Annotated in this window: 45 protein-coding genes and 1 pseudogene; 37 read left to right on the top strand and 9 right to left on the bottom strand. The window is 71.2% G+C overall.

The genetic code is table 11. The features are described 5' to 3' along the window. Positions 1-92: 92 nt before the first annotated feature. The 20 genes and pseudogenes from infB to dapB form a co-directional block, all read left to right on the top strand. Positions 93-1,949, top strand: a pseudogene (infB, locus tag AB0B89_RS08205) (translation initiation factor IF-2); the annotation flags it as partial. Between the two features lie 87 nt (positions 1,950-2,036). Beyond that, on the top strand, positions 2,037-2,336 hold the full coding sequence (locus tag AB0B89_RS08200) for a DUF503 domain-containing protein (protein WP_358549886.1): 300 nt from the start codon (positions 2,037-2,039) through the stop codon (positions 2,334-2,336). A 67-nt stretch (positions 2,337-2,403) separates the two neighbouring features. Further along, the gene (gene rbfA, locus AB0B89_RS08195; protein ID WP_358549892.1) at positions 2,404-2,904 is read left to right on the top strand and encodes a 30S ribosome-binding factor RbfA; all 501 of its coding nucleotides are present in this window, start codon (positions 2,404-2,406) and stop codon (positions 2,902-2,904) included. After that, positions 2,904-3,932, top strand: coding sequence for a bifunctional oligoribonuclease/PAP phosphatase NrnA (locus AB0B89_RS08190; RefSeq protein ID WP_358549884.1), 1,029 nt, complete (start codon positions 2,904-2,906; stop codon positions 3,930-3,932). The genes rbfA and AB0B89_RS08190 overlap by 1 nt, the downstream gene beginning before the upstream one ends. Before the next feature lie 47 nt (positions 3,933-3,979). Continuing rightward, the gene (truB, locus tag AB0B89_RS08185) at positions 3,980-4,903 is read left to right on the top strand and encodes a tRNA pseudouridine(55) synthase TruB (protein ID WP_358549882.1); all 924 of its coding nucleotides are present in this window, start codon (positions 3,980-3,982) and stop codon (positions 4,901-4,903) included. A 192-nt stretch (positions 4,904-5,095) separates the two neighbouring features. Next, positions 5,096-5,923, top strand: coding sequence for a GntR family transcriptional regulator (locus AB0B89_RS08180; protein WP_358549880.1), 828 nt, complete (start codon positions 5,096-5,098; stop codon positions 5,921-5,923). Positions 5,924-6,010: 87 nt separating this feature from the next. After that, complete coding sequence (locus AB0B89_RS08175; RefSeq protein ID WP_358549878.1) at positions 6,011-7,690, top strand: APC family permease; 1,680 nt, start codon at positions 6,011-6,013, stop codon at positions 7,688-7,690. 45 nt (positions 7,691-7,735) lie between these two features. Then, positions 7,736-9,841 (top strand): PfkB family carbohydrate kinase, encoded by a 2,106-nt coding sequence (locus AB0B89_RS08170; protein ID WP_358549876.1) that lies wholly within the window; start codon positions 7,736-7,738, stop codon positions 9,839-9,841. Then, the gene (locus tag AB0B89_RS08165) at positions 9,838-10,626 is read left to right on the top strand and encodes a hypothetical protein (RefSeq protein WP_358549874.1); all 789 of its coding nucleotides are present in this window, start codon (positions 9,838-9,840) and stop codon (positions 10,624-10,626) included. The genes AB0B89_RS08170 and AB0B89_RS08165 overlap by 4 nt, the downstream gene beginning before the upstream one ends. After that, positions 10,613-11,572, top strand: a complete 960-nt coding sequence (locus tag AB0B89_RS08160; RefSeq protein ID WP_358549872.1) for a hypothetical protein — start codon at positions 10,613-10,615, stop codon at positions 11,570-11,572. Before AB0B89_RS08165 ends, AB0B89_RS08160 begins: the two co-directional genes overlap by 14 nt. Beyond that, a complete protein-coding gene (locus AB0B89_RS08155; protein WP_358549870.1) occupies positions 11,547-12,131 on the top strand; it encodes an LOG family protein in 585 nt (194 codons plus the stop codon). The genes AB0B89_RS08160 and AB0B89_RS08155 overlap by 26 nt, the downstream gene beginning before the upstream one ends. A gap of 2 nt (positions 12,132-12,133) precedes the next feature. Continuing rightward, complete coding sequence (allB, locus tag AB0B89_RS08150; RefSeq protein WP_358549868.1) at positions 12,134-13,495, top strand: allantoinase AllB; 1,362 nt, start codon at positions 12,134-12,136, stop codon at positions 13,493-13,495. Further along, complete coding sequence (locus AB0B89_RS08145) at positions 13,492-14,235, top strand: aspartate/glutamate racemase family protein (protein ID WP_358549866.1); 744 nt, start codon at positions 13,492-13,494, stop codon at positions 14,233-14,235. The genes allB and AB0B89_RS08145 overlap by 4 nt, the downstream gene beginning before the upstream one ends. Beyond that, complete coding sequence (gene alc, locus AB0B89_RS08140) at positions 14,232-15,539, top strand: allantoicase (protein WP_358549864.1); 1,308 nt, start codon at positions 14,232-14,234, stop codon at positions 15,537-15,539. The genes AB0B89_RS08145 and alc overlap by 4 nt, the downstream gene beginning before the upstream one ends. A gap of 316 nt (positions 15,540-15,855) precedes the next feature. Continuing rightward, a complete protein-coding gene (locus tag AB0B89_RS08135) occupies positions 15,856-16,962 on the top strand; it encodes a pyridoxal-phosphate dependent enzyme (RefSeq protein ID WP_358549862.1) in 1,107 nt (368 codons plus the stop codon). Between the two features lie 299 nt (positions 16,963-17,261). Next, entirely contained in the window at positions 17,262-18,212 is a 951-nt protein-coding gene (locus AB0B89_RS08130; protein ID WP_358549890.1) for a bifunctional riboflavin kinase/FAD synthetase, read from the top strand. A gap of 254 nt (positions 18,213-18,466) precedes the next feature. Continuing rightward, the gene (gene rpsO / locus AB0B89_RS08125) at positions 18,467-18,736 is read left to right on the top strand and encodes a 30S ribosomal protein S15 (protein ID WP_358549860.1); all 270 of its coding nucleotides are present in this window, start codon (positions 18,467-18,469) and stop codon (positions 18,734-18,736) included. 412 nt (positions 18,737-19,148) lie between these two features. Further along, positions 19,149-21,473 carry a polyribonucleotide nucleotidyltransferase gene (locus AB0B89_RS08120; protein ID WP_358549856.1) on the top strand — a complete coding sequence of 775 codons (2,325 nt, stop codon included), beginning with the start codon at positions 19,149-19,151 and terminating at the stop codon, positions 21,471-21,473. After that, positions 21,470-22,780 (top strand): pitrilysin family protein, encoded by a 1,311-nt coding sequence (locus AB0B89_RS08115; protein ID WP_358549854.1) that lies wholly within the window; start codon positions 21,470-21,472, stop codon positions 22,778-22,780. The genes AB0B89_RS08120 and AB0B89_RS08115 overlap by 4 nt, the downstream gene beginning before the upstream one ends. 72 nt (positions 22,781-22,852) lie before the next feature. Beyond that, positions 22,853-23,590, top strand: coding sequence for a 4-hydroxy-tetrahydrodipicolinate reductase (gene dapB, locus AB0B89_RS08110; RefSeq protein ID WP_358549852.1), 738 nt, complete (start codon positions 22,853-22,855; stop codon positions 23,588-23,590). Positions 23,591-23,727: 137 nt separating this feature from the next. On the opposite strand, the gene AB0B89_RS08105 is transcribed toward dapB, so the two are convergent. The 4 genes from AB0B89_RS08105 to AB0B89_RS08090 all read right to left on the bottom strand — a co-directional run bounded on the left by AB0B89_RS08105 (position 23,728) and on the right by AB0B89_RS08090 (position 27,457). After that, positions 23,728-24,597, bottom strand: coding sequence for a 1,4-dihydroxy-2-naphthoate polyprenyltransferase (locus AB0B89_RS08105; RefSeq protein ID WP_358549850.1), 870 nt, complete (start codon positions 24,595-24,597; stop codon positions 23,728-23,730). A gap of 149 nt (positions 24,598-24,746) precedes the next feature. After that, positions 24,747-25,331: a GNAT family N-acetyltransferase gene (locus AB0B89_RS08100; RefSeq protein ID WP_358549848.1), complete on the bottom strand. Its 585-nt coding sequence runs from the start codon at positions 25,329-25,331 to the stop codon at positions 24,747-24,749. Positions 25,332-25,434: 103 nt separating this feature from the next. Beyond that, positions 25,435-25,971 carry a CGNR zinc finger domain-containing protein gene (locus tag AB0B89_RS08095; protein ID WP_358549846.1) on the bottom strand — a complete coding sequence of 179 codons (537 nt, stop codon included), beginning with the start codon at positions 25,969-25,971 and terminating at the stop codon, positions 25,435-25,437. 70 nt (positions 25,972-26,041) lie between these two features. Continuing rightward, positions 26,042-27,457 carry a PLP-dependent aminotransferase family protein gene (locus AB0B89_RS08090; RefSeq protein ID WP_358549844.1) on the bottom strand — a complete coding sequence of 472 codons (1,416 nt, stop codon included), beginning with the start codon at positions 27,455-27,457 and terminating at the stop codon, positions 26,042-26,044. Between AB0B89_RS08090 and AB0B89_RS08085 the strand changes: the two genes are divergently transcribed. After that, positions 27,456-28,499 carry a DMT family transporter gene (locus tag AB0B89_RS08085; protein ID WP_358549842.1) on the top strand — a complete coding sequence of 348 codons (1,044 nt, stop codon included), beginning with the start codon at positions 27,456-27,458 and terminating at the stop codon, positions 28,497-28,499. The two genes, AB0B89_RS08090 and AB0B89_RS08085, sit on opposite strands and share 2 nt — an antisense overlap. Positions 28,500-28,528: 29 nt before the next feature. Here the strand turns inward: AB0B89_RS08085 and AB0B89_RS08080 are convergent, their stop codons facing one another. Next, the gene (locus AB0B89_RS08080) at positions 28,529-29,269 is read right to left on the bottom strand and encodes a GntR family transcriptional regulator (RefSeq protein ID WP_358549840.1); all 741 of its coding nucleotides are present in this window, start codon (positions 29,267-29,269) and stop codon (positions 28,529-28,531) included. Between the two features lie 480 nt (positions 29,270-29,749). On the opposite strand from AB0B89_RS08080, the gene dapA reads away from it, so the two are divergent. The 3 genes from dapA (at position 29,750) to AB0B89_RS08065 (ending at position 33,184) form a co-directional block, all read left to right on the top strand. Beyond that, positions 29,750-30,664 carry a 4-hydroxy-tetrahydrodipicolinate synthase gene (gene dapA, locus AB0B89_RS08075; RefSeq protein ID WP_358549838.1) on the top strand — a complete coding sequence of 305 codons (915 nt, stop codon included), beginning with the start codon at positions 29,750-29,752 and terminating at the stop codon, positions 30,662-30,664. A gap of 226 nt (positions 30,665-30,890) precedes the next feature. Further along, complete coding sequence (locus tag AB0B89_RS08070) at positions 30,891-32,576, top strand: ribonuclease J (RefSeq protein WP_358549836.1); 1,686 nt, start codon at positions 30,891-30,893, stop codon at positions 32,574-32,576. 77 nt (positions 32,577-32,653) lie between these two features. Further along, positions 32,654-33,184 (top strand): DUF402 domain-containing protein, encoded by a 531-nt coding sequence (locus AB0B89_RS08065; RefSeq protein ID WP_358549834.1) that lies wholly within the window; start codon positions 32,654-32,656, stop codon positions 33,182-33,184. Positions 33,185-33,242: 58 nt separating this feature from the next. Here the strand turns inward: AB0B89_RS08065 and AB0B89_RS08060 are convergent, their stop codons facing one another. After that, positions 33,243-34,559 carry a pectate lyase gene (locus AB0B89_RS08060; protein ID WP_358549832.1) on the bottom strand — a complete coding sequence of 439 codons (1,317 nt, stop codon included), beginning with the start codon at positions 34,557-34,559 and terminating at the stop codon, positions 33,243-33,245. 135 nt (positions 34,560-34,694) lie between these two features. Continuing rightward, positions 34,695-35,615 (bottom strand): 5-dehydro-4-deoxyglucarate dehydratase, encoded by a 921-nt coding sequence (locus AB0B89_RS08055; protein WP_358549830.1) that lies wholly within the window; start codon positions 35,613-35,615, stop codon positions 34,695-34,697. A gap of 244 nt (positions 35,616-35,859) precedes the next feature. On the opposite strand from AB0B89_RS08055, the gene AB0B89_RS08050 reads away from it, so the two are divergent. From AB0B89_RS08050 to AB0B89_RS08010, 9 genes are all read left to right on the top strand, one after another. Beyond that, positions 35,860-36,762 carry a sugar ABC transporter permease gene (locus tag AB0B89_RS08050; protein WP_358549828.1) on the top strand — a complete coding sequence of 301 codons (903 nt, stop codon included), beginning with the start codon at positions 35,860-35,862 and terminating at the stop codon, positions 36,760-36,762. A gap of 11 nt (positions 36,763-36,773) precedes the next feature. Then, positions 36,774-37,652 carry a carbohydrate ABC transporter permease gene (locus AB0B89_RS08045; RefSeq protein ID WP_358549826.1) on the top strand — a complete coding sequence of 293 codons (879 nt, stop codon included), beginning with the start codon at positions 36,774-36,776 and terminating at the stop codon, positions 37,650-37,652. Between the two features lie 26 nt (positions 37,653-37,678). Continuing rightward, complete coding sequence (locus AB0B89_RS08040) at positions 37,679-38,989, top strand: sugar ABC transporter substrate-binding protein (protein ID WP_358549824.1); 1,311 nt, start codon at positions 37,679-37,681, stop codon at positions 38,987-38,989. Positions 38,990-39,097: 108 nt separating this feature from the next. After that, the gene (locus AB0B89_RS08035; RefSeq protein ID WP_358549822.1) at positions 39,098-40,249 is read left to right on the top strand and encodes an enolase C-terminal domain-like protein; all 1,152 of its coding nucleotides are present in this window, start codon (positions 39,098-39,100) and stop codon (positions 40,247-40,249) included. Continuing rightward, a complete protein-coding gene (locus AB0B89_RS08030) occupies positions 40,243-41,010 on the top strand; it encodes an NAD(P)-dependent oxidoreductase (protein ID WP_358549820.1) in 768 nt (255 codons plus the stop codon). Before AB0B89_RS08035 ends, AB0B89_RS08030 begins: the two co-directional genes overlap by 7 nt. Positions 41,011-41,050: 40 nt before the next feature. Next, on the top strand, positions 41,051-41,833 hold the full coding sequence (locus AB0B89_RS08025; protein ID WP_358549818.1) for an IclR family transcriptional regulator: 783 nt from the start codon (positions 41,051-41,053) through the stop codon (positions 41,831-41,833). An 89-nt stretch (positions 41,834-41,922) separates the two neighbouring features. Beyond that, positions 41,923-42,747: a 5-dehydro-4-deoxy-D-glucuronate isomerase gene (kduI, locus tag AB0B89_RS08020; RefSeq protein WP_358549816.1), complete on the top strand. Its 825-nt coding sequence runs from the start codon at positions 41,923-41,925 to the stop codon at positions 42,745-42,747. Beyond that, entirely contained in the window at positions 42,747-43,493 is a 747-nt protein-coding gene (locus AB0B89_RS08015) for an SDR family oxidoreductase (RefSeq protein WP_358549814.1), read from the top strand. Before kduI ends, AB0B89_RS08015 begins: the two co-directional genes overlap by 1 nt. 50 nt (positions 43,494-43,543) lie before the next feature. Further along, entirely contained in the window at positions 43,544-44,308 is a 765-nt protein-coding gene (locus AB0B89_RS08010; RefSeq protein WP_358549812.1) for an IclR family transcriptional regulator, read from the top strand. An 18-nt stretch (positions 44,309-44,326) separates the two neighbouring features. Here AB0B89_RS08010 and AB0B89_RS08005 read toward each other — a convergent pair whose 3' ends face one another. After that, positions 44,327-45,277 (bottom strand): sugar kinase, encoded by a 951-nt coding sequence (locus tag AB0B89_RS08005; RefSeq protein WP_358549888.1) that lies wholly within the window; start codon positions 45,275-45,277, stop codon positions 44,327-44,329. An 83-nt stretch (positions 45,278-45,360) separates the two neighbouring features. Between AB0B89_RS08005 and AB0B89_RS08000 the strand changes: the two genes are divergently transcribed. After that, positions 45,361-45,546, top strand: a complete 186-nt coding sequence (locus AB0B89_RS08000) for a tautomerase family protein (RefSeq protein ID WP_358549810.1) — start codon at positions 45,361-45,363, stop codon at positions 45,544-45,546. A gap of 77 nt (positions 45,547-45,623) precedes the next feature. On the opposite strand, the gene AB0B89_RS07995 is transcribed toward AB0B89_RS08000, so the two are convergent. Further along, positions 45,624-46,397: a hypothetical protein gene (locus tag AB0B89_RS07995; RefSeq protein ID WP_358549808.1), complete on the bottom strand. Its 774-nt coding sequence runs from the start codon at positions 46,395-46,397 to the stop codon at positions 45,624-45,626. A 134-nt stretch (positions 46,398-46,531) separates the two neighbouring features. On the opposite strand from AB0B89_RS07995, the gene AB0B89_RS07990 reads away from it, so the two are divergent. From AB0B89_RS07990 to AB0B89_RS07980, 3 genes are all read left to right on the top strand, one after another. After that, complete coding sequence (locus tag AB0B89_RS07990) at positions 46,532-49,078, top strand: DNA translocase FtsK 4TM domain-containing protein (protein ID WP_358549806.1); 2,547 nt, start codon at positions 46,532-46,534, stop codon at positions 49,076-49,078. Between the two features lie 97 nt (positions 49,079-49,175). After that, positions 49,176-49,919: a helix-turn-helix domain-containing protein gene (locus tag AB0B89_RS07985; RefSeq protein ID WP_358549804.1), complete on the top strand. Its 744-nt coding sequence runs from the start codon at positions 49,176-49,178 to the stop codon at positions 49,917-49,919. 149 nt (positions 49,920-50,068) lie between these two features. Next, the coding region (locus tag AB0B89_RS07980) for a radical SAM protein (protein ID WP_358549802.1) at positions 50,069-51,271 on the top strand (1,203 nt) is incomplete at its 3' end.

The raw sequence follows: 51,271 nt of genomic DNA, 5'->3' as shown, positions 1-51,271 counted from the left end.
GAGCTGGGCGGCGCGCCGTACGTCGTCCTCGGCGACGGCCAGCTCGGTGAGCGCCCAGGCGAACTCCTCCTCGGCGGGGAAGAGCGCCCGGGAGGAGGCGCCGTCGATCGCAGGCCCCCTCGATCGGCGGCGTGCAGGTTCCTCGCGGCACGGGCCAGACCCTGCGCCTTCCGCGCGGAGCCTCGCTGTCCGACTTCGCCGACAAGATCGGTGCGAACCCCGCGTCGCTGGTGCAGATCATGCTGCACCTCGGCGAGATGGTGACCGCCACCCAGTCGGTGAACGAGGAGACCCTGCAGCTTCTCGGCGCCGAGCTCAACTACGCCATCCAGGTCGTCAGCCCGGAGGAGGAGGACCGCGAGCTTCTCGAGGCCTTCGACATCGAGTTCGGCGAGGACGAGGGCGACGAGAGCGACCTCGCGGCGCGCCCGCCGGTCGTGACGGTCATGGGTCACGTCGACCACGGTAAGACCAAGCTGCTGGACGCCATCCGCAACACCAACGTGGTGGCCCGTGAGGCCGGTGGCATCACCCAGCACATCGGCGCCTACCAGGTCGCGACCGAGCACGAGGGCCAGGAACGCAAGATCACCTTCATCGACACCCCGGGTCACGAGGCGTTCACCGCCATGCGAGCCCGTGGTGCCCAGGCGACCGACATCGCCGTGCTGGTGGTCGCCGCCGACGACGGCGTGAAGCCGCAGACCATCGAGGCGCTCAACCACGCCCACGCGGCGAGCGTCCCCGTCGTGGTCGCGGTCAACAAGATCGACAAGGAGGGCGCGGACCCGACGAAGGTGCGGGCCCAGCTCACCGAGTACGGTCTGGTGGCCGAGGAGTACGGCGGCTCGACGATGTTCGTCGACATCTCCGCCAAGCAGGGGCTCGGCATCGACGACCTGCTTGAGGCGATCCTGCTGACGGCCGACGCGGAGCTCGACCTCCGTGCCAACCCGACGATGGACGCCCAGGGCATCGCCATCGAGGCCCACCTCGACAAGGGCCGCGGCCCCGTGGCGACCGTGCTCGTGCAGCGCGGCACCCTGCGGGTCGGCGACTCGATCGTCTGTGGCGAGGCCTTCGGCCGCGTCCGGGCGATGCTGGACGACAGCGGCGAGAACGTCACCGAGGCCGACCCGTCGCGTCCGGTGCTGGTGCTCGGCCTCACGGCCGTCCCGAACGCCGGTGACAACTTCATCGTCGTCACCGACGACCGCATGGCCCGCCAGATCGCCCAGCAGCGGGCGGCCCGGCAGCGCATCGCCGACATGGCGAGGTCCAGCCGCAGGCGCACGCTCGAAGAGCTCTTCAGCGACATGGAGAAGGGCAAGGTCGACGAGCTCAAGCTCATCATCAAGGGTGACGTCTCCGGTTCCGTCGAGGCCCTGGAGGACGCTCTGCTCAAGATCGACGTCGGCGAGGAGGTGCGCCTCCGGGTGCTCCACCGTGCCGTCGGCGCGATCACCGAGTACGACGTCAACCTGGCCATCGCGGACGACAACGCCGTCATCATCGGCTTCAACGTGCGCCCCGAGGTCCGGGCGCGCGACCTGGCCGAGCGCGAGGGCGTCGACATCCGCTACTACTCGGTCATCTACCAGGCGATCGAGGAGATCGAGGCGGCCCTCAAGGGCATGCTGAAGCCGGAGTTCGAGGAGGCCCAGACCGGCACGGCCGAGGTCCGGGACGTCTTCAAGGTTCCGAAGATCGGCAACGTGGCGGGCTGTCTGGTCCGCTCGGGCACGATCACCCGCAACAGCAAGGCCCGCATCATCCGCGACGGTGTCGTCGTGGCCGACAACCTCACCGTTTCGTCGCTGCGCCGCTTCAAGGACGACGCGACCGAGGTCCGCGAGGGCTTCGAGTGCGGTATCGGTGTCGGGTACAACGACATCAAGATCGACGACGTCATCGAGACGTTCGAGATGCGGGAGAAGCCGCGCGCCTGACAGTGAAGGAAGCATGACGGCGGGTGTCCGTGGGTCCTTCCCACGGACACCCCCGTCTTCCTCGGTCGGCGGATCGCGGCGACAGCCATGTACATAGGTGCTCTGACTCTGGACATCCTGCTGGGCGACGTTCGTTCGCTGAAGCAGAAGCGCTCTGTGGTGCGTCCTCTCATCGCCGAGGTGCGCCGCCGGTTCCCGGCGGTCGCGGTGGCCGAGACCGGCCATCTCGACCTCCACCGCCGTAGCGAGATCGGCGTCGCCGTGGTGTCCGCCACGGCCGCGAACTGCGGTGAGGTGCTTGAGGCCTGCGAGCGGTTGATCGCCTTTCACCCCGAGATCGAGCTGCTGTCCGCCCGGCGGCGGCTGATCACCGAGGACGAGGACTAGGGCCCTCGGGAAGCCACCCATCCCGTGGGCCGTTAAGCGAGTAAAGCGAACAAAGAGGGGGAGCGCGATCGTGGACGCAGCACGCGCCCGTAAACTTGCGGACCGCATTCAGCAGATTGTCGCCGAGATGCTGGAGCGCCGGATCAAGGATCCACGCCTCGGTTTCGTGACGGTGACCGACACGAAGATCACCGGTGACCTCCGTGAGGCGACGGTCTTCTACACCGTCTTCGGCTCCGAGGCCGAGCGGGCCGACACCGCCGCCGCCCTTGAGAGCGCCAAGGGGGTCATCCGTTCGGAGGTGGGACGCCAGACCGGCGTACGGCACACGCCGACACTGACCTTCAGCCACGACCCCCTTCCCGACAGTGCCCGGCACCTCGACGAGCTGCTCGCCGAGGCCAAGGCCCGCGACGAGGAGATCGCCAAGAAGGCCGAGGGCGCCGTCCACGCCGGCGAGGCCGACCCGTACCGCAGGCCCGGCGACGAAGACGACGAGGGCGATGACGACCTGCGAGCGGAGCTCGGCGCCGAGCCGTCCGACCGCGCGGGGCGTTCCGCACCGTGATGCCGGACGTACGACCTCCTGAGCGGCCTCCCGCGCACGCGGTGCGGGAGGCCGACTGGCGGCGTGCCGTCGAGCTGGTGCGGGACGCGGGCGAGGTCGCGCTGGTCTGCCACGTGGCCCCCGACGGCGACGCGCTCGGCTCGATGCTCGGGTTCGGCATGGCGCTCCGCCGGGCCGGCAAGCGGGTGGCGGCGTCCTTCGGTGACCGCAGGTTCGCGGTGCCCCGCCTGCTGCGCTTCCTGCCCGGCCAGGAGCTGCTGGCCGAGCCGGCGGCGTACCCGGCCGAGCCGGAGCTGATGATCAGCTTCGACGCCCCCACGGTCGACCGCCTCGGCCTGCTCGCCCCGAACGCCGGCAAGGCCCGCGAGCTGATCGTGGTGGACCACCACCCCTCCAACACCGGGTTCGGCACCGTCCAGCTCGTCGACTCCTCGGCCGCCTCCACCTCCATGCTGGTGGAGGAGCTGATGGCGCGGCTCGGTCTCGGCGTCGACCGCGACATCGCGACCTGCCTCTACACCGGGCTGGTCACCGACACCGGGTCGTTCAGGCACTCCTCCACCACGCCCGCCGTGCACGAGATGGCGGCGCGGCTGGTCGCGACGGGCCTGCGGACCGACGAGATCGCCCGCGAGCTGTGGGACCGCTCCCCGTTCGCCTATCTCAAGATCCTCGCGGCGGCCCTCGACCGGGTCACGCTGGACGAGCGGGCCGCCGGTGGGCTCGGCCTGGTGTGGACCTTCGTGACCTCGGCCGACCGGGCCGCCTACTGCCTGCCGTACGACGAGTGCGAGGGCATCATCGACGTGATCCGCCGCACCGACGAGCCCGATGTCGCCGTGGTCCTCAAGGAGGACGACGACGGGGCCTGGCAGGTCTCCACGCGCTCCAAGGGCCAGGTGGACGTCGGCCGCGCCTGCACGGCCCTGGGCGGCGGCGGCCACGTGCGCGCGGCGGGCTTCACCTCGCACGACTCGCCCGAGGAGACCATGGCGAGGTTCCGCTCGCTCATCGGCCCCTCCACCTGACCTGTCCGACCGGCGACCGCGCCGATGACTTTCCGAGGATGTTCCCGATGACCACGGCGGGCAGCAGGACCGACGGCACCGTTCGCGCGAAGCGGCCGGCGCCGCCGAGCGGGTTGGTCATCGTGGACAAGCCCGCCGACTGGACCTCCCACGACGTCGTCGGCAAGATGCGGCGCCTGGCCGGCACGCGCAGGGTCGGCCACGCGGGCACCCTGGACCCCATGGCCACCGGGGTGCTGGTGATCGGCGTCGAGAAGGCCACCCGGCTGCTCGGGCACCTGGCGCTCACGGAGAAGGGCTATGACGCCACGATCCGCCTCGGGATGACCACCAACACCGACGACGCCGAGGGCGAGACCCTCACGGAGACCTCCGCCGCCCACGTGACCGACGAGGCCGTACGGGCGGGCGTGGCCGCCCTCACCGGTCCGATCCAGCAGGTCCCACCCCAGGTCAGCGCCATCAAGGTGAACGGTGAGCGCGCGTACAAGCGGGCCAGGGCGGGCGAGGAGGTCCAGCTCCAGGCGCGTCCTGTCACCGTCCACGCGTTCGAGATCACCGGCATCCGCCGCCACGGGGACGTGGTCGAGGTGGACGCGTCGGTGAGCTGCTCCAGCGGCACGTACATCCGCTCGCTGGCCCGCGACCTCGGGACGGCGCTGGGCGTCGGCGGCCATCTGACCCGGCTGCGCCGCACCCGCGTCGGGCCGTACGACCTGTCGGCGGCCCGCACGATCGAGCAGCTCGCGGAGGACTGTGTGATCCTGCCGATCGCCGACGCCGTGGCGGCGGCCTTCCCGCGCATGGACGTGTCGGAGGAGCAGGCCGCCCTGGTCGCCCACGGCGGGCGCCTGCCCTCGGCGGGCCTCGGGTCCGGTCCCATCGGCGTATTCGCCCCCGACGGCACGCTCCTCGCCCTGGTCGAGGAGCACGGCAGGACCGCCAAGCCCCTCGCCGTCTTCGTCCCCTAGACGGGACGTCCCTCGGCGCTCAGCCGGCCCCTCGCGCGCGGGGGGCCGGCTTTTTACTTGCCCTTTGTTGTCCGCCGTTACCGGGATGCGATGGTGTTGTCGCACGTCAGAGCGGGGGGCTTGCGGGGCTCGCTGCCGAAACGCAACATTCCAGTAATAGATTAGAAACTTATAATCTTTACGTTCCTCGGTATGAGGTCGTCTGAGTCACCGGACTCTCCATCCCCCGAACCGCCGGTGGAGATCGATCGCGGATCTCCCGTCCCCTACCACGAGCAGATCTACCGGCTGCTGCTCGACCAGATCGTGTCCGGACGCCTCGCCCCCGGTCAGAAACTCGTGCAGGAGAAGGAGTACGCGGCACGTCTCGGGGTCAGCCTGGCCCCCGTGCGGCAGGCGATCCTGGCGCTCGCCAAGGACGGCTACCTGACCAGGACGCGAGGGCGTGGCACCTACGTCCGCGAGGCCAAGGTCGGCGCCGAGATCCAGCTGCTGTCCAGCTTCACGGCCACGCTCAACGCGACGGGGCTGCCCGCCGCGATGCGGGTGCTGGCGGCGGAGACGGTCCCCGCGCCCGAGCCGGTCGCCACGGCGCTCAGGCTCCCGACCGGCGCGGAGGTCTTCCGCCTGCGACGGGTGGCGTTCCTGTCGGGCGAACCGGTGGTGCTGCTCACGGCGTCGTTGCCGGTCTCGCTGTTCCCCGGCCTCGGCGACGCGGACCTGACCGGGTCGCTCTACGAACTGCTGCATGAGCGGTACGGGACGGTGATGACCTCCGCGCGGAACGTCATCGAGGTGGTCAGGGCGCTTCCCGAGCACGCCGGTCACCTCCAGGTCCCGGTGGGCGAGGCGCTGCTCCGGGTGGAGGCCGTGACCCACGACCAGCACGGCGTCCCTGTGGAGTTCTCGCAGGTCCTCTACCAGGCCGACCGGTTCAGGTTCGAGATCGAGAGCCATCCCCAGCACGGTGTGGGCTTCCAGCCTGGTCGAACACCCCCCACGACATCCCCGACGGCATAGCCGCGCGGATCGGCGGTCCCACGGCCGGCCGGCTCCGCGGCTCCCTAGCTCCATAGCTCCACCGCTCCACAGAGAGGGGCCATTGCCGTGGCCACATCGAGTCAAATACCGGCGTCCTCCTCCGACAGGCAGGCCGGCGTCTTCGTCCGGAACGCCACCGGACTGATCCGCGAGGTGTCGTTCTTCGACGCCTTCGTGATGAACACTTTCGGGATGAACGTCGCGGTCGGCGGCGTCTTCCTCTTCCTTCAGGCGCAGACGGCGTTCTCCGGGGGCAACATGCTGCTCGCGGTGGTCATCGGCACCCTGCTGATGGCGTTCACGCTGCTCAGGGTGTACGCCGAGTTCTCCGCCGCGATGCCGCGATCGGGCGGCGACTACGTGTTCGTCAGCCGCACGCTGCATCCCATCCTCGGATTCCTGCTCTCCTGGAGCCAGGGCCTGTGGATGATCTTCTTCTGGATCGGGTTCAACGCCTACTTCGCGCTCACCTTCGCGGTGCCCGCCGCGCTGGCGACGCTGACGTCGGTCACCGGCCAGGCGGTCTGGCTCGACATGGGCAACGCGCTCCTCGCCAAGCACGACCTGCTCGGCATCACCACCCAGTGGTGGGTCCTCGGCCTCGGCACGATCATCACCGTCGGCTTCGGCGTGCTCATCGTGCTGGGCGGCCAGCGGTACTGGCGGTGGCAGAAGTTCCTGTTCGCCGTCGCGGGCGTCAGCCTCCTCGTGTCCTTCGCGCTGCTGCTCTTCAACGGCGGGCACATCTCCGCCGGCTGGAACGAGTTCGCCGGCAGGAACCACGGGCTGAGCTTCGACCAGATCATCCCGGCGGCCGAGAAGGCCGGCTACACCGGCAACGCCGCGCCGTTCAGCTTCGTCGACACCCTGCTGATGCTGCCATGGGTGTTCTTCGTGGTCGGTTACGCGCAGGGCTCCGCGCAGATCGGCGGCGAGATCAAGCGGGCGTCCAAGACCCAGTACCGCGCCATGGTCGGCGGCGTGCTGATCAACGGTCTCGTGCTCGCCCTGCTCACGGTCGTGCTCACCAGCAACGTGAGCCCCCAGTGGCTCGGCAGCCTGGGCTACCTGGCCGGGGCCGCCCCCGACACCCTCGGCCTGCCCGCCGGGCTGCCGCCCGGCTTCAACTTCCTGGCCGCGCTGCTGACGCACAACGTCTTCCTGCTGCTCCTCATCGGCGTCGGCTTCGTGATCTGGGCGGTGATGGGCACCCCGCTGTCGACGATGCAGGCGACCCGGTACATGCTCGCCTGGTCCCTCGACCGCACGGTGCCGCAGAAGCTCGGCGACGTCAGCGAGCGGTTCCACACCCCGGTGAAGGCCATCGTGCTCTGCGTCATCACCGGCGAGCTCGCCCTGATCGCCCTGGTCAACTGGTCGGACGCCAGCCTGCTCGGCGCCCTGCTCGCGCAGATCCTGGCATTCATCATCGTGTCTCTGGCCGGGGTTGTCTTCCCGTACCGGCTGCGCAACGTCTGGGAGTCGGCGGGCGGCAAGCGGGTGTTCGGCATCCCGGCGGTCGCGCTGGCCGGCGCGGGCGGCGTGCTCTCCCTCGGCGCGCTGATGATCACGTTCATCGCCGACGACACGATCAACTCCATGTTCGCGGTGACCCGGCAGCTCTCGCTCTGGTTCATGTTCGGCGTCGTCGCGACCGGAGTGGTCTGGTACGTCGCGGCCCGCCTGATCAACCGCAGCAGGGGCGTCGACCTCAGCCTGGTCTACCGGGAGATCCCGCCGGAGTGACCGGCCCCGCCCCCGCCCACCAGAGATCACGAAGGAGCAGTACAGATGCGTCCGACCAGTACCGCGAACCCGCGGCGCGTGCTCGTCATCGGCAACCTGACCATCGACGACGTCGTACGGTCCGACGGCACGGTGCGTATGGCCAGCCCCGGTGGCAACGCCGTGTACGCGGTGCTGGCGGCGCGGCTGTGGAACCCGGCGGCCGGGATCGTCACCAGGCGTGGCGACGACCTCCCCGCCGGGATCCTCGACACGCTCGACCGGCTGGAGGTGGACACCACCGGGGTGCGGACCGTCGAAGGTCCCACGGTCCGCAACTGGGTGGTCTACGAGGACGACGGGCGGCGGCACTGGCTGTACCGGACCCCGAGGGAACGATCACGCGAGGTCGCGGTGCGGCCGGAGGACCTCCCGGACGGCTGGCTGGCGGACGACCCGGCGCCCGTGGTGCACATCGCGGCCATGCCCCTGCCCGCGGCGGCCGAGCTGGTCGACCACATCAGGACCCGCGCCCCAGGCGCGCTGATCACGCTGGACACCCACGAGGACTGGGCCGGCGATCCCGAGGCCGTCCTGCGGCTGGCCACGCGCGCCGACGTGTTCGTCCCCAGCAGGGAGGAACTGGCCGAGCTGGCCGGCTACGACGACCCGCCCCGGGCGGCGGCGCTGCTCCGGCGGCGCGGCGTCCCGGCGGTGGTGGTGAAGCTCGGGGCCGAGGGCGCCCTGATCGACGCGGAGGGCATGGCGGCGCCCGAGCGGGTCGTGGCCTACCCGGCGAACGCCGTCGACACCACCGGCGCCGGGGACACCTTCTGCGGTGCGCTGGCCGCCGCGCTGGCCTGCGGCCTGACGTTGCCGGCGGCCGTACGGCGCGGCGCGGCCACAGCGGCGTGGGCGATCGAGGAGTACGGCTCGCTGGCCCTGGCGGGTCTCGACCGGGAGACCGCCCGGCGGCGGTTCGCGGCCCTGCCCACCGGATCGGGCGCCGCGCCCACCCCGGGGCCGGTCGCCCCGCCCACCCCGGGGGGGTCCGCCGCGTCCGCCGCCGAGGAGCCCGCGTACGACATCGACGTGATGCGCCGGGAGATCGCCATGATCCCGGACGTGATCGCCCAGCACCTGGACGACCCCGACGGCCACGTGGAGCGCATCGCGCGGATCCTGGCCGATCGCGGCATCGAGCATCTGTTCATGGTCGGCTGCGGCGACTCCTACTTCGCCGGGCTGGCCACGGCGCTGGCGTTCCAGCGGCACACCCAGATCTCCGCTCGGGCCGTGCACGCCCTCGACTTCGCCCGCTACCAGGTGCGTTACCTGCCGGAGCGGAGCGCCGTCGTGTGCGTGTCGTTCTCCGGCAGGGTAGGGCGCACCACCGAGGCGGTGGTGCAGGCACGCAGGTTCGGCCATCTGGCCATCGCGCTGACCAACAACCAGAGCGGCGCGCTGGCCGAGGCGGCCGAGCTGGTGCTGCCCATCGGGGTGCCGACCCTCGGCTTCTCACCCGGCACCAGCACCTACCTCGGCATGGTCGCCACCCTGGACGACCTGGCCCTGCGGTGGGCGCGGGCCCGCGGGCGGGACACCTCCGCCGCGCGCGCCGCGCTCACGGCCGTACCCGCGCTGGCCGAGCGGACCCTGCGGGCCAACGCGGGCCCGGCGGACAAGGCGGCGCGGTCGCTGGCCGGGCACGGCTGGATCACCTTCCTCGGGGCGGGGCCCAACGAGTCGTCGGCGAAGTTCGGCGCGGCCAAGCTGTTCGAGGGCCCGCAGGTCGTCGGGGTGAGCACCAACATCGAGGAATGGGCTCACGAGGAGTACTTCGTGAGCTCGGCCGGAACCCCGGTGGTCATGGTCGCCCCCTCGGGAGCCGGAGCCGACCGGGCGGCGGAGATCCTGAGCGAGCTCGACTTCATCGGGGCCTTCCCGATCGTCGTCAGCGACCTCGCCCCAGAGCGGCCCGCGCTGCACCTGCCGCTGGCCCCCGGAGTACCCGAGGAGTTCTCGCCGCTGCTGGCGGCGCTCCCGCTGAGCCTGATCGGCTTCCACCTCGCCGAGGCGCTGGGCAAGAAGAGCTACAACTTCCCGAGCGAGGCGGCGAAGACCGAGCACTACGACACGATCCACCGTGTCGTGATCGGAGAACCGGCATGAGCGCTCCCGTCCCCCTCGCCGACATCGAGGCCGAGGCCACCCGGCTCACCTCCGCGTTCGCCGGGCGCGGCCTCACCGTACGGCTCATCGGCGGCCTCGCCGTCGCGCGGCACCGGCACCGCGACGTGCCCGCCACGCTGGGCCGGGAGTACGGCGACATCGACCTGGTGATCCTCCCGAAGGAGGGCAGGGCGTTCAGGTCGGCCATGACCGAGCTGGGCTACGTCCCCAACGTGCGGTTCAACAACATGCGCGGCGACCGGCGGATGCTGTTCGCCGACGAGCCCAACGACCGCAAGCTCGACGTGTTCGTGGGTGGGTTCCAGATGTGCCACAGCATGGACCTCGCCGACCGGCTCTCGCTGCACCCGGAGACGCTCTCGCCCGCCGACCTGCTGCTCACCAAGCTGCAGGTGGTGGAGGTCAACCGCAAGGACCTGACGGACGCGCTGACGATCCTGCTCACCCACGAGGTCGCGGCGCCGGACGCGCGGGGGACCGGGATCGACCACATCAGCTCCGACCGGCTCGTGAGGATCACGAGCACGGACTGGGGCTGGTACACGACCTTCACCGACAACCTCGCCCGGCTTCCCGCCCTCGCCGCCGAGCTGCTCGGCCCGGCCGAGGCGGAGGCGGTCGGCGGCCGGGTACGCGGGCTCGGCGAGGTGCTCGCCGCCGCCCCGAAGTCGCTGAAGTGGCGGGCGCGCAACGCGGTGGGCCGCCGCGTGCCCTGGTACGACCTCCCCGACGAGATTGGAGGGCCGATCGATGCGCAGTCGTGACGTCAAGATCTTCTTTGCCACCGACATCCACGGTTCGGACCGCTGCTTCCGCAAGTTCGTCAACGCCGGCAAGTTCTACGGGGCCGACGTGCTGATCATGGGTGGCGACATCACCGGCAAGATGCTGGTGCCCATCGTCGAGGGCACCGGCGGGCGGTACCGCTCCCACCTGTTCGGCCGTGACCGTGAGGTCGGGGCCGCCGAACTGCCCGCCCTGCGCAAACTCATCGCGGACGCCGGGTTCTACGCCTACGACACCACCCCCGACGAGATCGCCGAGTTCCGCGAGCGCCCGGAGCTGGTCGAGGAGACCTTCCGCAAGCACATGCACCAGACGCTGTCGGCGTGGATGTCGCTGGCGGAGGAGCGGCTGGCGGGCACCGGGATCATGTGCCTGCTCGCGCCGGGCAACGACGACCCCCTGTTCGTCGACGACGTGCTCGGCTCCTCCGACATGCTGATCAACCCCGAGGGGCAACTGGTCGAGCTGCCCGGCGGCTTCACGATGATCTCGGTCGGCTACTCCAACCCCACCCCGTGGGACTCCCCCCGGGAGCTGCCCGAGGACCAGCTCGCCGAGCGCATCAACCGTGAGGCGGCCAAGGTCCCCGACACCTCCAAGGCCATCTTCAACCTGCACGTGCCGCCCAAGGACACCCCGATCGACCAGGCCATGGCCCTGGACGCCGAGTTCCGCCCGGTGCTGAAGTCGGGAAGCCCGGTGATCACCGGGGTCGGCTCGCAGGCCGTACGCGACGCGATGACCACCTACCAGCCGCTGCTCGGCCTGCACGGGCACATCCACGAGTCCCGGGGCGAGGCCGGCATCGGCCGCTCCCGCTCGATCAACCCGGGAAGCGAGTACTCCGAGGGCGTGCTGCGCGGAGCCCTGATCAGCCTGTCCACCAAGAAGGGGATCCGTGGGTACCAGCTCGTCGCCGGATGAGGCGCCGGGGGCTCCCACCGTGGCGATCGTCGGATCGGCGCGGCTGGAGGCCCCCGACCCCGCCTGGCACCAGGCCTTCGCCCTCGGCGCGGCGCTCGGCGGCCGGGGCTGGCGGGTGATGACCGGCGGGTACGGCGGGCTGATGGGGGCCGCCGCCCGGGGCGCGCGCGAGGCCGGGGCGGCGGTGGTCGGGCTGCCCATGAGGGGCTGGACCGGGCTCACCCCGAGCCCGTGGTGCACCGAGCTCCGCTGGGCGGACGACTACGCCGGACGGCTGCGCCACCTGCTCGCCGCCGACGCGGTGGTGGCCCTCCCCGGCGGGGTGGGCACGCTCGGCGAGGCCGCCGTGGTCTGGTCCGCCCTGCAGACAGAGCCGGGCGCGGCCCGGCTGGTGCTGCTCGGCGCCCGCTGGCGGCGGCTGCGGGAGGCGTTCGCGGCCGAACTGGTCGTCGGCGCGGACGACCTGGGGCTCGCGCCCGTGGCCGAGGACGTCGGCGAGGCCCTGACCCTGCTGGAGCGGACCCTCGCGCAGGCCACCGTCCCCCGTCCCCGGGGCTGAGCGTGGAAGCGCCGCCGGACCTGGTGATCCACGCCCGCCGGGCCGTCACCGGCCGCCGCGAGGCCCCGGCCACGGTCTCGGTGCGCGGCGGCCGCGTCGCCGCCGTCGCGCCCCACGGCACGGCCTTCCCCGGCGCCGCCGAGGTGGTCGAGCTGGGGCCGGACGCGGTGCTGCTGCCCGGCCTGGTCGACTCGCACGTCCACATCAACGAGCCGGGCCACACCGAGTGGGAGGGGTTCGCCAGCGCCACCCGCGCCGCGGCGGCGGGCGGGATCACGACGCTCGTCGACATGCCGGTGGACAGCGTCCCGGCCACCGTCGACGTCGCGGCGCTCGCGGCCAAGCGCGCCGCCGCCTTGGGGCGGTGCCACGTCGACGTCGGCTTCTGGGGCGGGGCGATCCCCGCAAACACCGGGGAGCTGGCCGCGCTGCACCGGGCCGGGGTCCTCGGCTTCAAGTGCTTCCTGGCCGACTCCGGCGCCCCGGACTTCCCCCCGCTGTCGGAGGACGGGCTCCTCACGGCGATGCGGGCGCTGCGCGAGCTCGACGCCGTGCTGCTCGTACACGCCGAGAGCGAGGCCAAGCTGGCGAGCTGCCCGCCGCCGGGAGGGCGGCGCTACCGGGACTTCCTCGCCTCGCGTCCCGCCCGCGTCGAGCGGGCCGCCGTCGCCACGGTGATCGGCGCGGCCAGGCGGACCGGTGCCCGCGCCCACATCGTGCACCTGTCCGGCGCCGAGGCGCTGCCGCTGATCGCGGCCGCCCGCCGCGACGGCGTGCGGATCACCGCCGAGACCTGCCCCCACTACCTCTCGCTGTGCGCCGAGGAGATCCCCGACGGCGCCACGGAGTTCGCGTGCTGCCCGCCGATCAGGGAGGCCGCCAACCGCGAGCCCCTGTGGTCGGGGCTGGTCCGGGGCACCCTCGACCTGGTGGTCTCCGACCACTCGCCCTGCGCGGCCGAGCTCAAGCACCGCGACACCGGCGACTTCGGCGCCGCCTGGGGCGGCATCTCCTCGCTACAGCTCGCGCTGCCGGTCGTGTGGACCGAAGCCCGTCGTCGCGGGATCTCCCTGGCCGAGGTCGTCCGGTGGATGAGCGAGCGCCCCGCACGCCTCGCGGGCCTCGCCGCCAAGGGCAGGATCGCCCCCGGATACGACGCCGACCTGTGCGTCTTCGCCCCCGACGAGGGCTTCACCGTGCGCGTGGAGGATCTGCACCACCGCCAGCCGGTCGGCCCGTACACCGGCCGGCGTCTGTACGGGACGGTCCGCCGCACCTGGCTGCGCGGGCGCGACATCGACCCGCTCCATCCCGCCGGACGGCTGCTGGCCCGTACGGCGCACCGCCTGGAGGGCGCCTCATGAAGATCCTTGTCGTCAACCCCAACACCTCGGAGTCCATGACCGCCTCCATCGCCGAGACGGCGCGGCGGGCGGCCTCGCCGGGCACCGAGATCCTCGCCGTGCGGCCCCTGTACGGCCCGGAGGCGATCGACTGCGCGATGGAGAGCTACCTTTCGGCGGTCGCGGTCATGGACCGGATCATGACCATCGGCGAGCCGTACGACGCGGTGGTGATGGCCGGGTTCGGCGAGCACGGGCGCGAGGGCGTGCAGGAGATCGTCGAGGTCCCCGTCCTGGACATCGCCGAGTGCTCGGCCCACGTGGCGCAGCTGATCGGCCGCGCCTACTCGGTGGTGACCACGCTCCAGCGCTCGGTCGGCGCGATCGAGGACCGGCTGAGGCTCGCGGGGCTCGCCGAGCGGTGCGCATCGGTCCGCTCCTGCGGGTTGTCCACCCTGGACGTCGACCGCGACCCGGCCGCCGCCATGGAGGCGATCGTGGCCGAGGCCGAGCGCGCCGTGCGCGACGACCACGCCGAGGTGGTCTGCCTCGGGTGCGGCGGCATGGCCGGGCTGGACGAGGCGATCACCGCGCGGCTCGGCGTGCCCGTGGTCGACGGCGTCGCCGCCGGCGTGCGCCTGGCCGAGGCCCTGGTCGGACTCGGCCTGCGCACCAGCAAGGTCTGTACGTACGCGCCGCCGGACCCCAAGGCCATCACCGGATGGCCACTGTCCCGGCACCTCGGCATGGAGGCCCGATGAACCCCGAAGACCCCGCGACCCCGCCCGGCGCGACGGGCATGGCCGGCGTCGACCTGGCGTCCCGGTGGCTCGGCGCCGGTGTGGTCGCCGCGAGCGACGAGTCGTTCGGCTTCAAGGAGAACCTGCTGGTCCCGGCCGCCGCGGACTTCGTGCCTGGTCGCTACGACCACCGGGGGGAGATCGTCGACGGGTGGGAGACCCGGCGGCGGCGCGGGGAGCCCGGCCACGACTGGGCGATCATCAGGCTCGGCGCGCCCGGCGTGATCACCGGTGTCGACGTGGACACCAGCTTCTTCACCGGCAACTACCCCCCGTACTGCCACGTGGAGGCCTGCGGGATGGAGGGATACCCCGGGGTGGACGAGCTCACGTCCCCGGACGCGGGATGGATCGAGATCGTGCCCCGCAGCCCCCTGAAGGGGGACGGGCACAACGTGTTCGCCGTGTCCGATCCCCGCCGGTTCACCCATGTCAGGCTGTCGATCCATCCGGACGGGGGAGTGGCACGGCTGCGCGTTCACGGCGAGGTCGTGCCCGATCCGAGGCACTGGGACGGCCTGACCTTCGACCTGGCGGGCCAGGACCAGGGCGGCCTAGTGGTGGGCAGCAGCGACGCCTTCTACACCTCTGCCGAGCTGCTCAACCGCCCGGACCGGGCGCGCACCATGGGGGAGGGCTGGGAGACCGGCCGCCGCAGGGACGACGGTCACGACTTCGCGGTGATCAGGCTCGCCGCGACGGGGCGGCTGCGGCAGGTGGAGATCGACACCAGCCACTTCAAGTACAACGCCTCCGCCGAGGTCGCGCTGTACGGCCGCGCCCCCGGGGACGGTGGGCTCAGGGACGGCACGCTCGGGCTCGGCGACGGCGGGCTCGGCGACCGGGGGCTCGGGGACGGCGGGCTCGGGGACGGTGGGCTCGGGGACGGCGCTCCGCCCTCCGAGCCGGGCTCGCCGCCGTGGTTCCCGGTGCTGCCGCGCACGAGGATACGGCCCGACACCCGGCACGTGTTCACCCTGCGCGAGCCCGGCGAGGCGGTGACCGCCGTGCGGATCGACGCGTTCCCCGACGGGGGCATCTCCCGGGTCCGGCTGGTCGGCGCGGTCGAGCCCTCCGCCCGGATCCGTGCCGGCCTGCGCTGGTTCAACGCGTTGCCGGAAAGTCAGGCCGCGTCCTGCCTCGCCGCGGAGGGCGTACCGGAGGCGGACATCGCGGGCGCGCTGGCCGCGAGGCCACTCTCCGGGGACCTGCCCGGGGGTATCGCCGGGGAGGTCCTCGCGTATCTCATCCGCGGCCGGGCCTGAGAGCGGCGCGCGTTCAGGGGTCGGGGGGTGCGTCAGGGGCTGGGCTTGACAGCGGCGTGCGTCAGGGGCCGGGTCTGAGAGTGGGGTGCGTCAGGGGTCGGGTCTGAGAGTGGGGTGCGTCAGGGGTCGGGTCTGAGAGTGGGGTGCGTCAGGGGTCGGGTCTGAGAGTGGGTGCGTCGGGGGCCGGGCCTGCGAGCGGGGTGCGGGAGCAGGCGAAGATGGGGTGTTCCCGTCAAACGGAGCACCGGGCGTCTCTTGATCGTGGCCGTGCGGTCTCCCTCGACGTGCCGGCGCGTCACCTGAAAGGCCCGCGATGATGCCTGACCTCCCGCGCTACGAGTGCTCCTGCGGGCGTTCCCACGCCCCCACGGCCGAGCGGTGGAGGTGCGACTGCGGAGGGACGCTCGATCTCGCTCCCACCGCGCTGAGCTGGAGCCCCCGGCCCGGCGACCATTCCCTGTGGCGCTACGAGGACGCCATCCCCGTGCCGGGCCGCCGTCTCAGCCTGGGCGAGGGCATGACCCCGCTGATCGAGGCATCCCTGCACGGCGAGGAGGGGGTGCGGCTCAAGCTGGAGTACGTCTCGCCCACGGGCTCGTTCAAGGACAGGGGCGCGGTCGTGCTCGTGGCCCTCGCCCGCGTACTCGGCGCCACCCGGCTGGTCGCCGACAGCAGCGGCAACGCGGGCACGGCCGTCGCGGCGTACGCGGCCCGCGCGGGCGTGGCCGCCGAGATCTTCGTGCCGTCGGGCACCAGCGAGAAGAAGCTCCTGCAGATCCGGGGGCACGGAGCCACGGTCACGGTGGTCGAGGGGTCGCGCGAGGACACGGCCAGGGCGGCGGCCGAGCGGGTGGAGGCGACCGGTGCCTTCTACGCCAGCCACGTCTACAACCCCTACTTCTACGAAGGCACCAAGACCTACGCCCTGGAGATCTTCGAGCAACTCGGCGGGACCGCTCCCGCCACGCTGGTCCTGCCCGCGGGCAACGGCACGCTCGTCCTCGGCGCCCACCTCGGGTTCGCCGGGCTGCGCGCCGCCGGGCTCGTCGACCGTCTCCCGCGCATCGTGGCCGTGCAGGCGGAGCGGTGCGCGCCCGTGGCCGCCGCGTTCGCCGCCGGGAGCGACGACGTCGGGCCGGTCGCTCCGGGGAAGACCGTGGCCGAGGGCATCGCCATCGCCGCGCCCGCGCGGGGCGCCCGCATGCTGGAGATCGTCCGGGAGACCGGCGGGGCGGTCGTCACCGTGTCGGACGACGAGATCGGCGCGGCGCACGCCGCCCTGGCCGCACGGGGGCTCTGGGTCGAGCCGACGGGCGCCGTCGCGTACGCCGCGGTGCGCCGGCTGCGCACGGGCGGCTCCCCTTTCGGGGAGGGCACCGTCGTGGCCCCGCTCTGCGGCTCGGGGCTCAAGGCGTCGATGTGACCGCCCGTACGGGCCGGGCGGCGCGCGCGGCCGTACGGGGGTCGCCCGTCCGGAGATCGGAGATCGGGGCTCGGCGGGGGCGGCGATAGGGTGGGGAAGCGCCGCCGCCGTCCGGGCGAAGCGCGCTTCGGGGAGCTCGCATGAGTCCACCGGTATGCGGGCACCGGCCGGGCGGGGGAGTGGCAGGGGCGTCGCCCGGCGCCCCGTGCCGCTGGGCTACCCTCGTCCCCGTGCGGTGAAATCCGATCCGCATGGCAGGCTTGGGTGAGCGTGACCATCAGCACAGGAGCGAGGTCGAGGTGCAGGGCTGGCACGGACTCGACGACGTGCCCGGAGACTGGGGCAGGTCTGTCATCACGATCGGGGTGTTCGACGGTGTGCACCAAGGCCATCAGCGCATGGTCGAACGTGCCGTCGCCATGGCGGCCGGCCTGGGACTTCCCTCTGTAGTGATCACCTTCGACCCCCACCCCGACGAGGTGGTGAGGCCCGGGAGCCACCCGCCCCGGCTCACCACGGCGCGGCACCGCACCGAGCTGCTGGGCGCGCTCGGCGTCGACGCGGTGTGCGTCCTGCCGTTCACGCTGGACTTCTCCCGCATGACCCCCGACGAGTTCGTCCAGGCGGTCCTCGTCGACCGGCTGCACGCCGCGGGCGTGGTGGTCGGGGAGAACTTCCGCTTCGGCCACAAGGCGGCGGGCGACGTCGAGACGCTCCGCCAGCTCGGTGAGAAGTACGACTTCGTGGCGGAGGCGGTCCCCCTGGTCAGCAGTGGCGAGGCGATTTCCTCCAGCCTGGTCAGAGAGAGCCTGGCGGCGGGTGACGTAGCGGCGGCGGCCGAGGCGCTCGGGCGTCCCCACCGCGTCGAGGGCGTGGTCGTCCGCGGGCACCAGCGTGGCCGGGCGCTGCTCGGCTTCCCCACGGCCAACATCGAGTCCCCCGCGTTCACCGCGATCCCGGCCGACGGCGTGTACGCGGGCTGGCTTGAGTGCACGCAGTCCCCCTCGCCGTACGAGGGGAAGCGGTGGCCGGCGGCGATCTCCATCGGCACCAACCCGACGTTCGAGGGGGTCGAGCGCACGGTCGAGGCCTACGCACTCGACCGCGACGATCTCGATCTCTACGGTGCCCACGTCGTCGTCGACTTCGCCGTGCGGCTCCGCGACACGCTGAAGTTCGACTCCGTCGACGCGCTGATCGAGCAGATGCACCGCGACGTCGACGAGGCCCGCCGCCTGATCGGCGGCTGATCGGCGGCGGCCGGTCGCGAGGGCCTGAACCGGCCGATCGCCTGGTGGCCGCGCGGGGGCGAGGCGCACGGCGCCGTCCATGGGGCCGTTCACGGGGCTGTCCACGGTGATGCCAGGGCGATGGTAGCCTGACGTGTCGGCTCGGTTTCGGCGCGCTGCGCGCTGCCCGTCGACCGGTTACGGCGACTGTAGGCATACACGGTCGTTCGTAAGCAATCATCTGACGTGTGCCCGTAGACAGTTGAAGGAGAGCCGTGTCGCTCGACACCGCCGCCAAGAAGACGATCATCAGCGAGTACGGAACCGGAGACGGTGACACCGGGTCCCCCGAGGTGCAGATCGCGCTGCTGAGCAAGCGCATCAGCGAGCTCACCGAGCACCTCAAGACCCACAAGCACGACCACCACAGCCGCCGTGGGCTGCTGCTGCTGGTCGGCCGTCGCCGCCGCCTGCTGAAGTACCTCGCCAGCAAGGACATCGCGCGCTACCGCACCCTGATCGAGCGGCTCGGTCTGCGCCGATAGTGTGGAGGGGAGCGGCATCGTGCCGCTCCCTCTCTCATATCAGGGCAAAGGCATCCCTGATATGGAGAAATCCGGTCGGCGCGTCGCGACGCGGCGCGAGGCCGCTTCTGAGCAAACTTGCCTCTAGCACGACAACTGAAGAGCCGAGAAAGTGCCCCGCGTCCGCACAGCACAAACGCGCGTTCCCGTGACGCCTGCGGGCCGGTCCTCGGTAGTGGCTTCCGGATGTCGACGGCGATCACGCCGTACAGCCCGGGTGCTTCGATCGAAGACCGGCGCTGCACATGACGGGGAGCCGGCATAACGGAGCCAGGCACGAGCGAGCCGACCGCGACGATACCGGTCGGCCGGCGCGTGCCTGAGCGAGTGCGAGCACAGCACGGACGCGGGCGACGACCCAAGGAGGTCCCCCGTGGAGGGTGTCCACAGCACGGAAGCCGTGATCGACAACGGCTCATTCGGAACGCGTACCATCCGGTTCGAGACCGGGCGGCTCGCGCGTCAGGCGGCGGGAAGCTCCGTCGTCTACCTGGACGACGACACGATGGTCTTGTCCGCCACCACCGCGTCCAAGCATCCCAAGGAGAGCCTGGACTTCTTCCCGCTCACCGTGGATGTCGAGGAGCGGATGTACGCCGCGGGCCGGATCCCCGGTTCGTTCTTCCGCCGTGAGGGCCGGCCGTCCGAGGACGCCATCCTCACCTGCCGCCTGATCGACCGCCCGCTGCGCCCGTCCTTCGTCAAGGGCCTGCGCAACGAGGTCCAGGTCGTGGCGACGATCATGGCGCTCAACCCCGACCACCTGTACGACGTCGTGGCCATCAACGCCGCGAGCCTGTCGACGCAGCTGGCCGGCCTGCCCTTCTCCGGCCCGATCGGCGGCGTCCGCGTCGCACTGATCAGCGGCCAGTGGGTGGCGTTCCCGACCCACTCGGAGCTGGAGGGCGCGACCTTCGACATGGTCGTGGCCGGCCGGGTCCTGGAGGACGGCGACGTCGCGATCATGATGGTCGAGGCCGAGTCCACCCGCGACACGCTCAAGCTCGTCGGCGAGGGCGCGGTCGCTCCCACCGAGGAGACCGTGGCCGAGGGCCTGGAGGCGGCGAAGCCGTTCATCAAGGTGCTCGTCGAGGCGCAGAACAAGATCGCTCAGGTCGCCGCCAAGGAGACCGCGCAGTTCCCCGTCTTCCTCGACTACCAGGAGGACGCCTACGAGGCCGTCGTGGGCGCGGTGCGCAGCGAGCTGGCCTCCGCGCTGACGATCGCCGGCAAGAAGGAGCGCGAGACCGAGCTCGACCGGGTGAAGGCACTCGCCCTGGAGAAGCTCGGCCCCGACTTCGAGGGTCGCGAGAAGGAGATCTCCGCGGCCTTCCGCTCGCTCACCAAGAAGCTCATGCGCGAGCGCGTGATCAACGAGGGCGTCCGCATCGACGGCCGGGGGACCAAGGACATCCGGCAGCTCAGCGCCGAGGTCCAGGTGGTCCCGAGGGTCCACGGGTCGGCCCTGTTCGAGCGTGGAGAGACCCAGATCCTGGGCATCACCACGCTGAACATGCTCCGCATGGAGCAGATGATCGACACGCTCAACCCCGAGCGCACCAAGCGCTACATGCACAACTACAACTTCCCGCCGTACTCCACCGGTGAGACCGGCCGCGTGGGCTCGCCCAAGCGCCGCGAGATCGGCCACGGCGCGCTCGCCGAGCGGGCGCTCGTGCCGGTGCTCCCGAGCCGCGAGGAGTTCCCGTACGCCATCCGCCAGGTGTCGGAGGCGCTCGGGTCCAACGGCTCGACCAGCATGGGCTCGGTCTGCGCCTCGACCATGGCGCTCCTCGACGCGGGTGTCCCGCTCAAGGAGATGGTCGCGGGCATCGCGATGGGTCTCATCGGCGAGGACGGCCAGTTCGTCACGCTGACCGACATCCTCGGTGCCGAGGACGCCATGGGCGACATGGACTTCAAGGTCGCCGGCACCCGTGACGTCATCACGGCGCTGCAGCTCGACACCAAGCTCGACGGCATCCCGGCGTCGGTCCTGGCGGGCGCGCTCAAGCAGGCCAAGGCGGCCCGTCTCGCGATCCTCGACGTGATGCAGGAGGCGATCGACTCCCCTGCGGAGATGAACCCGACCGCGCCGCGCATCATCACGATCAAGGTCCCGGTCGACAAGATCGGCGAGGTCATCGGCCCGAAGGGCAAGATGATCAACCAGATCCAGGACGACACCGGCGCCGAGATCACGATCGAGGACGACGGCACGATCTACATCGGCGCGACCGACGGCCCGTCGGCCGAGGCCGCGCGGACCACGATCAACTCGATCGCGAACCCGCACATGCCGGAGATCGGCGAGCGCTACCTGGGCACGGTCGTCAAGATCGCGGCCTTCGGCGCGTTCGTCAGCCTGCTGCCCGGCAAGGACGGCCTGCTGCACGTCTCCCAGATCCGCAAGCTGCACGGCGGCAAGCGCATCGAGAACGTCGAGGACGTCATGAACGTCGGCGACAAGATCCAGGTGGAGATCGCCGAGATCGACTCGCGCGGCAAGCTCTCCCTGGTCCCCGTCGAGGTCATCGAGAAGGAGGCCGCGGCCAAGGCCGAGGGAGGCTCCACCGAGGAGGTCCCGAGCCAGGCCGACTCCGAGCCGCGTGACGAGCGCGGCGACCGCGGCGAGCGGGGCGGCGACCGGCCGCGCCGGTCGCGCACCCGCGGCGGCCGGGACGACCGCAACTCGTGACGACCACCACTCTGCACCCCGGCAGGGACGGTGCCGGGGTCGTGCAGCGCACCGTCCTTCCCGGTGGTCTCCGGGTGGTGACCGAGACCATGCCGACCGTACGTTCCGTCGCGGTCGGCATGTGGGTCGGCATCGGGTCGCGTGACGAGGCCTCCGAGCACACGGGGGCCACCCACTTCCTCGAACACCTGCTGTTCAAGGGCACTCCCACCCGCGACGCCCTGGAGATCTCCGCGGCGATCGAGGGCATCGGCGGCGAGATCAACGCGTTCACCGCCAAGGAGTACACCTGCTACTACGCGCGGGTGCTCGACGAGGATCTGCCGCTGGCCATCGACGTGCTGGCCGACGTCGTGACCTCCTCCCTGATCACCGCCGAGGACGTCGAGTCCGAGCGCGGCGTGATCCTGGAGGAGATCGCCATGCACGACGACGACCCGTCGGACGTCGTGCACGAGCAGTTCTCGGCGGAGCTGTACGGCGACACCCCGATCGGGCGGCCCATCCTCGGGTCGGTCGAGTCGATCAACGACCTGACGCGCGACCGCATCGCCGAGTACTACCAGAGCTACTACCAGCCCCCGCACACCGTCGTGTCGGTGTGCGGCAACGTCACCCACGAGCGGGTGGTGGAGCTGGTGGCCACGGCCTACCAGCGGGCGGGCGCGCTCGGCGGCACCGGCACTCCGGTCCCGCCGCGCCTGACCGGCGAGGGCGCCTCGCCGCGCTCCGGCGTGCGCGTGGTCGACCGGCCGACCGAGCAGGCCAACCTGGTCCTCGGCACGACCGCGTTCTCGCGTACGGACGACCGGCGCTTCGCCCTGGGCGTGCTCAACGCCGCCCTGGGCGGGGGCATGTCGTCCCGGCTCTTCCAGGAGATCCGGGAGAAGCGCGGCCTGGCCTACTCGGCGTACAGCTTCACGGCCCAGTACGCCGACACCGGCCAGTTCGGGATCTACGTGGGATGCCTTCCCGCCAAGGTCGACGAGGTGCTGAAGATCTGCCGCGAGGAGATCACCCGGGTCGTCGCCGAGAGCATCACCGAGGACGAGATCGGGCGCGGCAAGGGCCAGATGCGCGGCGGCCTCGTGCTCGGTCTGGAGGACACCGGCTCCCGCATGTCGCGCATCGGCAAGAGCGAGCTGGTGTACGACACGCTGATGCCGGTCGACGAGGTGCTGGCGCGCATCGACGCCGTCACCCCCGAGGAGGTCGACTCCGTGGCCAGGGAGATCCTTTCCCAGCCGATGACGCTGGCCGTCATCGGGCCGTACGGCGACAAGGACTTCAGCGCCTTCGTCGGCTGACGGCCGTGACGTCACCAGGCCCGGGTCCCCGCGAGGGGCCCGGGCCTGTTGTTCGCGCTACGCTTGGGCGTCGTGATCAGGGTTGGAGTTCTGGGCGCCCGCGGGCGCGTCGGTGTCGAAGTCTGCAAGGCCGTCCACGCGGCGGACGACATGGAACTGGTGGCGGCGGTCGACGCCGGCGATCCCATCGAGTCGCTGACCCCCGCCGAGGTGGTGGTCGACTTCACCCATCCCGACGTGGTCATGGACAACCTGAAGTGGTGCGTCGAGCACGGCGTCCACCCCGTGGTGGGCACCACCGGGTTCGACGCGAGCCGCCTCGCGACCGTGCGGAGCCTGCTCGCCGCGCACCCGGGCGTGAACGCTTTGATCGCCCCCAACTTCGGCATCGCCGCCGTACTGATGATGCACTTCGCCCAGCAGGCCGCGCGCTACTTCGAGTCCGTCGAGATCGTCGAGCTCCACCATCCGGGCAAGGCCGACGCCCCCTCGGGCACGGCCCGGCGTACGGCCGAGCTGGTGGCCGAGGCGCGGCGCAAGGCGGGCCTCGGCGCCATGCCGGACGCCACGACCTCCGAGCTCGACGGCGCCCGAGGGGCCGACGTCGACGGCGTGCGGGTCCACGGGGTGCGCCTGGCGGGCCTGATCGCCCACCAGGAGGTGCTGCTGGGCGGCGACGGCGAGATCCTCACGATCCGCCACGACACGATGAACCGCTCGTCGTTCACCCCCGGCGTGCTCCTCGGGGTCCGCCGCGTACGCGACCTCCCGGGCCTCACCGTCGGCCTGGAGAACCTTCTCGACCTCTGAGCCCTTCTCCGCGGGGCGGGATGGGCTCTGGAGGGCCCTTCCACGGCCGTGGAAGGGCCTTGGTGCGACGTCAAGCCTTACGGGCGGGCAGAGGCATTCAGGACGCAGGCCGATCCTTCAGGGCGCAGGCCGATCTTTCAGAGTGCCAGGCCGATCGTGAAGAGCAGGCCGAAAGCGAGCTGGAGACGACCGGTCTGCTGGAGTGTGGTGATCAGGGAGCGTCCGATCCCCCCGCCCTGCACGGCCCTGACCGGGCCGAGGGCGAGCGGCAGCGCGAGCACGGTCAGCAGGGTGAACGGCCGTACGAACGCCAGGGCCAGCGCGACGGCGAACGGCAGCAGCAGGCAGGTGCTGTAGAGCACGCGGGTGCGGGTGTCGCCGAGCACGACGGCGAGCGTGCGCTTGCCCGCCGGGCCGTCGGTCGTGATGTCGCGCAGGTTGTTCACGACGAGCAGCGCGCAGGCCAGCAGCCCGACCGGCACCGCCGCCGCCACGGCGGCCCAAGGGAGGCTTTCCAGCTGCACGTACGTGGTGCCGGCCACGGCCACCAGGCCGAAGAAGACGAACACCGAGATCTCGCCGAGCGCGCGGTAGCCGTACGGGCGGGAGCCTCCGGTGTAGAACCAGGCGGCGGCGATCGCCAGCGCGCCGACGATCAGCAGCCACCAGGCCCCGGTCACCACGACCAGCACGAGCCCCGCGACCGCCGCCGCGAGGAAGCACCCGAGCGCGGCCAGCAGCACCGACCGGGGAGCGGCCACCCGCGAGCCGACGAGCCGGAGCGGGCCCACGCGGTCCTCGTCGGTGCCGCGCACGCCGTCGCTGTAGTCGTTGGCGTAGTTGACGCCCACCTGGAGGATCAGCGCCACGAACAGGGCCAGGAGGGCTCGCCACCAGACCGCTCCGCCGTACGAGACGGCCACGCCCGTGCCCACGGCGACGGGGACCACCGCCGCGGGAAGGGTGCGGGGCCGTGCCCCCGCGAGCCACTGAGCGGGTGTCGCCAACGTCGCCCCTCTTCGGAAGATCGGGTCCTCGGCGGGAGCGCTCGCTCCACGGGCCCGGGGAAATTCGCGTATGCAGGCTATTTCATGGCACGCCCTGCCTTGTGACGGGGGCGTGCGCCGGGCTTCCTGCGGCCGGCCGGGGCGGGAGGTCAGCTGATGTCGGTCGTGAGGCGGATCATGCGGATCGGGCGGCCCATGTCGAGGATGCGCTCGGCCTCGTCGGGGCCCCACCCGGCGGAGGTCAGGAAGCCCACCATCGCCTCGTCGTCGGCGAAGACCCAGGTGACCACGGTGGAGAAGCCGTCGTCGCGGAGGTGGTCGACGGTCGCGTTGAGCAGGCGGCTGCCGTGGCCCCGGCGGACGTGCTCGGGGTCGACGAGCATCGTGAGCAGCTCGGCCGTGGTGGAGGGGTCGAGGTCGGGGTCCTCGGCGGGGGCGTGCGAGGCCATCCCGACCACCCGCTGGCCGCCCGGCTCGCCGTGCCCGCTCGCCAGGGAGCTCAGGGCGTCCTCGGTCTCGACGGCGACCAGGAGGCGGTGGCGCGGCGTCGGCGGGGTCGTGACGGCCTCCTCCCACTGGCGCTTCCACAGCTCCTCGGCCGACGGGCCGGTCATCTGCTCCAGAGGCCCCTCGGGCAGGAGATGGCGGTATCCGCTCTTCCAGGCCCGGATCTGGGTGGCCGTCACCGCTGGGACGTCCTCGCGTCGCGCGGCGCGTACCCCCACGTCTGCCATGTCGGCCGGCCCCCTTTCGTCTGCCCACACCGTATCGGGGTTCGCCCGCCCCGAGGACACGGAGCCCCTGCGGCGCCGAGCTGGAACTCCATGCGGTCGTCCCTCAGGAGGTGTGAGGCTCGTCCTGCTGGCGTCTGGCCCGGTAGGCGCGGGTCTTGGTGCGATTGCCGCAGATACGCATCGAACACCACGAACGCGAACGATTCTTGGACGAGTCGATGAACGCCCACCGGCAGCCGCCTTCCGCGCAGACCTTGAGGCGGGGCCAGTCGCCCCGGGCGTGCGCGTCGAGGACGGCCGCCGCCAGGAGCCCGAGGCCCCTCGTGGCGCCGGTGCTCAGGGGCTCGCACGCGGGCGCGCCGCCCGCGAGCGTGACCCGCATCGGCAGCGCCGCCAGCGCCGCGTCCAGGCCGCTCGTCCTGGCTCCCGGGCCCTGGTCGTGGTGCAGCGCCGAACGGAGCCCCTCGCGCAGGCCGATGGCGAGCGCCCAGTCGTCGTCCACGGCCCGGTCGGTCTCGGAGATCAGCCCGCGTTCCCGCAGCCAGACGGCGAGCTCGGCGGGGGAGGCCAGATCGTCGGTGTCGCCTTCGACGTCGTAGGTGTTCACGAAGTCGCGGAGCAGCTCCGCCGGCCCGTCCATGTCACCACTGTAAGACAGTTGGGGGTTGTCTCCAGAATCGGCGTCCGGCGAGGTGGGGAGACCACAGGGCTCAGCTCCGGGCGGTGAGCCGCGTGTCCAGGGCCGCGCTGAGGCGGCGCACTCCCTCCGTCAGCTCGGCGACGTGGGCCGCCGCGATGTGCGTCACCCGGATGTGGGGCGAGGGGGGCTCCGCGGAGTGGTAGATCGTGCCGGGGCTCACCAGGACCCCCGCACGCTGGGCGCTCTCGACCAGGGCCGTCTCGTCCACCTCGCGCGGGAGCCGTACCCACAGGTGCATGCCGCCCTCGGGGACGAGCCGGACCTGCGCGGACGGAAGGTGGCGGGCGAGGGCGGCGGCCAGCGCCTCGCGCCGCACGATGAGCTCGGCCGTCACCGACGCGCGGTGCCGCCGCCAGGCGGGGGAGCCGAGGAACTCCAGCGCGGTCTCCTGCAGCGGACGGGCGACGAAGAACGACTCGACGACCTGCCCCGCCCGCAGCCGCCGCGCCGCCGGTCCGCGCGCGATCACCGCGGCCACCCGCATGCTCGGTGAGGTGACCTTGCTGAGCGAGTTGACGTGGACGACCGTGCCGTGGGTGTCCAGGGTGATCAGGGACGGCGGCACGGGCCCGGTGGTGAGGTAGCGCGCGTAGTCGTCCTCGATCACGAAGGCGCCCGCCGCGCGGGCGATGGCGAGGACCTGCTCGCGCCGCGCCGCCGAGAGCACGGCCCCGGTGGGGTTGTGCAGGGTCGGCTGGCAGAAGAACACCCGGGCGCCCGTGACGGCGAACGCCTCGGCCAGCAGCTCGGGCCGCACCCCCTCGCGGTCGACCGGCACGGCCACCGTGCGCAGCCCGGCCGCGCGGGCCGAGGAGAGCGCTCCTGGATAGGTCGGGGTCTCGACCAGCATCGGCTCGCCTGGGGCCGCCAGGGCGCGGAAGGCGTGGGTCAGCGCCGACTGGCCGCCGCTGACGATCAGGACGTCCGCCTGGGTGACCCCGCCCCCGACCTCGGTCGCGAACCAGCGCCGCAGCTCGGGCAGGCCGTTCAGCGGCGGGAGCGCCCAGGCGTCCGGACGGCGCACGGCGCGCGTGGCGGCGCTCGACAGGGCCTTGGACGGCCGCAGCCCGGGGTTGAGATAACCCCCGGTGAGCGGGATGACCCCCTCGGGCGGCGGCGTGAGCAGCCCGCTCACGGTCGCGTCGTCGACCCACCGGTCGCCGAGGGACACCGTCTGCCACGACAGGTCGGGGGCGTCGCCGGCGGTGGCGGCGGGCACGGAGGCGACGAAGGCGCCGCTCCCCGGCCGCGTGATCACCCTGCCCTCGGCGGCGAGCGCGGCGATGGCCCGCGACACCGTGACCGGGCTCACCCCGTGGCGCCGCGTCAGCTCGCGGCTGGACGGCAGCCGGTCGCCGGGTCTGAGCCTCGCGGCCTCCTCCCGCAGGAGGGCGGCGACGCGGACGATACTGCTATCGTCATTCATGAGACCAGACAATAGCGCTATCGTCCCCACGGCAGTAGCGGTCACCGCCACGGCCGGCGCGAGGACGGATCCCGGCACCGGGGCTCCAGGCGGCGGGACCGCCGGCACGAGGGCGGGTGCGGGCCCCGGGACCCCGGGCGGTGCGACCGCCGTGCTGAGGGGCGGGGGGCGGGCGGGCACTCCCTGGCGGGGCACGCTGCTGGCGGGGCTCGGGGTCGTGACCTTCTCCGGCACCTTCCCGGCCACCGCCTTCGCGATGCGCGGCTTCGATCCGTACCTGGTCGCGATCGGCAGGGCGGCGGTGGCCGCGCTCGTGGCGGGCGCGTGCCTGGTGACGGCCGGCGCTCCGCTGCTGCCGCCGCGCTCCCAGCTGAAGTCGTACGCGGTCATCGCGGGCACCGTGGTCTTCGGGTTCGCGCTGTTCAGCGGGCTCGCCCTGGACTCGGGGGCCGGCGTGTCGCACGCCGCCGTCGTCGTCGGGCTGCTTCCGGCCGCCACCGCCGTCTGCGCGGTCCTGCGGGCGGGCGAGCGGGCCCGGCCGCTGTTCTGGGTCGCGAGCGCGGGCGGCGCGGTCTCGGTCACGATCTTCACGCTCAGCAGGGGAGGCGGACGCCTCGCCGTGGCCGACCTGCTGATGGCGGCGGCCCTGGTCTGCGCCGCGGTGGGGTACACCGAGGGCGGGCGGCTCGCGCGGCACACGCCGGGGTGGCGGGTCATCTCGTACGCGCTGGTGATCGCCGCGCCCGTCGCCGTGCCGGTCACCGTGGTCCTCGCCATGACGACGCCGCTGCGCCCGACCGGCGAGGCGGTGGCCGGATTCGCCTACGTCGCGCTGGTGTCGGCCTTCCTGGGGTTCATCCCGTGGTACGCGGGCCTGGCCATGGGAGGCATCGCCCGCGCCGGTCAGACGCAACTGCTTCAGCCGCTTCTGACGCTGCTGTGGGCCTGGCTGCTGCTGGCGGAGCGGGTGGAGGTCGCCACGGTGGCCGCGGCGCTCGCGGTGCTGGTGTGCGTGGCCGCCACCCAGCGCGCCCGTACGTGAGGGCCGCGCACGCGGGCGTTGCGGGGGGGTCAGGCGCCGATCGGGACGGAGTAGACGAGGCGGAACCGGTCGCCGGGGACCACGATGTCGCTGGTCTCCACCGGACGGTCGCCCGACCAGTGGGTGCGCTCGACATGGAGGACGTGAACTCCGGTGGGCAGGTCGAGCAGGTCGCTCTCGGCCGGCTGGGGCACCCGGGTGTGCACGCTCTCGCGGATGTCGGTGATCTTGATGCCCACGGCGGACATGCGGGCCACGAGGCTCTTGCGGCCGTTGGTGCCCTCCTCGGGGAAGGACTGCGCCCTGCCGAGGTCGGCCGGCTCGTAGGAGGTGGCGAGCTGCATGGGCTTGCCCTCGGCGCGGAAGACGTAGCGCGTGCGGATGACGGGCTCGCCCTCCTCGACGCGCAGCCGCCGGGCGGTCTCGCGCCCCGCCTTGATCGCCTCGCTGCGCCAGTCCCAGGTGGCGCGGTGGCCGCCCGCCTGCATGTCGGCGGCGAACGGGGCGTCGTGGTCGATGTAGCGGCATCGCTGCAGGGGATAGAGCACGGACTTCTCGCGGACGTAGTGCCCGGAGCCGACCCTGCCGATGATCAGGCCTTCGGCGGCCAGGACGCGCAGCGCGTGCCTGGCGGCGGTCTCGCCGACTCTGAAGCGCTGGGTGAGCTGCGCTCGAGACGGAATGGGCGCGCCCGGCGGCAGGGTGCCGTCGACTATCTGCGCCCGCAACTCTTCGACCACACGGAGGTACACCGGGTCGTTACCAGTCATCCGTCCATCCCTCGGGGCGTTAGAGATCGTTTCCCTATCTTGCCGTAATCAAAGGACAGCGGGGAGTAATGATGGACACTTGGAGTCCCAACTTTACCAAACGCGATTCTGTGACCACATCCTGTGCCGAAGGGGGCGGAAGGGCTCGTGGATCCCGTGGGCCGCGGCCTTTCCACCTGCGGAGAAGCGCCGCCGGCGGCCGGGCGCGCCTCCTGCGGAACCGCCCTGTGGAACCCCGCCGGCGGGGTGCGCTCGAACGATCGGAAAATTCTCCTCAGAAGCGTGTAACGCCCCCGTAAGCGGCTCCGATTGCATGGATAGAGGTCGTCGATGTGTGTACCCCCGAGCACATATCGGCGGCCTCTATCCATATCCGGCTATCATCTGCGCTAGCGGTACATGCCCTAATTACGTCCCATCGGGCGGCGAACCGGGGTGGCGGGGTCCACCGTCTCCTCGGATCCGGGTACCGTTCGGTCTATGGCATCGCCAACAGGAACCTCCGACGCGCCCTTCGGTCGCATGCTGACCGCGATGGTCACGCCGTTCACGGCCGACGGTGCCGTCGATCTCGAAGGTGTCCAGCGCCTGGCCACCTACCTCGTGGACGAGCAACAGAACGACGGGCTCGTCGTGAGCGGCACGACGGGTGAGTCCCCCACCACCACCGACGCCGAGAAGGACATGATCCTCCGGGCCGTGGTGGAGGCCGTCGGCGACAGGGCCACCGTGGTGGCGGGAGCGGGCACCAACGACACCCGCCACTCGGCCGAGCTCGCCAGGGCCGCGGAGAACGCGGGCGCCCACGGGCTGCTGGTGGTGACGCCCTACTACAACAAACCTCCGCAGGAGGGCCTGTACCGCCACTTCACGGCGGTGGCCGACGCGACCGGGCTCCCCGTGATGCTGTACGACATCCCCGCGCGCACCGGCACGGCGATCGAGACCGAGACGCTGCGGCGCCTGGCCGCCCACCCGCGCATCGCGGCGGTGAAGGACGCCAAGGGCGACCTGTTCGCCGGCTCCCAGGTGATGGCCTCCACCGACCTGGCCTTCTACTCCGGGGACGACGCGGTCAACCTGCCCTGGCTCGCGGTCGGCGCGGCCGGGTTCGTGAGCGTGGTGAGCCACGTGGTCGGCGCCGAGCTCGCCACCATGATCCACATGTACACGTCGGGCCATGTCGAGGAGGCGCGCGCGGTCAACCAGCGCCTGCTCCCGGTGGTCACCGGCATCATGACCCGCTCCCAGGGTGCGATCATGGCCAAGGCGGCCCTCGCCCTGCTCGGCAGGTCCGTGGGCCCCGTGCGCCTTCCCCTGCTGGAGGCCACCCGCGAGCAGATCGCGGTCCTGAGAGAGGACCTGGTCGCGGGCGGCGTGAAGTTGTCCGACTGACGTGCCGCGCGCCGTGCGTAAGGCGCGCGAGAATTGTCTGGCTTGCCCGCCGTCCGTGCGACGTGAACGGCGGAGAACGATCCCAATGAGTCGCCGCGCGCGGAGCGTGGCGGGGAGGAACAGAGAGTTTGAGAGAGAGACACAGCGATCTCGGCCCGCGACGCGCCGCACGGTTCGGCGAGGGAGCCGTGTACGAGCGGCGGGCCGGCATACACGGGGGTAACGCATGAGTCATCCGCATCCCGAGCTCGGACCTCCTCCGGTCCTGCCGGAGAACGGCCTGCGCATCGTCGCACTGGGCGGGCTCGGTGAGATCGGTCGCAACATGGCGGTCTTCGAGTTCGACGGCCGCCTGCTGGTCGTCGACTGCGGCGTGCTGTTCCCAGAGCCCGACCAGCCGGGCGTCGACCTGATCCTGCCCGACTTCGACTACATCAGGGACCGGCTCGACGACATCGAGGCGGTCGTGCTGACGCACGCCCACGAGGACCACATCGGCGCCGTGCCGTACCTTCTGCGCGAGCGGGCCGGCATTCCTCTGGTGGGGTCGCGGCTGACGCTGGGGCTGATCGAGAGCAAGCTCACCGAGCACCGCATCCAGCCGGTCAAGGTGGAGGTGGCCGAGGGGCAGCGGCAGCGGTTCGGGCCGTTCGAGTGCGAGTTCTTCGCGGTCAACCACTCCATTCCCGACGCCCTGGCCGTCGCCATCAGGACCGAAGCCGGCATCGTGCTGCACACCGGCGACTTCAAGATGGACCAGCTGCCGCTCGACGGCCGCCTCACCGACCTCGGCGGCTTCGCCAGGCTCGGCTCCGAGGGCGTCGACCTGCTGATGTCCGACTCGACCAACTCCGAGGTGCCCGGCTTCGTCCCGAGCGAGCGCACCATCAGCCCGGTGATCGACGAGGTCTTCCGCAGCGCGACCAAGCGGATCATCGTGGCGTGCTTCGCCTCGCACGTGCACCGCGTGCAGCAGATCTTCGACGCCGCCGAGGAGAACGGCCGCAAGGTCGCGCTCATCGGGCGCTCGATGGTCCGCAACATGGGCGTGGCCAGGGACCTCGGCTACCTCAGGGTGCCGCCGGGGATCCTCGTCGACTCCCGGGAGATCGAGGAGTGGCCGCCGGAGGACGTCGTGCTGATCTGCACGGGGTCGCAGGGCGAGCCCATGGCGGCGCTGTCCCGCATGGCCAACCGCGACCACCCGATCCGCGTCGCCGAGGGGGACACCGTCCTGCTGGCGTCCTCGCTGGTGCCCGGCAACGAGACGGCCGTCAACAAGGTCATCAACGGGCTCACCCGCTGGGGCGCCCGGGTGATCCACAAGGGCAACGCCCTGGTGCACGTCTCCGGTCACGCGGCCGCGGGCGAGCTGCTGTACGTCCTGAACCTCACCAAGCCGTCCAACTTCATGCCGGTGCACGGCGAGTGGCGCCACATGCGTGCCCACGCCAAGCTCGCGGCGATGACCGGCGTGCCTGACGACCACATCGTCATCGCCGAGGACGGCGTGGTGGTCGACCTGGTCGACGGCAGGGCGCGCATCGTGGGCGCGGTGCAGTGCGGCTACGTCTACGTGGACGGCTCCTCGGTGGGCGCGGTCACCGACGTCGCCCTGAAGGACCGGCGCATCCTCGGCGACGAGGGGTTCATCTCGGTCGTCGTCGTGGTCGACTCGACGACGGGCAAGGTGAGCGGCGGCCCGGAGATCTACGCGCGCGGTTCCGGCATCGAGATCGAGGCGTTCGACGCGGTCATCCCGCTGATCGAGAAGGCGCTTCAGGAGGCCGGGGCCGACGGGGTCGCCGACCTCCAGCAGATGCGCCGGCTGACGCGCCGCATCGTCGGGCGCTGGGTCAGTGACACCTACCGTCGCCGTCCCATGATTATTCCGGTGGTAGTGGAGGTCTGAGCGGGCGTAGGTTTCCGTGCGGGAGGACTTCAGCCACGCACGAGGAGCCGCATGCGCGCGAAACGAGCTGATCGCCGGTGAGCGTCCAAGCCCGCGGGGCGGACATCACCGGCACAGCGGTCGACATCGTCTACACAAAGTTCGACGGATCACTGCACTGGCACCACGGGGCACGGCTGCTGGGGGAGGACGAGCACGGCGTCTGGACCGGCTGCCCGGCCGGCACCAGCGGCAGCCGGGGCGGCGAGCCGCCGGTCGTCTGGCCGCAGCCCTTCGTCATGCTGTTCCCACGGGGGCTGTGGTGGACCGCCACCTTCAACGGCGTGCCGAGCAAGGCGTCGATCTACTGCGACATCACGACCGTCCCTGAGTGGCGCGACGGGCAGGTGACGATGGTCGACCTCGACCTCGACGTGATCCGGATGCGCGACGGGCGGGTCCTGCTCGACGACGAGGACGAGTTCGCCGAGCACCAGGTCCGCTACGCGTATACCGGAGAGGTCATCGCCCAGGCGGAGCGTTCGGCCGCGTGGCTGATGACCGCCGTCCACGATCGCCTGCCGCCCTTCTCGGGGGCCCACGAGCGCTGGCTGGCAGAGATCTCCTGACCCCGTGCACGTGGACCGTCACGCCGCCCACCGGCGTGACGGTCCACGGGGCGAAAGGTCAGAGCAGGCGTCCGGCGCCCGCCAGGAGCGGCACCTTGAGGGCCACCACGAGCGCCGGGTCGACCTTGGTGTGCAGGGTCGGGGTCCAGCCGGCGTCGCCGGACAGGTCGGGGTCGTGGGTGGCGTTGTGGGCCGCCAGGATGTCGACCTGGCGCGTCGTGGCGCCGCTGGTCACGAGCGTGCCCGTGGCGTGGATCGCGGTGCCGCCCCAGTTGTAGATGATCTGGTCCGCGCCGACGCCCGAGCCGAGGCGGAAGTAGTTGTTCTCGGCGTAGATCTTCGACTGCACGCCGACGCCGAAGCTGTAGACGTACCCCGCGCCGGCGGGGACGTTGTAGAAGTTGTCGTAGACGTGTACCCGGCCGAACCTCACGCGCGGCGCCCTCTGCAAGATGGTGTCGAACACGTTGTGGTGAACGGTCACGTTGAGCTTGCCTGAGTCGGTGGCCGGGTTGTTGGTGGAGCCGATCAGCATGGTCTTGTCGTGGCCGGCGAACCGGTTCCACGACACCGTGGCGAGGTCCGCCCCGTTGGTGATGTCGAGCTCGCCGTCGTGTACCTGGTAGGGCCGCCCGAAGTACAGCGGCTGCGCGGAGTCGGGGTTTCCGCCGTCGTCGAAGCTGTTGTGGTCGGCCCAGACGTGCGTGGAGCCGGTGACCGAGATGTTGTCGTAGAGGGAGTTCCAGTTGCCCTCGTCGCCGTCGGTCGGGTCCCACTGGGGGAAGCAGTCGTAGGCGTCCTGGAACGTGATGTTCCTGATGATGACGTTGTCGGCCTTGTCGACGTGCAGGTTGAGGCCCTTGATCACGGCATGGCCGACGCCGGCGATGGTGGTGTTGGAGCCCACCTTCGGCTTGACGTGCGCCGTCTGCCTGGCCGCCGAGGCGGCGCGCGCGTCCTCCAGTGGACCGGACGGCTCGGTGTCTCGGCCCCACACCGCCGGGTCGTAGGCCGCGAGGTACGCAGGGAGGGTGTAGCCGCCCACCGCGTAGTCGTCGCAGCCGAGCTTGGCGCCGGAGTCGTCGGTGTTCCCGTCGATGACGCCCTTCACATAGATGATCTTCGGTGTCCTGTCGCCTCCGGCCAGGGCCGCGACCAGCTCCTTGCGGTTTCGGACGGTGTAGACGTGGGCGTCGTCGGCCGCCGAGCCGCCGGTCGTGCCGGTGGTCGCGGCGGCCCATCCGTCATTGGCGGGCAGCGTGCGCCGCCCCAGCGGCGTCTCGGTGGAAGCCGAGGCCGGCACGGGCGCGGTCGCGAGCGCCACCGCGCACAGGCCGGACGCGAGCACGGCCGTCGTTCTCCAAGGTGTTCTCAAGGGATCGGTACCTCCTGGGTCAGGGAGGCCCGCCTCTGGCCGAGGGAGCCTCCAGGGGGTCGGGGCCCGTGCGGGCGCGCCGCGGCGGGGTCCCCGGTGGGGGCCTCCCCGAGACGCGGCGCCCAGGCGCGGGGGTCAGCGACCCTCGATCACCTCAAGGGCGCGCTCGACCAGCTCCGCGAGTCGCTTGACGTGTTCGGGGGCGGGCTCGGCGAGCGGGACGCGCGGGGGGCCCACGTCGAGCCCTCGCAACCGCACGCCGGCCTTGACGAGCGACACGGCGTACCCGGAGCCCTGGCGGCGCAGCTCGACCAGCGGCCGGTAGAACTCGTCGATCAGCAGGTCGACCGTGGCGTCGTCGCCGCCGACCAGCGCCCGGTGAAAGGCCAGCGCGACGGTCGGCACGAAGCAGAAGACGGCCGAGGAGTATCGGGTGATGCCGAGCCCCCGGTAGGCGAGCGCCGACATCTCGGCCGTGGGCAGGCCGTTGAAGTAGAGCAGCTCGCCCGAGGCCGAGCGGACCGCGCTGATGGTGCGCTGGAGCAGGTCGAGGTCGCCGTATCCGTCCTTGAAGCCCACGATGCGGGGATGGCGGGCCAGGGCGACGACGGTGTCCGGCTCGAAGATGGCGTTGTCCCGCTGGTAGAGGATGACGGGCAGCCCGGAGGCGTCGGCCAGGGCCTCGTAGTGGCGGCGCAGCCCCTCCTGGTCGGCCTGGATCAAGTAGGGCGGCAGGGCGAGCAGGCCGTCGGCCCCCGCCGCCTCCGCCGCCGCGGAGAACCGCGACGCCAGCGCCGTCCCGTACCCCGTGCCCGCCACGACGGGCACGCGCCCGGCGCTCTCCTCGACGGCGGCGGCGACGCAGGCCGCGTAGTCGTCCAGGCTCAGCGAGGGGAACTCGCCCGTGCCGCAGCAGGCGAACACCGCGCCGCAACCCGCCGCCACGCCTTCGCGCACGTGCAGGCGGAAGGCATCGAGGTTCAGCCGCTCCCGGTCGTCGCACGGTGTGACGGGGAAGAACAGCAGCCCGTCGAGCCGATCCACCAGCGCAGTCATGCGGTCCTCTCTCGCGTACACATTCAAGAACTGTATTCACGTATATGAACACATGGAACGTATGGCCGACACCCCCCGCCAGTCAAGGGAGCGGCGCGAACGCGGCTGCCACGCGTTCGAAATGCTTTGGTTACCTGGCGAAGGGTTGACAGTTCGCGTGTCGCGTTCCTACGTTGACGGCGCGTACACAAGTGTGAACGTCATTCAAGAATGTGTCACGTTGCCCGACGGAACGGAGTGCGAGGTGGCTTTGGCCAGCACACCCCAGGCGAGGGGACGCCCGCGGGCCCTGCGCTGGGCCCCGTACCTGCTGATCTCACCGACGGTGCTGCTGATCGCGGTGTTCCTCGTCTACCCCATCGGCAGCGTCCTGTACTACAGCTTGCGGCACTACAACCTGACCAAGCCATGGGCCAACGGGTTCGCCGGCCTGGACAACTTCAGGGAGATGCTGTTCCACGACCCGCTGTTCTGGTCCAGCCTGGGCTTCACCGCCAAGTGGGTGGTCGTCGAGATCGTTCTGCAGCTCCTGCTCGGACTCGCCCTGGCGCTCATGGTGAATGAAAGTTTCATCGGCCGGGGGCTCGCCCGCTCGATGGTGTTCTCGCCGTGGGCGGTCTCCGGGGTGCTCACCACGGGCATCTGGATCCTGCTCTACAACCCCACCACCGGCATCGTGCGCTACCTCGGCGCCCCCGAGGCCGCCGTGCTCGGCAACCCGGACACCGTCTTCGGCGCGGTGGTCATCACCGAGCTGTGGCGCGGCGTGCCGTTCTTCGCGATCCTGCTGCTCGCCGGGCTGCAGGGCATCCCAGGAGAGCTGTACGAGGCGGCGGCGGTCGACGGGGCCGGCCGTACGCGGCGCTTCTTCCACGTCACGCTCCCGCACCTGCGGGACGCCATCGTGCTGGCCACGCTGCTGCGCTCGGTCTGGGAGTTCAACAACGTCGACCTGATCTACACGCTGACCGGGGGCGGGCCGGCGCAGGTCACCACCACGCTCCCGCTGTACGTGGCCCAGCGCGCGATCGACTCCAAGGACTTCGGGTACGGCTCCGCGCTCACGACGGCCGGGTTCGTGATCCTGCTGTTCTGCTCGCTCCTCTACCTCCGGCTGAGCCGGTTCGGCGCGGACCACAAGGGATGAGGGACGGTTCCATGGCAACCGAGGTGATCGCGCGACGCCCCGCCCACGCGCGGACGGGCGCGGCCCCCGGCTCGCGCCGGAGGGACCCCGGCAGGGTGCTCCGCCTGTACGTCCCGCTGGTGCTCTACCTGGTCTTCACGCTGGTCCCGTTCTACTGGATGATCGTCTTCGCGCTGCGGCCCACGGGCTCGACCGCGCCGGTGCCGTGGCCGGTCACCTTCGAGCACTTCGACACCGTGTGGAATGACATCGGCTACGCCGTCTTCTTCAAGAACAGCGTGATCGTCGGCGTGCTGTCGCTGTTCTTCACCACGGTGGTCGCCCTGATGGGCGGCTACGCGCTGGCGCGGTTCCGCTTCCGCGGCCGTACGTTCTTCATGATCGCGCTGTTGTGTACGCAGTTCATCCCCGGCGCCATGATGCTGATCCCCCTGTTCACAATCTTCAGGGGGCTTGGGCTCATCAACTCCCTGTGGAGCCTGGTGGTCGCCGACACGGTGTTCAACCTGCCGCTGTCGATCATCTTGATGAGCGGGTTCGTCACCGCGGTCCCCTTCCAGGTGGAGGAGGCGGCGCTGGTCGACGGCTGCACGCGGATGCGGGCGTTCTTCGCGGTCGTGCTGCCGCAGCTCCGGCCGGGGCTCATCGCCGTGGGCTCGTTCGCCTTCATCCACACCTGGAACAACTTCCTGTTCGCGCTGATGTTCATCAGCAGGCAGGACAACTTCACGATCCCCGTCGGCCTCAGCTACACCATCGGCGAGTACAGCGCCGACTTCGGAGCCCTGGCGGCGGGTGGCGTGGTAGCGGCCGTACCGGTCGTCTGCGTGTTCGCAGTGATTCAGCGCTATCTCGTGTCCGGCATCAGCGCCGGTGCCGTCAAGGGATAGCACCCCCCGCCTGGAGGACACCACCCATGAGAACCATCACGAAGGTCCGCGCGGCCGCCGTCGCCGTCCTCGCCCTGTCCGTGACCGCGACGGCCTGCGGTTCGGACTCCGCCGGAGGCGGGGCACCGGACAAGACGACGATCACCTTCTGGGACAACAACGGAGGGGTGCGCACGCCCATCTACCAGGAGCTGATCAAGCGGTTCGAGAAGGCTAACCCCACGATCCACGTCGAGTACGTCGGCATCCCCATCGCCTCCGTCCAGCAGAAGTACGACACCGCGGTCGCGGGCGGCGAGACGCCCGACGTCGGCGGCGTCACCACCAGCTACCTCGCCAACCTGACGGGCCAGCAGGCGCTCGAACCGGCCGACGACTGGCTGGCCAAGAGCCCCGCGAACGGCAAGCTGCTCGGCAGCATGCTCACCTCGATCAAGCAGACCACCCCGGACGGCAAGCTCTACCTGGTGCCGGCCACCTCCAACCTCGACGTCGTCTGGTACCAGAAGGAGAAGCTGGCCGCGGCGGGGGTCGAGGCGCCGAAGACCTGGGACGCGTTCTTCACCGCCGTGGACAAGCTGACCAAGGCCCCCGACCAGTACGGATGGACCATCCGCGGCGGCGCGGGCTCGATCTTCCAGCTTCTGGCCGAGGCCTACGCGTACTCGGGCGTCACCGAGTTCTTCGACGCCTCCGGCAAGAGCACCGTGAACGACCCGAAGAACGTCGAACTGGTCGCCAAGATCGCCGCGCTGTACAAGAAGGACACCCCGGAGGCCGACGTCACCAACGACTTCCCGAAGATGGTGGCCCAGTTCACCAGCGGCAAGGTCGCGATGATGCACCACAACCTCGGGTCGTACAACGACCACGTGAAGGCGTTCGGCGCGGACAAGATCGACGCCTTCCCGATGCCCGTGGGGGTGTCGGGCAAGCGCACCATCGTGGCCAACCCCGTCGACGGGTTCGCGGTGTTCAAGAACAGCGAGCACAAGGAGGCGGCCTGGAAGTTCGTGGACTTCCTGGTCTCCAAGGAGAGCAACAGCTACTGGAACCAGCAGACCGGACAGATCCCGGCGAACACCGACGCCCAGGGCGACTCCTGGCTGAACGAGCGGCCGTACCTCAGGAACGCGGTCGAGGTGCTCGGCGACCCGGGCACGGTGGTCGTCTCGCCGCCCTACTACCTGCCGCAGTTCTCCTCGATCACCAAGGCCGACACCGAGCCGCTGTTCCAGAAGGTGCTCCTCGGCCAGATGAAGCCGCAGGAGTTTCTGGACACGATGGCCCAGAAGCTCACCGAGGCGCAGGCGGAGTGGAAGCAGTCGCACTCCTAGCCGGTCACGGGCCGGGGCGGGCGCGCGCCACCTGACCGCGGGCGCCAGCCCCCGCCCCCTGGCGACGTACGGAAAGGCAGCACCGGCAGCACTGAGGAGAGGAACGTCATGGCCGTCATCGAGCGGGTCACCGTCACGGTGTTCACCACCGTCGCCAAGTCGGTGGTGGACGGGCACGGGCACCGGCATCCAGGCCCGCCACGGGAGGTCAGCGAGGCCCTGCTGGAGATCACCGACAGCGACGGTGCCAAGGGGTACTGCCTGGGCCAGGCCGAAACGCTCAGGGACAGCATGATCCGGGCCCACGTGCGCCCGGTGCTGGCCGGCCAGGACAGCCTGGACCGCGAGCGCCTGTGGCACGCGGTCGCGCGGCGGCAGCGAGGGGCGCACGGCAACCTCACCGACCGCCTGCTCAGCACCGTGGACCAGGCGCTGTGGGACCTGGCGGGCCGCAAACTGGGCCTTCCCGTCTGGAAGCTGCTCGGCGGCGCGCGGTCCACGATCCCCGCCTACGCCAGCACCATGTGCGGCGACGACATCCCGGGCGGCCTCGCGTCGTTCTCCGACTACGCGGACTTCGCCAAGGACCTGGTCGCGCGGGGCTACCGGGGCATCAAGCTCCACACCTGGATGCCCCCGATGCGGCACGGCGTCGACCTGGACATCAAGGCCTGCGCGGTCGTGCGCGAGGCGGTCGGCCCCGACGTCGCGCTGATGCTCGACAGCAACCACTGGTACAGCCGTACGGAGGCGCTCAGGCTCGGCCGTGCCCTCGACGAGCTGGACTTCGCGTGGTACGAGGAGCCGATGGAGGAGGCGTCGGTGCAGTCGTACAGATGGCTCGCGGACCAGCTCGCGACCCCGATCCTGGGCCCGGAGACCTCCTGGGGCAAGCACATGGCGCGGGGCGAGTGGGTGGCGGCGGGCGCGTGCGACATCCTGCGCGTCGGCGTGGTCGGCTCGGGCGGGATCATCCCGGCGCTGAAGGCCGTGCACACGGCCGAGTCGTTCGGCATGGGCTGCGAGATCCACGGCAACGGCTCGGGGGCGCTGGCCGTCATCGGGGCCTCCCTGTGCGGGCAGTGGTACGAGCGCGGCCTGCTCCACCCGCATTCGGACTACGACGACCCCCCGCCGCACCTTCGCTCGATCGTCGACCCGCTGGACGAATCCGGGAACGTCTCGCTGCCCGTACGGCCGGGCTTGGGCGACGATCTTGACCTGGACCACATCGCCGCCCATACGGTGGCGACATGGTGAAAAACGTTCTCTTGACCGGTGCCGCGGGCCGCATCGGCGCGTGCCTGACCGGCGGACTTCCCGAGCACGGCCACACGCTGAGGCTCCTGGACAGAATTCCCATCAATAATCCCCAGCATGAAGTGATTTGTGGGGATATATCGGACTCGGCGGTGCTGGAGGAGGCCATGAAGGGGATCACGGCCGTCGTCCACCTGGCCGGCATCCCCTCGACCTCCGCGACCTTCGAGGAACTGCTCACGGCCAACATCGAGGGCACCTACCGCGTCTTCGAGGCCGCCCGGCGGGCCGGGGTCGAGCGCGTCGTGTACGCCAGCAGCAACCACTCCGTGGGCTTCACGCCGCGCCAGGAGCTCGCACCGGCCGACACCCCCGTGGCCCCGGACTCGCACTACGGCGTCTCCAAGGCCTACGGGGAGGCGCTCGGCCGCTACTACTCCGACAGATACGGCATGCGGGTGGCGTCCCTGCGCATCGGCACGTTCGACCGGCGCCCGCCCAACGCCCGCGCGCTGTCCACCTGGATCAGCCCGGGTGACATGGTGCGGCTGGTCCACGCGTGCCTGACGGCGCCGGACCTGACGTACGCCGAGGTCTGGGGCGTCTCGGCCAACACGCGCGCCTGGTGGGACCCCGCCCCGGGGGCCGCGCTCGGCTACGAGCCGAGGGACGACGCCGAGGCGTTCGCGGCGGAGTTCCCCGAGCTCGACCATGCCGATCCGGAGTACGCCTGGGTTGGCGGTCGCGTCATTGAGTCATGACCGGCGACAATAGAGGTACCGTGCCGCAGGGAGGACGTACATGACGGAGCAGGGAACCGCGGTGCCGCACGTCAAGTCGGCCGTGCGGACCGTGGAGCTGCTCGACTTCTTCGCCCAGTGCCCCGGCCTGCACAGCCTGTCTGACCTGCAGGGCAAGCTCGGCTACCCCAAGAGCAGCCTCCACGCGCTGCTCCGCACGCTGGTGGGCCTCGGGTGGATCGAGACCGACGTCACCGGCACGCTCTACCGCATCGGCATGCGCGCCCTGCTGGTCGGCGCGACCTACATCGACGGTGACCCGGTGGTCCAGATCGCGCGCGACGCGCTCGACTGGCTCGCCGAGGTCACCGGCGAGACCGTCCACCTCGCCCGGCTCGACCACTTCGACGTCGTCTACCTCGCCACCCGGGCCTCCCGCCACTATCTGCGGCCCTTCACCAGGGTCGGCCGCCGCCTCCCGGCCAGCACCACCTCGCTCGGCAAGGCGATACTCGCCACGCGCGACGACGTCGCGGTGTCGCGCCTGCTCCCCGCCGAGCTGCCGCGGCTCACCAAGAACACCATCGTCGACCAGGGCCAGCTCATCGCCGACCTGCGCCGCATCCGCAAGCGAGGTTACTCCATCGACCGCGAGGAGAACACCGAGGGCCTGCGCTGTTTCGGCGTCGCGCTCGACATCGCCTACCCGCCCCGCGACGCGGTCAGCGTCTCGGTGCCCGTCCCCCGGCTGACGGCCGGCCGCGACAAGGAGATCGCGGCCTGCCTGCTGGAGGCGCGCGACCGCATCGAGGTCGCGGCCCGCGGCGTCCGCCGCACGTACTGAAGACCCGTCACGCCGCGGCTTGACCTCTCCGTGCCCCAAGTTGTTCTATATAGCAATACTGCATTCTATGTAACGGAATAGGAGGCGCGGTGGAGGTACGGCACGCGACCGCACCGGACCAGTTGCCGGGCATGACGACCGAGCGGCTCAGGAGCCGCTTCCTCGCGGAGGACCTCTTCGTGCCCGGCGAGGTGCGCCTGGTGTACTCCCACGAGGACCGCATCGTGATCGGCGGCGCGGTCGCCGGGGACACGCCGCTGGAGCTTCCGTGCCCGGACCCGCTGCGGGCCGAGTACTTCCTCGAACGCCGCGAGCTCGGCGTGGTCAACGTGGGCGGACCCGGCCCCCGCCCCGGCACCGTCACCGTCGACGGCGCGGCCTACGAGCTGGGCCCCAAGGAGTGCCTGTACGTCGGCAGGGGCGCGCGTGCGGTGGCGTTCACCGGCGGCGCGTTCTACCTGGTGTCCACTCCCGCGCACACCGCCCATCCGACGGTCAAGGCGGGCCTCGAAGACGCGGAGCCCGTGCGGCTCGGCTCGCAGGAGGGGTCGAACGACCGCACGATCAACAAGTACATCCACGCCAAGGGCATCCAGAGCTGCCAGCTCGTGCTCGGCGTCACCGTGCTGGAGCCGGGCAGCATGTGGAACACCATGCCGTGCCACACCCACGAGCGGCGCACCGAGATCTACCTCTACTTCGACCTCCCCGACGACCAGCGGGTGGTCCACCTCATGGGCGAGCCGGACGAGACCCGCAACCTGATCGTGGCGAACCGCCAGGCCGTGATCTCGCCCTCCTGGTCGGTGCACTGCGGCTTCGGCACCCGCAACTACGCCTTCGTCTGGGCGATGGGCGGCGAGAACCAGGCCTACGACGACGTGGAGCAGGTCGCGATCGGCGCGATGCGGTGATGTTCTCGCTCGAAGGCAGGACGGCGCTGGTCACCGGCACCCGCACCGGCATCGGCCGCGCGATCGCGGCGGGACTCGCCAGGGCGGGGGCCGACGTCGTCCTGCACGGCCACCGCGACGACCTCGACGAGGTGGAGGCCGAGGTCCGCAAGACGGGCCGTGAGGCATGGCGATGGATCCTCGACCTGTCGGACCTCGCCGGGCTGCCCCGGGCGGCCGAGGAGCTCCTCGCGCGGCACCGCGTGGACATCCTGGTCAACAACGCCGGCATCATCCGCAGGGCCCCCGCGGCCGAGCACGCCTACACCGACTGGCGGGCCGTGCTCGACGTCGACCTCGACGCGGCCTTCCTGCTCACCCAGGCCTTCGGCCGCCCCATGCTGGGCCGGGGCTCCGGCAAGATCATCATGATCGCGTCGATGCTGTCGTTCCAGGGCGGGATCAACGTGCCCGGGTACACCGCGGCCAAGCACGCCGTCGCGGGCCTGACCCGGGCGCTGGCCTGCGAGTGGGCCGCGGGCGGCGTGCAGGTCAACGCGATCGCCCCGGGGTACGTCGCCACCGGCAACACCGGCGCGCTGCGCGAGGACCCGAGCCGCGAGCCCGCGATCAGGGCCAGGATCCCGGCGGGGCGCTGGGGCACGCCCGAGGACCTCGTGGGAGCCTCGGTCTTCCTGGCCTCGCGCGCCTCCGACTACGTCAACGGCCACGTGCTGGCCGTCGACGGCGGCTGGCTCGCCCGGTGAGGAGGCCGGCGTGGACCGTACTACGGGATGCCTGTTAGTAGGCTCGGGGCGTGGTCAGGGAAGGCAGCTCCATCGACAAGGCGCTGGCGGTGTTCGAGGCGATCGCCGAGCACCACCGCGTGACCGACATCGCCGCGGCGACCGGCGTCTCCAAGTCGACCGTCCACCGCATCCTGCAGTCGCTCGTCGAGTGGGGGTTCGCCCGTCCCGACGGCGCCGGGGGGTACGAGCCCGGGCCGCGCATCCTCACCCTGGCGGGCAAGGTCATGAGCCGCTTCGATCCCTCGCGGCAGGCGTCCGCCGCCCTGCGCGCCCTGCACGAGCGCACCGGCTACACCACCCACTTCGGCATCCGCAGCGGTGACGAGGCGGTCTACGTCGACAAGCTGGAGGGCCGCAGGCCCTACCAGATGCCCTCCCGCGTGGGCATGAGCCTGCGCCTGCACAGCACCGCCATCGGCAAGGCGATCCTCGCCGAGCTGACCGACGACGAGGTCCGCGCCGTCGCCGGGCGCGCCGGCCTGCCCCGGCTGACGCCCGCGACCCTGACGGGCGTCGATGACCTGCTGGCCCACCTCGGCAAGGTGCGGGCACGCGGCTACGCCATGGACGACGAGGAGAACGAGCCCGGCATCCGCTGCGTCGGCGCGGCCGTCTTCGACCACACGGGCCGGGTGCTCGGCGGCATCTCGATCTCCTCGCTCGCCATGGACATGGAGCGCGAGGTGCTGGAGGATCTCGCGCCCGTGGTCACCGCCGCCGCCCGCGAGGTCTCTCTCGCCCTCGGCGCTCCCGCCGCGGCCGTCACCCGCTGACCCGCGACCCGCGGCGGCTCACGCCGAGGGCGCGTCCGAGGTTCCCGAAAGCTCTCCGAGCAGCCGCCGGATGTCCTCGGGCGTGGCGACCCGGCCCGTGCCTCCCTGTCCCTCCAGGCTGACGGCAGCGGCGGCCGTGCCCGCCCGTACGGCCTCGCGCAGGGGGGCTCCGGCCGAGAGCCTGGCCGCGACCGTCCCGGCGAAGGCGTCGCCCGCCCCGGTCTGGTCCACGATCACCCCCGCAGGGACGGCGGGGATCTCCACGGGCGGCCCCGCGTTCCGCTCGCCGAGCAGGACCCCGTCGGCTCCCCGGGTGACGGCCACGGCCCGCGCGCCGAGCCCCAGGCACGCCCGTACGGCCTCGGCGGGGTCCCCGGTACCGAGCAGAGGCAGGCTGTCGCCGGGGCACGAGGGGGTCACCAGGGCGGCGTACGGGGCGATCGCCGCGAGCGCGCCGGCCGCCGCCTCGGCGCTGGTGAGCCGGGAGCGGTAGTTCGGGTCGTAGACGACCTTGCCCCCCGCCTCGTGCACGATCTCGGCGGCGTGGAGCACCGCGTGGGCGCAGGAGGCCGACAGGGCGGCGGTGACACCGCTGACGAGCAGGACGGAGGTCTGCGCCAGCGGCGTCGCCGAGACGTCCGAGGGGCCCATCCTCGTGGCAGCGCTGCACGCCCGCATGTAGCCGAAGGCGCGCTCCCCGCTCGGGTCGGCGCCCACGGCGTAGGCGCCGGTGGAGCCGGGGCCGCGGCGCATCCAGCGGGTGTCGACGCCGTGGGCGGCGGCGAACCGGATCAGCCGCTCGCCGAACTCGTCCTCGCCCACCAGCGTCACCAGGGCGACGTGCGCGCCGGTCGCCGCCGCCGCGACGGCGGCGTTCAGCGCGTCACCGGAGAAGGAGAGGTGAAAGGTGTCCGCCTCGGTCAGGGGAGCGGACGCCGAGAACTCGACCAGCGGCTCACCGATCACCATCACGTCCACGACGAACTCCTTCTTGGTTCATGTAGCGGAATTTGATTTCATGTGATGCAACAGACGTCGAATCGGAGGACATCATGCCGAACATCACCGTGGAAATGCTGTCGGGGCGGACCATGGACCAGCGCCGCGACTTCGTGGCCGCCGTGACGGAAGCCGCCGTCGACATTCTCAAGGCGCGCAGGGAGTCCGTCCGCATCGTCTTCTGGGAGATCGAGAAGTCCGACGTGGCCAACGGCGGCACCATGGAGTCCGATAAGTAACTATAAAAGCTGATAAATGGCCTGGGAGGGGCGGTCATCTCTCCCAGGCCACCTGTGCGAGCCGTGCGGGCGCCCAACTACGCGGTCACCCTGGCGCGGTCCGTCGCCGGGTCGGTGCCGAGCGAGTCCACCAGCTCGTCGCGGTCGGGGCGGTTCTCCGGCCTCAGCAAGCCGATGAGGACGTACAGCACCAGGGACGTCACCAGCGGCGCCGCGACCACCAGGGTCTGGTTCCCCGAGGCGATCACCCATTTGATCACGGCCCAGACGCCGAGGCCGGCCGCCCAGGAGACGATGGCCGCCGTCGGGCCGCTGCGCTTGAACCACGGGAGCAGGCCGAGCATCAGCGGGATCGAGATCGGCCCCATGGTGGCGGCCACGACGTCCACGACGATCTTCAGCACCACCCCCTGGCCCTGGGTGGCGATCGCGATCGTCATGCTGACCGCCACGAACAGGAACGTCGTGACCCGGGCCAGCCTGAGCGCGCCCTCGGCGGTCAGCGTCCTGACCCGCCGCACGAAGACGGGCAGGATGTCACGGGTGATCACCGCGAGCCGGTTCCACCGGGCGGCGAACAGGAAGGCCCCGATGCCGACGCCGATGCCGATCGTCATCGCCCACCAGACGTAGACGGTCAGCCCGTAGTCGTAGGCGACGGCCGCGAACGCCACGAACATGACCGCGCTGTAGCCCGACATGTGGTGCGAGATCCCCGAGAGCCACCAGGGGATCCTGCCCCCGGCCGTGAAGTAGTCGATGACGGTCCTGATGCGGTTCTTCGACCACACCCCGATGACGACCATGACCACGAAGTAGGCGCCCAGCACGGTCCAGTCGAGTGCGGACATCGCTCCTCCTTCCAACGTCCCGTTGGATGGAGATTCCATTACATGAAACGCGATGTCAATACATAGAACACAATCCCGTGAAGTCCCGGCGCGCCCCCGAGCGTCAAGCCCGCCTCATGCGTACCCTCGGTACCATGGCCACCCGTACGTCGAAAAGCACCCCAAAGGGGTCGGCGAAGCGGTCCACGTCGTCGCGTACGTCCCCCGCCAAGCGGCCGACCGGCACGCGGGCCGCAGGCGCACGGGCAGGCGGCCGACCGCCCGCCCGCCGTCCGGCATCCGCGCCCCCCGACCCGATCAGCTGGGTCTTCCTGGTGATCGGCAGGTTGTTCATCGGCGTGTGGCTGCTCTTCGCGAACGGCATCGGCACCGCCGCGCGCGCCTTCGGGCAGCAGGCGCGCGAACTCGACCCGGCCCACCGCCGCGACGGTCTCGGCCTGGCGGTGCTGGGCGGGGCGATCGTCCTCGCCGCGATGACCTGGCGCACCACCCACGGGACGGTCGCGACGGTGGTCGACGCCGTCATGCGCGGCGCCCTCGGGTCCCTGGCCTGGTCCGTGCCCATCCTGCTCGCGCTGGTCGCGTGGCGCCTGCTGAGGCATCCCGACCAGAACGCCGACACCGGCCGCATGATGATCGGCTGGACCGCGCTGCTGGCCGGCCTGCTCGGCATCATCCACGTCGCGCACGCCACGCCGTACCCCTCGGGCCCGGCCAAGACCGACGGCATGGACAAGGTGTCCGCGGCCGGGGGCATGATCGGGTTCATCGTCTCGGCGCCGCCGGCCAGCATCCTCCCGGCGTTCATCACGATCCCGTTGCTCCTGCTGCTCTCGGGGTTCGGGATTCTGGTGATCACCGCGACCCCCGTCCACCGGGTGCCCGAGCGCCTGGCGGAGATCCAGCACATGCTCTTCCAGAAGAGCGGGGGAGATGCTCCGGCCAAGACCGGCGAGCGCGTCAGGCGCCCCCGCAAGCCCCGAGGCCCGTCCTCCGGCGGGGGCAAGGGCGGCGAGCCCGAGCTCGGCGAGCACATCAAGCCCTACGACACCCCGCTCATCGCGGACTCCGACGGCAAGGTCTCCGACCACTCCCCGGAGATCGTGCCGGGCCTGGTGGACGAGGACGAGCCGCCGGAGCCGCCGCGCGTCCCCGAGCCCCCCCACCCCTCGCCGGCGCCGCGCAAGGTCGAGCAGCTCGTGCTCTCGCCGCAGGCCGGCCCGTACGCCCTGCCCGACCTGCAGGCGCTGCGCCCGGGCAGCGCGCCGAAGCCGCAGACCAAGGCGAACACCATCGTGGTCAACGCGCTCACCAGCGTCCTGGAGCAGTTCGCCATCGACGCCCAGGTGATCGGGTTCACCCGGGGCCCGACGGTCACGCGCTACGAGATCGAGCTGGGGCCCGCGGTCAAGGTCGAGAAGGTCACCGCCCTCACCAAGAACATCGCCTATGCCGTTAAATCGGCTGATGTCCGGATCTTGTCCCCGATCCCCGGCAAGTCGGCGATCGGGGTCGAGATCCCCAACACCGACAAGGACCTGGTCAGCCTGGGCGACGTGCTCCGCTCCCAGGTGGCCCAGGCCGACCACCACCCGATGATCGTGGGGCTCGGCAAGGACGTGGAGGGCCGCACCATAGTGGCCAACCTGGCCAAGATGCCCCATCTGCTCATCGCGGGCGCCACCGGCGCGGGCAAGTCGGTGTGCGTCAACGGGCTCATCACCTCGATCCTCATGCGGGCCACGCCGGACGAGGTGCGCATGGTCCTGGTCGACCCCAAGCGGGTGGAGCTGAACACCTACGAGGGCATCCCCCACCTGATCACGCCCATCATCACCAACCCGAAGAAGGCCGCCGAGGCCCTCGAATGGGTCGTCGGCGAGATGGACCGCCGCTACGACGACCTGGCCGCCAGCGGCTTCCGGCACGTGGACGAGTTCAACAAGGCGGTGCGGGCGGGCAAGCTCGTGCCCCCTCCCGGGAGCGAGCGGGTCTACCAGCCGTACCCCTACCTGCTCGTCATCATCGACGAGCTGGCCGACCTCATGATGGTCGCCCCCCGCGACGTCGAGGACTCCATCGTCCGCATCACCCAGCTCGCGCGCGCCGCGGGCATCCACCTGGTCATCGCCACCCAGCGTCCGTCGGTCGACGTCGTGACCGGCCTGATCAAGGCGAACGTGCCGTCGCGGCTGGCGTTCGCGACCTCCTCGCTCGCCGACTCCCGGGTCATCCTCGACCAGCCGGGCGCCGAGAAGCTCGTCGGGCAGGGCGACGCGCTCTTCCTGCCGATGGGCGCCAGCAAGCCCATGCGGCTGCAGAACGCCTTCCTGTCGGAGAAGGAGATCAACGACGTCGTCGGCCACTGCAAGGCGCAGATGCAGGTGGAGTACCGCGACGACGTCGCCGCCGCGGCGACCGCCAAGCGCGAGATCGACGAGGACATCGGCGACGACCTCGACCTGCTCGTCCAGGCCGCCGAGCTGATCGTCTCCACGCAGTTCGGCTCCACGTCGATGCTCCAGCGCAAGCTGCGCGTGGGATTCGCCAAGGCCGGTCGCCTGATGGACCTGCTGGAGAGCAGGAACGTCGTCGGCCCGAGCGAAGGCTCCAAGGCCCGCGAGGTCATGGTGAAACCCGATGAACTGCCCGGCCTGCTCGCCGACTTGCGGGGAGAGTGACCCCTCCGCGACCGTCCCCCTCGGTAACTGGTTGAATGTGAATGACTACGCATCGTCGGAATACGGGCGCAGCGCAGGTGCACGGCGAGGGGGACGTATGAGCATTGGAGTGACGCTGGCCGCGGCACGCAACGCGGCAGGCATGACGGTCGCTCAGCTGAGCGGCCGCACGCGGATCAGGGAAACGGTCATCTACGCCATGGAGCGGGACGATTTCTCGCTCTGCGGGGGCGACTTCTACGCGAGAGGTCACGTCCGCAACATCGCCAAGACGCTCGGGCTCGATCCCGACGCCATCGTGCACCAGTTCGACGAGGAACACGGTGGTGTGCCTCGGCCCGTGCGCGCGGCGGCGGTCTTCCAGGCCGAGAGCACGATCAAGCTTCGCGACCGCCGCAGCCCCAACTGGTCCACCGCGATGGCGATAGCCCTGGCCATCGTCGCGGTCTTCGGGGTGACCCGGGTGATGAGCGGCTCCGGCGAGACCCTCGCCACGGGCGCCGATCTCAAGCCGACGCCCACCCCGAAGGGGTCGGGCGCGACCAGGCAGCCCGTCAACCCCAAGGCGGCCAAACCGGTGAGCGACCTGGTGACGCTCCAGGTCAAGGCCAACAAACCCTCGTGGGTCGAGGTCAGCGACGGCAAGGGCAAGCAGATGTTCCGCGGCACGATGCCCGCGGGGCAGACGTCGATCTGGAAGACGCACAAGCAGATGCGCGTCACCATCGGCAACGCCGGAGGAGTCGATCTTGAGGTGAACGGCAAGCACGTCGGCGTGCCCGGCAAGGTCGGGCAGCTCGTCCGAAGGTCCTTCGGCCCCGAGGAGCCCGGCTCCCGATGATGCCCGGTCGCGACCGGTCCTGACCCCCGGTCGTTCCCCCCGGCGGCGCCGCTCGACATGATCCATCGGCGCCGCTCACGGCTGCCGGCGGCGGAAGAACGGGGGGAGTGCGTCAGGCGGTGGCCAACTCCCGATACCGTAGAGCCATCATGTCTTCTCGCCGAACCGCATCGCTGATCACATTGGGCTGCGCGCGCAACGAAGTCGACTCTGAGGAGCTCGCCGCGCGCATGGAAGCCGCCGGGTGGCAGCTCGACGACGACAACCCCGACGTCGTCGTCGTCAACACCTGTGGCTTCATCGACTCGGCGAAGAAGGACTCCATCGACACGCTGCTCGCCGCGTCGGACTCCGGCGCCAAGGTGGTCGCCGCAGGCTGCATGGCCGAGCGCTACGGCAAGGAGCTGGCGGAGGCGCTTCCCGAGGCCTCCGCCGTCATCTCCTTCGACGACTACACCGACATCGGCGCGCGTCTCGACGACGTCCTCGACGGCCGGCCGCTCAGGCCTCACAGCCCCCGCGACCGCCGCACGCTGCTGCCCATCAGTCCCGTCGAGCGCTCCGCCGGCCACGCCCACGTCCCGGGCCACGGCGAGCTGCCCGAGGGAGTCGCGCCCGCCAGCGGCCCGCGCACCCTGCGCAAGCGGCTGTCCGGCGGGCCCGTCGCCTCGCTCAAGCTCGCCTCCGGTTGCGACCGTCGCTGCACCTTCTGCGCCATCCCCGCGTTCCGCGGCGCCTACGTCTCACGCCGTCCCGACGAGTTGCTGTCCGAGGCCGCCTGGCTCGCCGGGCAGGGGGTCAAGGAGCTCGTGCTCGTCAGCGAGAACTCCACCTCCTACGGCAAGGACCTCGGCGACCTGCGCGCCCTGGAGAAGCTGCTGCCCGAGCTCGCCGCCACCGACGGCATCGAGCGCGTCCGCGTCAGCTACCTCCAGCCGGCCGAGCTGCGCCCCGGCCTCATCGACGTGATCGCGGGCACCGAGGGCGTCGCGCCCTACTTCGACCTGTCATTCCAGCACGCGAGCGGGCCGGTGCTGCGCCGGATGCGCCGCTTCGGCGACCCGCGCCGCTTCCTCGACCTGCTGGAGACGGTCCGCGACCGCGCCCCCGAGGCCGGCGTGCGCTCCAACTTCATCGTCGGTTTCCCGGGGGAGACCGAGGCCGAGTTCGCCGAGCTGGTCGGGTTCCTCGAAGAGGCCCGCCTCGACGTCATCGGCGTCTTCGGCTACTCCGACGAGGACGGCACCGAGGCGGCGCCGGTGTTCTTCAACCAGGCCTCCTCGGACACCAACCCGGCCGTCCAGGCGATCCAGAAGGACGTCACCCCAAAGCTCGCCCAGCACAGTGACGCG

Origin of the sequence: Sphaerisporangium sp. NPDC049002, from assembly GCF_040649355.1 — a bacterium.
In the GTDB taxonomy this organism is placed as follows: Bacteria; Actinomycetota; Actinomycetes; order Streptosporangiales; family Streptosporangiaceae; genus Sphaerisporangium.
The sequence above is the reverse complement of the archived record's forward strand: the minus strand, read 5'-3'. Positions and strand labels throughout refer to the sequence as shown.

Excerpts from the sequence above, each read along its gene's own strand:
- AB0B89_RS08200 (WP_358549886.1), top strand. The coding sequence starts at position 2,037 with ATGTACATAGGTGCTCTGACTCTGGACATCCTGCTGGGCGACGTTCGT.
- AB0B89_RS08190 (WP_358549884.1), top strand. The coding sequence starts at position 2,904 with ATGCCGGACGTACGACCTCCTGAGCGGCCTCCCGCGCACGCGGTGCGG.
- truB (WP_358549882.1), top strand. The coding sequence starts at position 3,980 with ATGACCACGGCGGGCAGCAGGACCGACGGCACCGTTCGCGCGAAGCGG.
- AB0B89_RS08180 (WP_358549880.1), top strand. The coding sequence starts at position 5,096 with ATGAGGTCGTCTGAGTCACCGGACTCTCCATCCCCCGAACCGCCGGTG.
- AB0B89_RS08170 (WP_358549876.1), top strand. The coding sequence starts at position 7,736 with ATGCGTCCGACCAGTACCGCGAACCCGCGGCGCGTGCTCGTCATCGGC.
- AB0B89_RS08165 (WP_358549874.1), top strand. The coding sequence starts at position 9,838 with ATGAGCGCTCCCGTCCCCCTCGCCGACATCGAGGCCGAGGCCACCCGG.
- AB0B89_RS08160 (WP_358549872.1), top strand. The coding sequence starts at position 10,613 with ATGCGCAGTCGTGACGTCAAGATCTTCTTTGCCACCGACATCCACGGT.
- AB0B89_RS08145 (WP_358549866.1), top strand. The coding sequence starts at position 13,492 with ATGAAGATCCTTGTCGTCAACCCCAACACCTCGGAGTCCATGACCGCC.
- alc (WP_358549864.1), top strand. The coding sequence starts at position 14,232 with ATGAACCCCGAAGACCCCGCGACCCCGCCCGGCGCGACGGGCATGGCC.
- AB0B89_RS08135 (WP_358549862.1), top strand. The coding sequence starts at position 15,856 with ATGCCTGACCTCCCGCGCTACGAGTGCTCCTGCGGGCGTTCCCACGCC.
- AB0B89_RS08100 (WP_358549848.1), bottom strand. The coding sequence starts at position 25,331 with ATGGCAGACGTGGGGGTACGCGCCGCGCGACGCGAGGACGTCCCAGCG.
- AB0B89_RS08095 (WP_358549846.1), bottom strand. The coding sequence starts at position 25,971 with ATGGACGGGCCGGCGGAGCTGCTCCGCGACTTCGTGAACACCTACGAC.
- AB0B89_RS08085 (WP_358549842.1), top strand. The coding sequence starts at position 27,456 with ATGAGACCAGACAATAGCGCTATCGTCCCCACGGCAGTAGCGGTCACC.
- AB0B89_RS08090 (WP_358549844.1), bottom strand. The coding sequence starts at position 27,457 with ATGAATGACGATAGCAGTATCGTCCGCGTCGCCGCCCTCCTGCGGGAG.
- AB0B89_RS08080 (WP_358549840.1), bottom strand. The coding sequence starts at position 29,269 with ATGACTGGTAACGACCCGGTGTACCTCCGTGTGGTCGAAGAGTTGCGG.
- dapA (WP_358549838.1), top strand. The coding sequence starts at position 29,750 with ATGGCATCGCCAACAGGAACCTCCGACGCGCCCTTCGGTCGCATGCTG.
- AB0B89_RS08070 (WP_358549836.1), top strand. The coding sequence starts at position 30,891 with ATGAGTCATCCGCATCCCGAGCTCGGACCTCCTCCGGTCCTGCCGGAG.
- AB0B89_RS08055 (WP_358549830.1), bottom strand. The coding sequence starts at position 35,615 with ATGACTGCGCTGGTGGATCGGCTCGACGGGCTGCTGTTCTTCCCCGTC.
- AB0B89_RS08045 (WP_358549826.1), top strand. The coding sequence starts at position 36,774 with ATGGCAACCGAGGTGATCGCGCGACGCCCCGCCCACGCGCGGACGGGC.
- AB0B89_RS08040 (WP_358549824.1), top strand. The coding sequence starts at position 37,679 with ATGAGAACCATCACGAAGGTCCGCGCGGCCGCCGTCGCCGTCCTCGCC.
- AB0B89_RS08035 (WP_358549822.1), top strand. The coding sequence starts at position 39,098 with ATGGCCGTCATCGAGCGGGTCACCGTCACGGTGTTCACCACCGTCGCC.
- AB0B89_RS08030 (WP_358549820.1), top strand. The coding sequence starts at position 40,243 with ATGGTGAAAAACGTTCTCTTGACCGGTGCCGCGGGCCGCATCGGCGCG.
- AB0B89_RS08025 (WP_358549818.1), top strand. The coding sequence starts at position 41,051 with ATGACGGAGCAGGGAACCGCGGTGCCGCACGTCAAGTCGGCCGTGCGG.
- AB0B89_RS08015 (WP_358549814.1), top strand. The coding sequence starts at position 42,747 with ATGTTCTCGCTCGAAGGCAGGACGGCGCTGGTCACCGGCACCCGCACC.
- AB0B89_RS08005 (WP_358549888.1), bottom strand. The coding sequence starts at position 45,277 with ATGGTGATCGGTGAGCCGCTGGTCGAGTTCTCGGCGTCCGCTCCCCTG.
- AB0B89_RS08000 (WP_358549810.1), top strand. The coding sequence starts at position 45,361 with ATGCCGAACATCACCGTGGAAATGCTGTCGGGGCGGACCATGGACCAG.
- AB0B89_RS07995 (WP_358549808.1), bottom strand. The coding sequence starts at position 46,397 with ATGTCCGCACTCGACTGGACCGTGCTGGGCGCCTACTTCGTGGTCATG.
- AB0B89_RS07990 (WP_358549806.1), top strand. The coding sequence starts at position 46,532 with ATGGCCACCCGTACGTCGAAAAGCACCCCAAAGGGGTCGGCGAAGCGG.
- AB0B89_RS07985 (WP_358549804.1), top strand. The coding sequence starts at position 49,176 with ATGAGCATTGGAGTGACGCTGGCCGCGGCACGCAACGCGGCAGGCATG.